53 protein-coding genes and 1 pseudogene (2 of these 54 only partly in view) are annotated in these 56,055 nt (G+C 72.1%); 34 read left to right on the top strand and 20 right to left on the bottom strand.

The window, feature by feature from the left end:
- Positions 1–570, top strand: the 3' portion of a protein-coding gene (locus GA0070214_RS04975) for a putative immunity protein (protein ID WP_244167549.1). Its footprint begins 51 nt before the window's first position; 570 of the gene's 621 nt are visible here — the last part of the coding sequence; its start codon lies off the left edge, out of view; its stop codon occupies positions 568–570.
- Positions 567–1,083: pseudogene (locus GA0070214_RS04970) on the top strand (putative immunity protein). Before GA0070214_RS04975 ends, GA0070214_RS04970 begins: the two are co-directional and overlap by 4 nt.
- A 76-nt stretch (positions 1,084–1,159) precedes the next feature.
- Here the strand turns inward: GA0070214_RS04970 and GA0070214_RS04965 are convergent.
- The gene (locus GA0070214_RS04965) at positions 1,160–1,750 is read right to left on the bottom strand and encodes a hypothetical protein (RefSeq protein WP_139141751.1); all 591 of its coding nucleotides are present in this window, start codon (positions 1,748–1,750) and stop codon (positions 1,160–1,162) included.
- A 446-nt stretch (positions 1,751–2,196) separates the two neighbouring features.
- Between GA0070214_RS04965 and GA0070214_RS04960 the strand changes: the two genes are divergently transcribed.
- Complete coding sequence (locus tag GA0070214_RS04960; RefSeq protein WP_091259409.1) at positions 2,197–2,613, top strand: hypothetical protein; 417 nt, start codon at positions 2,197–2,199, stop codon at positions 2,611–2,613.
- Between the two features lie 301 nt (positions 2,614–2,914).
- Positions 2,915–3,343, top strand: a complete 429-nt coding sequence (locus GA0070214_RS04955) for a hypothetical protein (protein ID WP_139141749.1) — start codon at positions 2,915–2,917, stop codon at positions 3,341–3,343.
- Between the two features lie 138 nt (positions 3,344–3,481).
- Here the strand turns inward: GA0070214_RS04955 and GA0070214_RS04950 are convergent, their stop codons facing one another.
- The 3 genes from GA0070214_RS04950 to GA0070214_RS04940 form a co-directional block, all read right to left on the bottom strand.
- Complete coding sequence (locus GA0070214_RS04950; RefSeq protein WP_091259405.1) at positions 3,482–6,298, bottom strand: AfsR/SARP family transcriptional regulator; 2,817 nt, start codon at positions 6,296–6,298, stop codon at positions 3,482–3,484.
- A gap of 36 nt (positions 6,299–6,334) precedes the next feature.
- Positions 6,335–6,568, bottom strand: coding sequence for a hypothetical protein (locus GA0070214_RS04945; RefSeq protein ID WP_139141748.1), 234 nt, complete (start codon positions 6,566–6,568; stop codon positions 6,335–6,337).
- Between the two features lie 274 nt (positions 6,569–6,842).
- Positions 6,843–7,364, bottom strand: a complete 522-nt coding sequence (locus tag GA0070214_RS04940; protein ID WP_139141747.1) for a hypothetical protein — start codon at positions 7,362–7,364, stop codon at positions 6,843–6,845.
- A gap of 228 nt (positions 7,365–7,592) precedes the next feature.
- On the opposite strand from GA0070214_RS04940, the gene GA0070214_RS04935 reads away from it, so the two are divergent.
- From GA0070214_RS04935 to GA0070214_RS32245, 3 genes are all read left to right on the top strand, one after another.
- Positions 7,593–8,648: a helix-turn-helix transcriptional regulator gene (locus GA0070214_RS04935; protein WP_091259399.1), complete on the top strand. Its 1,056-nt coding sequence runs from the start codon at positions 7,593–7,595 to the stop codon at positions 8,646–8,648.
- A gap of 83 nt (positions 8,649–8,731) precedes the next feature.
- Positions 8,732–9,265: a hypothetical protein gene (locus tag GA0070214_RS32250; protein WP_244167548.1), complete on the top strand. Its 534-nt coding sequence runs from the start codon at positions 8,732–8,734 to the stop codon at positions 9,263–9,265.
- A 50-nt stretch (positions 9,266–9,315) separates the two neighbouring features.
- Positions 9,316–9,543, top strand: a complete 228-nt coding sequence (locus GA0070214_RS32245; protein WP_091259396.1) for a helix-turn-helix domain-containing protein — start codon at positions 9,316–9,318, stop codon at positions 9,541–9,543.
- A 77-nt stretch (positions 9,544–9,620) separates the two neighbouring features.
- On the opposite strand, the gene GA0070214_RS04920 is transcribed toward GA0070214_RS32245, so the two are convergent.
- A complete protein-coding gene (locus GA0070214_RS04920) occupies positions 9,621–10,115 on the bottom strand; it encodes a nucleoside deaminase (protein WP_091259395.1) in 495 nt (164 codons plus the stop codon).
- A 153-nt stretch (positions 10,116–10,268) separates the two neighbouring features.
- The gene (locus GA0070214_RS04915) at positions 10,269–10,682 is read right to left on the bottom strand and encodes a DUF6069 family protein (protein ID WP_091259393.1); all 414 of its coding nucleotides are present in this window, start codon (positions 10,680–10,682) and stop codon (positions 10,269–10,271) included.
- Positions 10,683–10,859: 177 nt separating this feature from the next.
- On the opposite strand from GA0070214_RS04915, the gene GA0070214_RS04910 reads away from it, so the two are divergent.
- The 3 genes from GA0070214_RS04910 to GA0070214_RS04900 all read left to right on the top strand — a co-directional run bounded on the left by GA0070214_RS04910 (position 10,860) and on the right by GA0070214_RS04900 (position 15,308).
- Positions 10,860–11,855, top strand: a complete 996-nt coding sequence (locus tag GA0070214_RS04910; RefSeq protein ID WP_244167547.1) for a DUF1152 domain-containing protein — start codon at positions 10,860–10,862, stop codon at positions 11,853–11,855.
- Positions 11,856–12,138: 283 nt separating this feature from the next.
- A complete protein-coding gene (locus GA0070214_RS04905) occupies positions 12,139–13,677 on the top strand; it encodes an FGGY-family carbohydrate kinase (RefSeq protein WP_091259391.1) in 1,539 nt (512 codons plus the stop codon).
- Positions 13,674–15,308 carry a fucose isomerase gene (locus GA0070214_RS04900; protein WP_091259389.1) on the top strand — a complete coding sequence of 545 codons (1,635 nt, stop codon included), beginning with the start codon at positions 13,674–13,676 and terminating at the stop codon, positions 15,306–15,308. The genes GA0070214_RS04905 and GA0070214_RS04900 overlap by 4 nt, the downstream gene beginning before the upstream one ends.
- A 78-nt stretch (positions 15,309–15,386) precedes the next feature.
- Here the strand turns inward: GA0070214_RS04900 and GA0070214_RS04895 are convergent, their stop codons facing one another.
- Positions 15,387–16,385, bottom strand: a complete 999-nt coding sequence (locus GA0070214_RS04895; protein WP_091259387.1) for a LacI family DNA-binding transcriptional regulator — start codon at positions 16,383–16,385, stop codon at positions 15,387–15,389.
- Between the two features lie 354 nt (positions 16,386–16,739).
- Between GA0070214_RS04895 and GA0070214_RS04890 the strand changes: the two genes are divergently transcribed.
- The 10 genes from GA0070214_RS04890 (at position 16,740) to GA0070214_RS04845 (ending at position 34,096) form a co-directional block, all read left to right on the top strand.
- Positions 16,740–19,991 carry a DUF2961 domain-containing protein gene (locus GA0070214_RS04890; protein ID WP_091259385.1) on the top strand — a complete coding sequence of 1,084 codons (3,252 nt, stop codon included), beginning with the start codon at positions 16,740–16,742 and terminating at the stop codon, positions 19,989–19,991.
- A gap of 82 nt (positions 19,992–20,073) precedes the next feature.
- Complete coding sequence (locus GA0070214_RS04885) at positions 20,074–21,612, top strand: sugar ABC transporter ATP-binding protein (protein ID WP_091259383.1); 1,539 nt, start codon at positions 20,074–20,076, stop codon at positions 21,610–21,612.
- A complete protein-coding gene (locus GA0070214_RS04880) occupies positions 21,609–22,673 on the top strand; it encodes an ABC transporter permease (protein WP_091259381.1) in 1,065 nt (354 codons plus the stop codon). Before GA0070214_RS04885 ends, GA0070214_RS04880 begins: the two co-directional genes overlap by 4 nt.
- 24 nt (positions 22,674–22,697) lie before the next feature.
- Entirely contained in the window at positions 22,698–23,699 is a 1,002-nt protein-coding gene (locus GA0070214_RS04875; RefSeq protein WP_189195881.1) for a substrate-binding domain-containing protein, read from the top strand.
- A gap of 103 nt (positions 23,700–23,802) precedes the next feature.
- On the top strand, positions 23,803–25,494 hold the full coding sequence (locus tag GA0070214_RS04870; RefSeq protein ID WP_091259377.1) for a family 43 glycosylhydrolase: 1,692 nt from the start codon (positions 23,803–23,805) through the stop codon (positions 25,492–25,494).
- Positions 25,495–26,149: 655 nt separating this feature from the next.
- Positions 26,150–30,220: a Pls/PosA family non-ribosomal peptide synthetase gene (locus GA0070214_RS04865; RefSeq protein WP_244167546.1), complete on the top strand. Its 4,071-nt coding sequence runs from the start codon at positions 26,150–26,152 to the stop codon at positions 30,218–30,220.
- A gap of 86 nt (positions 30,221–30,306) precedes the next feature.
- Positions 30,307–31,116: a dimethylarginine dimethylaminohydrolase family protein gene (locus GA0070214_RS04860; protein ID WP_091259375.1), complete on the top strand. Its 810-nt coding sequence runs from the start codon at positions 30,307–30,309 to the stop codon at positions 31,114–31,116.
- Positions 31,113–31,874: a BPL-N domain-containing protein gene (locus GA0070214_RS04855; protein ID WP_244167545.1), complete on the top strand. Its 762-nt coding sequence runs from the start codon at positions 31,113–31,115 to the stop codon at positions 31,872–31,874. The genes GA0070214_RS04860 and GA0070214_RS04855 overlap by 4 nt, the downstream gene beginning before the upstream one ends.
- Positions 31,871–33,250, top strand: coding sequence for a heparan-alpha-glucosaminide N-acetyltransferase domain-containing protein (locus tag GA0070214_RS04850; RefSeq protein WP_091259371.1), 1,380 nt, complete (start codon positions 31,871–31,873; stop codon positions 33,248–33,250). The genes GA0070214_RS04855 and GA0070214_RS04850 overlap by 4 nt, the downstream gene beginning before the upstream one ends.
- Before the next feature lie 27 nt (positions 33,251–33,277).
- Complete coding sequence (locus tag GA0070214_RS04845; RefSeq protein ID WP_244167544.1) at positions 33,278–34,096, top strand: BPL-N domain-containing protein; 819 nt, start codon at positions 33,278–33,280, stop codon at positions 34,094–34,096.
- Between the two features lie 13 nt (positions 34,097–34,109).
- On the opposite strand, the gene GA0070214_RS04840 is transcribed toward GA0070214_RS04845, so the two are convergent.
- Positions 34,110–34,751 (bottom strand): TetR/AcrR family transcriptional regulator, encoded by a 642-nt coding sequence (locus tag GA0070214_RS04840; RefSeq protein WP_091259369.1) that lies wholly within the window; start codon positions 34,749–34,751, stop codon positions 34,110–34,112.
- A gap of 34 nt (positions 34,752–34,785) precedes the next feature.
- Between GA0070214_RS04840 and GA0070214_RS04835 the strand changes: the two genes are divergently transcribed.
- The 4 genes from GA0070214_RS04835 (at position 34,786) to GA0070214_RS04825 (ending at position 37,476) form a co-directional block, all read left to right on the top strand.
- Positions 34,786–35,124: a rhodanese-like domain-containing protein gene (locus GA0070214_RS04835; protein WP_091259367.1), complete on the top strand. Its 339-nt coding sequence runs from the start codon at positions 34,786–34,788 to the stop codon at positions 35,122–35,124.
- 79 nt (positions 35,125–35,203) lie between these two features.
- Complete coding sequence (locus GA0070214_RS31340; RefSeq protein WP_139141745.1) at positions 35,204–35,494, top strand: hypothetical protein; 291 nt, start codon at positions 35,204–35,206, stop codon at positions 35,492–35,494.
- On the top strand, positions 35,478–36,503 hold the full coding sequence (locus GA0070214_RS04830; RefSeq protein ID WP_244167543.1) for a YeiH family protein: 1,026 nt from the start codon (positions 35,478–35,480) through the stop codon (positions 36,501–36,503). Before GA0070214_RS31340 ends, GA0070214_RS04830 begins: the two co-directional genes overlap by 17 nt.
- Positions 36,504–36,555: 52 nt before the next feature.
- A complete protein-coding gene (locus GA0070214_RS04825; protein ID WP_091259365.1) occupies positions 36,556–37,476 on the top strand; it encodes a LysR family transcriptional regulator in 921 nt (306 codons plus the stop codon).
- A gap of 49 nt (positions 37,477–37,525) precedes the next feature.
- Here GA0070214_RS04825 and GA0070214_RS04820 read toward each other — a convergent pair whose 3' ends face one another.
- From GA0070214_RS04820 to GA0070214_RS04810, 3 genes are all read right to left on the bottom strand, one after another.
- The gene (locus GA0070214_RS04820; protein WP_091259363.1) at positions 37,526–37,933 is read right to left on the bottom strand and encodes a VOC family protein; all 408 of its coding nucleotides are present in this window, start codon (positions 37,931–37,933) and stop codon (positions 37,526–37,528) included.
- Between the two features lie 146 nt (positions 37,934–38,079).
- Positions 38,080–38,388 carry a TraR/DksA family transcriptional regulator gene (locus tag GA0070214_RS04815; RefSeq protein WP_091259361.1) on the bottom strand — a complete coding sequence of 103 codons (309 nt, stop codon included), beginning with the start codon at positions 38,386–38,388 and terminating at the stop codon, positions 38,080–38,082.
- 32 nt (positions 38,389–38,420) lie between these two features.
- Entirely contained in the window at positions 38,421–39,236 is an 816-nt protein-coding gene (locus tag GA0070214_RS04810; RefSeq protein ID WP_091259359.1) for a rod shape-determining protein, read from the bottom strand.
- Between the two features lie 497 nt (positions 39,237–39,733).
- Here GA0070214_RS04810 and GA0070214_RS04805 point away from each other — a divergent pair, with 497 nt between their 5' ends.
- Together GA0070214_RS04805 and GA0070214_RS04800 are read left to right on the top strand one after the other, a co-directional pair.
- Positions 39,734–39,958, top strand: coding sequence for a hypothetical protein (locus GA0070214_RS04805; protein ID WP_091259903.1), 225 nt, complete (start codon positions 39,734–39,736; stop codon positions 39,956–39,958).
- Between the two features lie 54 nt (positions 39,959–40,012).
- Positions 40,013–40,243: a cation:proton antiporter regulatory subunit gene (locus GA0070214_RS04800; RefSeq protein WP_091259357.1), complete on the top strand. Its 231-nt coding sequence runs from the start codon at positions 40,013–40,015 to the stop codon at positions 40,241–40,243.
- Positions 40,244–40,247: 4 nt separating this feature from the next.
- On the opposite strand, the gene GA0070214_RS04795 is transcribed toward GA0070214_RS04800, so the two are convergent.
- Both GA0070214_RS04795 and GA0070214_RS31730 read right to left on the bottom strand, forming a co-directional pair.
- The gene (locus tag GA0070214_RS04795; RefSeq protein ID WP_091259900.1) at positions 40,248–41,471 is read right to left on the bottom strand and encodes a PucR family transcriptional regulator; all 1,224 of its coding nucleotides are present in this window, start codon (positions 41,469–41,471) and stop codon (positions 40,248–40,250) included.
- 234 nt (positions 41,472–41,705) lie between these two features.
- Positions 41,706–41,867, bottom strand: coding sequence for a hypothetical protein (locus GA0070214_RS31730; protein WP_167364193.1), 162 nt, complete (start codon positions 41,865–41,867; stop codon positions 41,706–41,708).
- A gap of 213 nt (positions 41,868–42,080) precedes the next feature.
- On the opposite strand from GA0070214_RS31730, the gene GA0070214_RS04790 reads away from it, so the two are divergent.
- Positions 42,081–42,578: a YcxB family protein gene (locus GA0070214_RS04790; RefSeq protein WP_091259355.1), complete on the top strand. Its 498-nt coding sequence runs from the start codon at positions 42,081–42,083 to the stop codon at positions 42,576–42,578.
- A gap of 15 nt (positions 42,579–42,593) precedes the next feature.
- Here GA0070214_RS04790 and GA0070214_RS04785 read toward each other — a convergent pair whose 3' ends face one another.
- Positions 42,594–43,256, bottom strand: coding sequence for a response regulator (locus tag GA0070214_RS04785; protein WP_091259353.1), 663 nt, complete (start codon positions 43,254–43,256; stop codon positions 42,594–42,596).
- On the bottom strand, positions 43,253–44,368 hold the full coding sequence (locus tag GA0070214_RS04780) for a sensor histidine kinase (protein WP_091259350.1): 1,116 nt from the start codon (positions 44,366–44,368) through the stop codon (positions 43,253–43,255). Before GA0070214_RS04780 ends, GA0070214_RS04785 begins: the two co-directional genes overlap by 4 nt.
- A gap of 219 nt (positions 44,369–44,587) precedes the next feature.
- Here GA0070214_RS04780 and GA0070214_RS04775 point away from each other — a divergent pair, with 219 nt between their 5' ends.
- From GA0070214_RS04775 to GA0070214_RS04750, 6 genes are all read left to right on the top strand, one after another.
- Positions 44,588–44,998, top strand: a complete 411-nt coding sequence (locus GA0070214_RS04775) for a DUF6223 family protein (protein WP_091259348.1) — start codon at positions 44,588–44,590, stop codon at positions 44,996–44,998.
- A gap of 59 nt (positions 44,999–45,057) precedes the next feature.
- Entirely contained in the window at positions 45,058–46,731 is a 1,674-nt protein-coding gene (locus GA0070214_RS04770; RefSeq protein ID WP_091259346.1) for a Na+/H+ antiporter, read from the top strand.
- A 183-nt stretch (positions 46,732–46,914) separates the two neighbouring features.
- Positions 46,915–47,316, top strand: coding sequence for a hypothetical protein (locus GA0070214_RS04765; protein ID WP_091259344.1), 402 nt, complete (start codon positions 46,915–46,917; stop codon positions 47,314–47,316).
- 126 nt (positions 47,317–47,442) lie between these two features.
- Positions 47,443–48,357 (top strand): carbohydrate ABC transporter permease, encoded by a 915-nt coding sequence (locus tag GA0070214_RS04760; RefSeq protein ID WP_091259342.1) that lies wholly within the window; start codon positions 47,443–47,445, stop codon positions 48,355–48,357.
- A complete protein-coding gene (locus GA0070214_RS04755; RefSeq protein WP_091259340.1) occupies positions 48,354–49,184 on the top strand; it encodes a carbohydrate ABC transporter permease in 831 nt (276 codons plus the stop codon). Before GA0070214_RS04760 ends, GA0070214_RS04755 begins: the two co-directional genes overlap by 4 nt.
- A 19-nt stretch (positions 49,185–49,203) precedes the next feature.
- Positions 49,204–50,613 (top strand): ABC transporter substrate-binding protein, encoded by a 1,410-nt coding sequence (locus GA0070214_RS04750; protein WP_208602636.1) that lies wholly within the window; start codon positions 49,204–49,206, stop codon positions 50,611–50,613.
- 73 nt (positions 50,614–50,686) lie between these two features.
- Here GA0070214_RS04750 and GA0070214_RS04745 read toward each other — a convergent pair whose 3' ends face one another.
- The 3 genes from GA0070214_RS04745 to GA0070214_RS04735 form a co-directional block, all read right to left on the bottom strand.
- On the bottom strand, positions 50,687–51,811 hold the full coding sequence (locus GA0070214_RS04745; RefSeq protein ID WP_091259337.1) for a glycerophosphodiester phosphodiesterase family protein: 1,125 nt from the start codon (positions 51,809–51,811) through the stop codon (positions 50,687–50,689).
- A gap of 21 nt (positions 51,812–51,832) precedes the next feature.
- On the bottom strand, positions 51,833–52,600 hold the full coding sequence (locus GA0070214_RS04740; RefSeq protein WP_091259335.1) for a L,D-transpeptidase family protein: 768 nt from the start codon (positions 52,598–52,600) through the stop codon (positions 51,833–51,835).
- Positions 52,601–52,665: 65 nt separating this feature from the next.
- Positions 52,666–53,508, bottom strand: a complete 843-nt coding sequence (locus tag GA0070214_RS04735; RefSeq protein WP_091259334.1) for a LysR family transcriptional regulator — start codon at positions 53,506–53,508, stop codon at positions 52,666–52,668.
- A gap of 71 nt (positions 53,509–53,579) precedes the next feature.
- Here GA0070214_RS04735 and GA0070214_RS04730 point away from each other — a divergent pair, with 71 nt between their 5' ends.
- On the top strand, positions 53,580–54,815 hold the full coding sequence (locus GA0070214_RS04730; RefSeq protein ID WP_091259898.1) for an MFS transporter: 1,236 nt from the start codon (positions 53,580–53,582) through the stop codon (positions 54,813–54,815).
- Here the strand turns inward: GA0070214_RS04730 and GA0070214_RS04725 are convergent.
- Both GA0070214_RS04725 and GA0070214_RS04720 read right to left on the bottom strand, forming a co-directional pair.
- A complete protein-coding gene (locus GA0070214_RS04725; protein WP_091259332.1) occupies positions 54,763–55,137 on the bottom strand; it encodes a hypothetical protein in 375 nt (124 codons plus the stop codon). The genes GA0070214_RS04730 and GA0070214_RS04725 overlap by 53 nt on opposite strands.
- A gap of 39 nt (positions 55,138–55,176) precedes the next feature.
- Positions 55,177–56,055: the 3' portion of a P1 family peptidase gene (locus GA0070214_RS04720; RefSeq protein WP_208602635.1), read on the bottom strand. Its footprint extends 171 nt past the window's final position; the window shows 879 of its 1,050 coding nt (coding positions 172–1,050); its start codon lies off the right edge, out of view; the stop codon is at positions 55,177–55,179.

Genomic DNA, 56,055 nt, shown 5'->3' with positions numbered 1-56,055 from the left:
ATGGCTGAGCTGCGCGTCGTGGCGCGTTACGTCGTGTGGCACGCCGAGGAGGTCCTGCCCGTCTTCGAGCAGGCCGTTCCCGACGATCCGCGCCCCCGCGCGGCGATCGACGCGGCCTGGGCGTTCATCAACGGCGCCAGGAGGACCACCGTGCAGCGCGTCACTTCCCTCGATGCTCATCGAGCCGCCCGGTCCGCACCCTCCGAGGTCGCGCGACTGGCCGCGCGATGTGCCGGTGACGCCGCCTCAGCCGCATACCTGCACCCCATCGCCAAGGCCAGCCAGGTCGGGCACATTCTGCGAGCCTGCGCGAGCGCTGCGCGCATCGGGGAGCTGGCGGCGGGCGGCGACCCCACGGTCGGGGATGCCCTGCTGGAACGGTCGCGGCAGCGCGCGACACCGCTGCTCATCGACGTGCTCCGCCGCTACCCGCCGGCGCCCGGCGGCAGCAGTCGTGTCGCCCGGCTCATGAGCGCACTGGACCATTCCCTGCGTCTGGCGCAGGACAGCTCGCCGGGGCACGCCGCCCTGGGCCACGCCGACCCGCGCGGGATGGAGCGCACGTCATGATCCTGCCGAAGGTCCGGGACCCTCGCTTCGTGACGATCCGCCGCGGGGGGGACTCTCACCGATGCCGATCACCGTCTCCTCGCGCTGTGGGCCGCCTCGTGTGCGGAGCACGTCCTCGCCCTCTTCGAATCGGCCCAGCCCGCGGACCCGCGACCGCGCCACGCGATCGAGCAGGCCCGGGCCTGGGTCCGTGGCGAGGTGACGATGATGCAGGCGCGCGCGGCGGGCGGCCACGCGATGGGAGCAGCCAGAGAGCTGCGTGGAGCGGCACGGCATGCCGCGTACGCCGCCGGCCAGGCCGGGGCCGTCGCCCACGTGGCCGCGCATGAGCTCGGCGCGGCCGCCTACGCGATCAAAGCCGTACGTGCGGCGGCGCCGGAAGGGCTGAGCGAGGCCGCGGGGCGACTCGAGTGCCAGTGGCAGCGCGACCAGCTGCCGGAGGCGATCCGCGAGCTCGTACTTGACGACCAGCGGTTGCGCAACGACATCTGCTGGTCGGTGTTCGACTGTTGAGTCGAACCTCGCACGGGAACGACCCAGCCGGGTCGGCCGATCGTGGCCCTGCGGGGTGGCACGGGGCGTACGTGAGTCACGCGATGGCCCTCGTGCCGGTCGTGCCGGTCACGCGCCACCCGAAACCGGCCTCGTTCCGCACGACGTAGGTCAGCCAGGTCGCCCCGAGGCAGGCGACAAAACCGTTGATCGGCACCCGCGCCTGGTTGTCGTCGCCGTCGACCGTGCCAAGAGTGATCAGGATGCCGCCGTCCCGGACCTGCGGGCAGCCGTCCCTCCTCTCGATGACGGCTTCCGGGTCGGTGATGAACGCGACCGGTGCCACGTCCGCCAGGGCGGTCACGATCCGGTGCTGGGTGTTCGGTGCCAGGGGAGTGCCTCGTTCGTGCTCTCCGACGGGGTCGCCGGCGCCGGGATGTGCCTGATCGAGCACGTAGACCGTCGTGAAGGCCCGCTCCGGGAAGGAGTTGTCCGCGGGTGTGGTGAGGAACCGGCTCAGCACCTGTCCATAGATCTCGGCCTCCCGCAGGCCGGCCGGCCAGTCGGCGGCTGGTTCCTCCCTGGCCGGCTCGGGAGCCGCCGGCGGGTTACCGGCGCAGCCCGCGGTGCTCGCCACCGGGCCGGCAAGCGTCCCGGCCAGCATCGCGATGACCCACACACGCCGCATCGAGTGCCTCCGGTGCCGTACCACGTTGCCGTCAGTGCTATGACGGGTGTCGCAGCCTCGCGGTTCCCACTGCCCCCGGACCCGTGGATTCACCGGTCGGCGCGAAGCCGGCATCCGACGTCCGAGTACGGGCCCACCGTCGAGGCATGAGCATGCTGCCGGTGAATGCGGTCGAGGTCCTCGTGGTCGGGGCGGGACCCACCGGACTGGCCGTTGTTCGACCTGGGCCTGCACGACACCGCGTACCCCTGTCTGCTGTTCCTGTCGCAGGCGGAGACCGAACGCACGCCCTCGTCCAACAGAATTCCAACATCGACGATGCATGATCGGCCCCGTCCTCGGGTGCGTGCCGAATCCGAACCGGCAAGGCGCCCGACGGATCCACGGTGGGCAGCTGCCCACTCAGGAAACGGCGATGATCACTGCTGTCGGGGAGGAAAGACGTCATGAAGGTCGTGCGCGAGCGATCGAAGAAGTGGATGCGCCCCATTCTGGCCATGGGGCTCGGCCTGACCGCAGTCGTGGCCGCCACGCCGGCCCAGGCCGCGGCCTTCTATCCGTGCTCCTACCCCTACGTCTGCCTGTACACCAGCAACCACAGCGCGTGGGCGGAGCGGTATCAGGTGGTGACGTCCGGCTTCCAGTCGTTCAGCCGCCGGGACATCACCGAGGTTCGCAACATGCGCCATGACGACGTCGCTTTCATTCGCTACACCAACGGCTCGGTGCGCTGCGTGCCCGCCGGCCAGGGAGACGACTGGGTGTTCCAGGCCGACACCGGCGGCACTCCCAACGGAATCCGCATCGACTCGTCGGCAAGCTGCGGCAGCACACCTCAGGTCTACACCTCCTGGCTGCTCTGAGGTCAGCGTCTCCTCCCGCAGATCGAGCCCCCGCATCGCCGCGACACCTGCGTCGGCTCGGGCTTCCTGGACAACCCCGACACCTGATGCAACGTCCGCCCCGGGCGCTTGTCGGCACACGGCAACAGGGTGGGCCGGAGTGCCGATCGAAGACGGGGTCGCTCCGGTGCGGACCGAAGGCGAATCGACGCCCCGCCGGCAGGCGAGTCTCGTTTCGCCTGCCGCACAAGAACAACAGCTCACGTCATGACGACAGAAAAGGGGAGGAACCTTGTCAAGGGAACGAACGAGGCTTCGAAGGGTGGCCCGACCGCTGCTTGGTGCGGTGGTCGCCGTCGGGATCGTCCTGGTCTCGGCGCTACCGGCTCAGGCCGCCAACCTCGGCTACGCGATCTTCCGAGGGCACTACATCAACAAGGGCGACTATCTCACCAGGACGGTCGACCCGACGGTCGGTACCGGCTACAGCGTGCAGCTCATCATGCAGCCCGACGGCAACCTGGTGTTGAAGCGGACGACCGGAAAGGTCTGCTGGGCGGCGGGCACGAATCCCTCGGGTCACCACGCCGTCTATCAGCAGGACGGGAACTTCGTCGTCGTCAACTCCAGCGGCCGGGCACTGTGGGCGAGCAACACGGTCGGCAGCATCAGCGCGACCGGGTCAACGGTGGCCGTCGAGAACACCGGAAGTTTCTTCGTCGGGAAGAAACTGATCTTCTACAGGTGCTGATCCGGCCCTCGGGTGATCCGCGCCGTCGGAGACGGTGTCGCTGGTCTGAATGACGGGCCGCATGCGACCGGCAGGTCGCATGCGGCCCGTCGGGCGGGCGCCGCGCCGCGCCGCGACGACGCCGCTGCCACGAACCTCTCAGGGCGTCACGGCGTCCTCGGCCGGCGGCGGGTGACGGCTGTCGGCCGGATCGAACGACAGCAGCTCGGACAGCCGGCCACGCATCTCGTCGAGACGGCGATCGCCCAGGGGTTCGAGAATGGTGACGGCCTCGCCCAGGGCGGCGACCGCGGCGGGGATGTCCCGGCGCTCTGCGGCGACATCCGAGCATCCGTGCAGCGCCCAGGCCTCCCGCAGCCGATCGCCGGTGCTCCGGGCGAGCCGGACAGCGGTGTCGTAGTGGCGTCCGGCCCTGTCGACATCGCCGCGAAGGAGATGCAGCCGACCCAGATTGGTGTGGACGCTCGCTGCCAACCAGTCCCGATCGGTGGACCGCTCGGCAGCCGTCAGGGCCGCCGTGTAGGCGTCGAAGGCATCCTGCTGACGGTCGGCCCGCCGATGCAGGTAGCCCAGATTCAGTTCCGCCTTGAAGATCAGGTCGGGGTCGTCCAGCAGAGCTCCGAGCTGCCGTGCCCGCAGCAGCGGCGGGAGCGCGTCGTCGAGCGCGCCACTGTCGGCCAGCATCGCGCCCAGGCTCGCTTCGACGTCGGCCCTGCCGGCATCGTCACCGCTGCGTCCGAAGAGCGCACCGGCACGCTCGTACGCGGCGCGGGCCTCGGCGCGGTGCAGCAGGAAGCTGTGTGCCACGCCGAGACTGCCGTACAGCGTCGCCTCGCCCGTGGTGCTGCCGGCCAGGGCGGCGGACCGGACGCCCTGCTCGGTGACGGCGATCCAGGTGTCCCGGGATGCCCGGCGTTGCAGCCAGCCGCGCATGTCGGCGGCGAGGGGCCAGACGAGATCGGGATGCGTCCGGCCGAACCGGGCGATCAACCCGGCGATCGTGTCCGCCTCCTTGTCGACCCACCTGACGGCTGCGGCGGTGTCGGGCAGATCGGGCAGGAAGACGTGCCGCGGGTCGGGGATCGTGCGATCGCCCGCTCCGCCCGCCGCCGGCCGGATGCGACGCTGTGCATCGCCCAGGGCCTGCCCGTACCAGCGCAGCAGTTGCCGCTCAGCGGATGCACGATCGGCCGACGGGTCTTCGAAGTGCCCCTGCTCCCGAGCGAAGATGCGGGTCAGCTGGTGGATGCTGATCCGGTTGTCCGCTTCGACGGCGACGAGATTGGCCGTGGCGAGCCGGCCGATCAGATCGGTCAGGACGGCGCCGGAGGAGATGCCGGCCAGTGCGGCCACGGCTCCGGGCGGGATGGCGTGGGCATCCGACAGTCCGAGACGGCGCAGCAGCTGACGTTCCGCTGCGGCCAGCCGCCGATAGGACAGGGCGATGGTGGCGCGTACGTTCACATCGCCGTCGCTGGTGGTGAGCCGGGCGAGTCGGGTGCGCTCGTCCTGCAGCGCGACGACGAGGGCGCCCGGCCGGGCGCCCAGCCGCAGGTGGGCTCCCACGATCCGGATCGCCAACGGCAGGCCGTGGCACAGCGCCACCAGGGTACGGATGTCGCCGGTCACGGGCCCGGACGTCCCGGCGATCGCCTGGAGCAGGCGGGTGGCCGGCTCGACCGGCAGCGGTGTGAGCACCAGCGGGTGTGCGCCGTCGCGGGCGACGAGTCCGTCAAGCCGGTTCCGGCTGATGATCACCAGTGCGCTGTCACCGCTGCCGGGCAGGAACGGCCTGGCCTGCTCGGCGCTGCTCACGTTGTCGAGAACCATCAGCACCGTGCGGCCGGACAGCAGTGAGCGCAGCCGCGCCGCGCGCGCCTCTGCCTGCGGTGGCACGTCGTCGGGAGCGACGCCGAGATCGACGAGGGCCCTCGCGACCGCCACCGTCGCCGGAACGTCGTTGTCGAGATCGAGGTAGAGCTGCCCGCCGGGGAAGCTCTCCCGGTGCCGGTGGGCCCAGCGCGTGACCAGAGCCGTCTTCCCCATGCCGCCGGAACCCGTGACCACCATCGAACCGCTGATCCGCCTTCCGGACCGGGGTGTCCCGATCACGGCGTCGAGAGCTGCGAGCTCGTCCTGGCGCCCGACGAAGGTGCTCGGCGGGGCGGGCAGCTGCGCCGGCGGGACCACGACAGAGGCGGCAGAAGGTACGACCGCCGGCGCGGCCTCGCGCAGGATCGCGGCGTACAGCTGCTGCAGGCGCGTCCCCGGGTCCGCACCGAGCTCGTCGACGAGGATGCGCCTGGTCCGCTCGTAGACGGCCAGCGCCTCCGCCCGGCGGTCGCTGCGTACGAGCGCCAGCATCAGTTGCGCCTGGAGACGTTCGCGCAGCGGGTTCTGCCCTGCCACGGCCGACAGCTCCGCGCACAGCTCGCGGTGCAGCCCGAGGCTGAGTTCGATGTCGACGCAGCTCTCGTAGGCGGTCATCCGCTGCTCGGCCAGGTGGTCGGCCGCCGCCCTCACGAGATCGATGTCGGCGGTGCCCTGGTAGGCCTCCGCGCCTCGCCACAGTCGCAGCGCCGCACGGTAGTGCTCGCGCGCCTCGGGGAGCCGGCCTCGCGCCTCGTCGCGCGCCGCGGCGTCGACCAGCGCGCTGAACTCGTCGGTGTCGAGCCGGTGGCCGTCCAGCACGACCCGGTAGCCACCGGTCGCTCGGAGGATCGTCTCGGTGCCGAGCCTGCGCCGCAGGTGGTGGACGAGGACCCGCAGTGCCCCGTGCCGGGTGTCGCTCGGGTCGTGACCCCACAGGGCTGTCATCAACGTGCTGTCGGCGACCGTCCGGCCGCCGGCAGCAAGGAGGCAGGCCAGCACCAGCTCGTGTTGACGTCTGCCGGGCGGAACCACTGATCCGGTCGCGTCGACGACCCGGGGTGGCCCCAGGACTTCGAACCGCATGATCCCTCCCGCGATCGTGACCGGTGGCCGTGTTCCTCACTGCTGAACGCGGACGCTCCAGGTCACCGACGGTGGTGCGGTGACGGCCAGGGTGAGCGTGCGTGGACTTCGGAGATTGACCTGATTGCGGGTGGCGGAGGTCTCCGATCCGCACGGGATGTCGAACTGGTCCAGCGGCTGGAACGCGACCTGGATGGCGGTGTCCGTCGGCGCGGAACACGTCACGTTGATCCAGACCGGAGCGTCGGCCCGCACACCCGCCCTGCCCACGACGCGGGCCCCCTGGGCAGGCGGCTGGTACAGCAGCGTCCGTGTCCCGGGCAGTTCCTCGGCCGTGGCGCTGGGCGGGGAGGCCGCCGGTGCGGCGACAACGGGGTGTGGCGTGCGGTCGGGTGGTGGGGCGGTGGTTCCGGTGCACGCGGTGAGCGCCGGGAGGGTGGCGGAAAGGGCAAGGCCGGCAAGGGCGGCAGCAATTCGCATGGCAGGGTCCTGGAGGAGTACGGCATGGCCCGCGCCCGGCGTGAACGCGGGCCATGCGGCCGAATTAGTTCGTCTCCCAGTAACGCCAGCCCTCGGCGTTGGTCGGCACCTTGGCCGTGCCCGAGGACTTGAGCGTGGTGGAGCACGACGAGGCGGTGTAGTAGTACCGCCAGCCGACGTTGTAACCCCAGGAGCCGTACTGCGCGTTGCCGTACTTGCCGGCGGTGATGTTGCGGGTGTACGTGTGGCCCACCGTGATTGAGTTGCTCTGCGCGATCGACGCGCTGACCTCGACCTTGGCCTCCGCGACGATGCCGGACACCGTGGCGCCGGCGCTGACGGACGCGGTCGCCGTGATCGTGGTCGCCTTGGTGACGCTGACGGTCATGGTGCCGCCGGGGCCGTCCTTGAAGTAGGCGCCCGAGGCGGGCATGTGGTAGCTGCTGCTGGACGTGATGTCGTAGAAGTACTCGGGCGGGCAGGCCAACGTGCTGTTCCCGCTGGCCAGCGCCGGAGCCGTGAGCGCCACGCTGCCGATCACTCCGGACAGGGCGGCCGCCGCCCAGCGCGAAACACCTCTGCGCATTTCTCCTCCTCGATTCGTCGGGGGTGCCGCCGAACAGAACCAGGCCGTGGTCGATCGTCAGAAGAGCCGGCGCCGGATCTGCGGAAGTGCGTACGGGCGACGCAAGCCCATCGCCGTCGGGTCGGCCTGCGTGGGGCGGGCGGCCGGGACTGCACAAAGGCGCAAGATCACGTCACGGTTCGGTCACGAAGCCGTTATGGGATCGTCGTAGGTGATTGGTTGCCCCGTATGGCACCCCCGCTCGCCGCCACCGCACCCCAGGCGCACCCGGCCAGTCCGAACCACGTGGCGCCGTCACTGACCCGGTACGGCTTCACGCCGTCGGCCGACCTCGTCTTCCGGTCGTTGACCGCCTACGGCCCGCAGACCGGCGGGCGGCTCGCGCGGGACCTCGGCATGCCGGTGACGGTGGTCCTCGGCTGCCTGGCCGAACTCCGCGACGGCGGCCTGGTCTGCGAGCCGGCCGGTCCGCGTGGATCGAGCGGGACGTGGCGGGCTGTGCCGCTGGCCCGGGCCATGGCGGCGGTCGCCCACCGCCGCCGGCCCGGTGCCGACGCGAGCCGCCGGCCGTCGGCCCACGCGATGGAGCTGAGCAACGCCCTTGTCGAGCTGGGTGGCGGCGTCAACCACCTGACCACCCGAGACGCCGCGCGGCGCCGTCTGGCCGCCCTCGTGGGCATGGCCCGCCGGGAGCACCTGGCCATGAATCCGGAATCCACGTTCGACGAGTCCGCCAAGACGGCCGCCGGTTCGATGGACCGGATGCTGCGGGATCGCGGTGTCGCCGTACGGATGATCGGGGTCCAACCGCGTGACGTCGACCTGCTGGTTCCGTACGGGGGCGTGGACGCCGGCGGCTCCGGGGCCAGCTACCGGGAAAGTCCCGGCGTGCCGCTCAAGCTGATCGTCGTGGACCGGGCGGTGGCGCTGTTCCCCGTCGACCCGGGCAACTATGAACGCGGTTACCTGGAGATACACCACGCCCCGGTGGTGGAGTCGCTGGTTGCGACCTTCGAACGGCACTGGCAGTCGTCCGCGCCCAGCGCCGCGACCGGCCTGTTCCTCACCGATCGCGAGGCGGCCCTCGTCAACCTGCTGGCCCGTGGCCACACCGAAGCCCGGGCCGCGCGGGAGCTGCGGATCAGCGAACGTTCCGTCTCCGGCGCCCTGCGCGCTCTCATGGACCGGCTCAAGGTGCACAACCGGTTCCAACTCGGCCTGCTGCTCGGATCCGCCGGAGTCTTCGGCCCACCGCCGCGTCACGACCGACCCCCGGCCGGCTAGCCGCCCGCCGGTCACCCTCACCGAGCGCGCCCTGCGCGGTCGGCCAGTTCTCCCCACCCGCGTGCCCTCGGAGAGGATGTCGAATGGCCCTGCGTCACCATCTGCGAATCGGGACGACCGCTGTGCTCGCCGCCGCGCTCGCCCTCAGCCTGCCCCAGCAGGCCACCGCCACGAGCGGGACGTGGGGCGGCACGGACCAGATCCCGACCTCACCGTGCGCAACCGGCAAGGTCGAGTCCATCGACGCGGCCGGGACCCTGCACGGGTGGGTCGACCCCTGCGCCACCACGCCCGCCGGGGCGGCGTACGCGATCCTCTACTACCCGAGCGGGCAGCTCAGCGGCGGCGCCCTCTACCGGTACGGGCCGACCGGCACGGCCGAGCCCTTCGCCGAGCCGGTCCCGGTGCCGGCCGACGACGGCGAGTACAGCGCCTACTGCCTGGGCATCAGCCCCGGCTTCATGATGCCCGGCTCGCTCTACCGCTGCCTGCTCGTCACGCGCAGCGGCGGGCAGTTGGTGAGCCGGCCACTCAGCTACAAGGACCCGATCCTGGTGACGGACGGCGGAGACGGCCCGGGCAACTGCGCCACCTGCCTCCGGCCGCCGCCGAACTGAGCCGGGCCCGGTTCCGTCCCGTCATCACCGCACAGACCCAGGAGGCTCCGGTGTCACAGCTCCCGCTCTCACCGCGCGAGGCAGCCCTGATCGACCTGCTGGCACAGGGGCACACCGACGCCACCGCGGCCCAGGAGCTCGGCATCAGCAAACGGTCGGTGTCCAACATGATGCGCTCGCTCATGGACCGGCTGGAGGTGGACAACCGGTTCCAGTTGGGCGCAGCCCTCGGCGCTCTGAACATCGTCACCGCTCCCGACGCCCGTCGCGACTCCTGACGCGCGGTTCTGCCGATCCGCGGGGATTCGACCGTGGCGAGGCGGCGCCGTCGGCCCGGAGAGGTGCCCGCGTGCGGCTACTGCGCGACTCGCCGATTCGCGGCGCGTTCGTGCAGGAGCCGCATCTCCTCGTCCAGGGGAGCGACCGGGCCGACGACCGTGAGAGCCGGCGCGACGGTGGTGACGGGTAGCGCGGCCACGGGCCCGGCCGGCAGGCCCCACCCCGCTCGCCAGGTGGCGAGCTGCGAGCTCGATGCGGCGTAGACGATGCGGCCAAGTCCCACCCAGGCGTGGGCGGCCGCGCACATCGGGCAGTGCTCGCCCGAGGTGTAGACGGTGGTGGCGGCCCGCTCGGCCGGTGGCAGATGTCCGGCCGCCCACTGCGCCAGGGCGAGCTCGGGATGCGCCGTCGGGTCCGCCGAGGAGGTCTCCCGGTTGCGGGCCTCCGCCAGCACGTCTCCGTCCGGGCCGACCAGGACCGACCCGAACGGGTCGTCGCCGGCCGCCAGAGCCTCTGCGGCGAGCGCTACGCACCGCTGCAGATGAGTGAGGTCCTGTTCGTCTGTCGTCATGGCCGGCTCCCCGTTCGAAGGTGCAGTCATCGCCAGCCTCGCAGACGGACGGACTCAGGCGTGCAGGGTGGGCCGGTAGAGAAGACGTCGAAGGTGTGGGTGGCGGTCAGGACGCTCTCCCGGTGCGTGTGAGTTCGGAGCGGTGGCGACGGGTCAGGCGGCCAGGCGGCGCGCGACAGCGGGGATCACGATCACGGCCGCGACCAGGTGGGTGAGCATCAGCAGCGCCTTGGTGGCCGTCCCGGCGTCGACGATCACGTCCGGCACCAGCGACAGGACGGTCAGCACCACCGTCGTGCGGACGAACGTGCGCCGCGGACGCCGGGCGAAGCGGGACAGCAGCGCGGCGATGACCACGCCGGTCAGCGAGAAGACAGCGGTCAGCACGCCGAACCCCGTGACCGGGATCGGGGCGCCGCCCACCTCGAGGCTGATCCCTGCCGCGTGACCTGCGGCGGCGACGGCCATGGTGGCGGCGCTCGCGGCGACCGCGGCGACGACACCGGTCCGGACCAGCGCACCGATGGTCGAAGTGGTGGCGCGGGTCGTGTTCACGGTCGTGGTCATCGTGCCCTCCAGAGGGTGTGGTGGACCGGCTCGGTGCCGGGCTCTCACCAGAGCGACGAACAGGACCGACCCCAATCGACAGGCACGCCCAGATTTTTTTTCGAAAACACGATTCGTCGGTGACGCTCCCGGCTTCGCCGGTCCGCGCGGCACGACCGCGTGGTTGATCATTGAGGGGTGCTGAACCCTGCCGCGCCGGCGGCCGACCCCGGTGCGTACTCGTTGGCCCTTCCGCCGCTGTTCGCCGCGCTGGCTCCGGCGCGGAGCATCCTCATCGCCGGAGCGGGCGGGGGGTTCGATGTCTACGCCGGCCTGCCCTTGGCGTTCGCGCTGTCGCGCGGCGGCGCACGGGTGCACCTGGCCAGCCTGTCCTTCTCCGAGCTCGAGCTGATCGACCGGGACGCGTGGCTGGCGGAGCATGTCGCGGCGGTGCAGCCGGACACCGGCAGCCCGGACTGGTACTTCCCCGAACGGACGCTCGCCCGGTGGCTGGCGGCTCAGGAACTGCCGTCGACCGTGTACGCCTTTCCGCCGCTCGGTGTCCAGCCGTTACGGGCGGCGTACCGGCACCTGGTCGAACACCTCGACATCGATGCGGTGGTGCTGGTCGACGGCGGCACCGACGTCCTGCTGCGCGGCGACGAGAGCGATCTCGGCACCCCGGTGGAGGACATCACCAGCCTGGCCGCCGTGGCCGCGTTGGACGTACCGGTCAAACTGGTGACCAGTCTCGGCTTCGGCATCGATGCCTACGACGGCGTCAACCACGTCCAGGTGCTGGAGAACCTCGCCGCACTCGACCGCGAGGGTGGCTACCTCGGCGCCCTGTCCATCCCCAGCTCCAGCCGGGAAGCGGCGCTGTACCGCGATGCTGTCGCCGACGCCCAGGCCGCCACTCCGGACCGGCCGAGCATCGTCCAAGGTCAGATCGCCGCCGCCACCAGCGGCGCGTTCGGAGACGTCCGGTTCACCCGGCGCACCGGCGGCGGTGACCTGTTCGTCAACCCGCTGATGGCGATCTACTTCACCGTCGACCTCGACAAACTCGCCGCCCGATGCCTCTACCTCGACCGCATCGAGAACACCGTCGGCCGGCGACAGGTGATCACCCGCATCCAAGCCTTCCGCGACGAACTCCTCAACGCCCGCATCCCCCGGGCGTTTCCCCACTGAACGCCCGGCCGGCGGCACCTTGAGGCACCCGCTCGTGGTGCAGGACGGTCGGTGGTGGGCGACGTTCGGCGGCCCGGCATCGCGAGGGATCGGCAGGTCCACCCCGTCCGAAGGCGAAGCGAGTTAACGATTTCCCGGCCCTGCCGACTCTCTCCGGCCGCGCCGGCACCCGCCCTCATCAGGCGATACGGCGGCATGCCCGTACGCACGCCCGGACCTGGCAGCGAAAGGCGTCGACTGATCGCTCTTGATTCGGAAATCGATTGCTGGAACAGTGACGCCCATGAAGGTTGCGGCCGTCCTGGGCGTCGACATCGGCACATCGAGCAGCAAGGCCGTCCTCGTCGACGCCGACGGCCGGGTCCTCCGCTCGGCGACCCGCGCGCACGAGGTGAGCCGCCCGCGACCGGGCTGGGTGGAGATGGACGCCGACGTCTGGTGGCAGGAGTTCGTCGCGCTGAGCCGTGAACTCCTCGCACCCGGCGACGCCGACGTCGTCGCCGTCGGGGTGAGCGGCATGGGCCCGTGTGTGCTGCTCACGGACGCCGCGAACGCCCCGCTGCGCCCCGCCGTCCTCTACGGCGTCGACACCCGCTCGACCCGCCAGATCGAGCGCCTCACCGAGCGGTTCGGTGCGGAGGAGATCCTCCGCCGGTGCGGCTCGGCACTGTCCAGCCAGGCGGCGGGCGCCAAGGTGGCCTGGGTGGCCGACAACGAGCCGGAGCTCTTCGCCCGGGCCCGGCGGCTCTTCATGCCCAGTTCGTGGCTCGCGTGGAAGCTCACCGACCGGTACGTGCTCGACCAGCACTCCGCGAGCCAGTGCACACCGCTCTACGACACCGGGGTCCAGGACTGGTACGCGCCGTGGGCCACGGAGATCGCACCCGATCTGGTCCTGCCGCCGCTGCGCTGGCCCGAGGAGGTGGCCGGGACGGTGACGTCGCGCGCGGCGGCGGAGGCCGGCCTGCCGGCGGGCGTCCCGGTCGTCACGGGCACCATCGACGCCTGGTCGGAGGCGATCAGCGTGGGCGCCCAGGGCGTCGGCGACCTGATGCTGATGTACGGCACGACGATGTTCCTCGTCCACACGGTCACGGCCCCCCTGACGAATCCCTCGCTGTGGGGCACCGTCGGCGCCCTGCCCGGAACGCGGAACCTCGCCGGCGGCCTGGCCACCTCGGGCGCGATCACGGCCTGGCTGCGCGAGCTGTTCGGCGCACCGGACTACCCCGAGCTGCTCCGGCTGGCCGAGGCATCCGGCCCGGGCGCGAACGGGCTGCTCATGCTCCCGTACTTCGCGGGCGAGCGCACGCCCATCCTGGATCCCCGGGCCCGTGGCGTCGTCGCCGGCCTCACCGTCTCGCACACCCGCGGTGACCTGTACCGCGCCGCTCTCGAGGCGACCGCTCTCGGCGTCCGGCACAACATCGAGACGATCGAGGCGAGCGGTGGCGACATCCGGCGGGTCGTGGCGGTCGGCGGCGGCACCCAGGGCGGGCTGTGGACCCAGATCGTCTCGGACGTCACCGGGCGTGCCCAGGTCATCCCGTCGCAGACCATCGGCGCGAGCTACGGAGCGGCGTTCCTCGCCGCGCGGACCGGGTGGCCCGTCTCGATCGAGGCGTGGAACCCCGTCAAGGAGATCCGGCAACCCCGGGCCGAGCTGGCCGCCGACTACGACGAGCTCTACGGGCTGTACCGGGAGCTGTACACGAGTTCCAAGCGGGTCGCGCACGCGCTCGCTGCACGTCAGGACCGTCTTTTGGCCGCCGGCCCGCCGGCGGCCAGCGACACCCCACGCACCGAAGGAGTCGCCCCATGACCCGTTACCCGCTGCCCGTGCTGGCCGAGCCGCCCGCCGCGGCGCCCGGCACCGTCTACACGGTGGCCAGTGGCGATCTCCGGCCCCGCGCGAACGTCACGTGCTGGCCCACGCAGCAGCAGCTGGAGGCCGACCTCGCGGCCGCGGTCAACGCGCTCGGCTGGAAGGTCGAGCGTGGCCACGCCGTCGACCCGGACAAGGGCCACGGTTTCATCGACAGCCAGCGGGCCGGCATCGAGGTCTTCAAGCGCCTGCCGGTCGACGCGCCGCTCATCGTGGTCGAGGCGGTCTGGCAGTACAGCCACCACGTGCTGGCCGGGCTGCGCAGCCACCGGGGGCCGATCCTGATCGTCGCCAACTGGAGCGGCGAGTTCCCGGGCCTGGTCGGCCTGCTCAACCTCACCGCGAGCCTCACCAAGGCGGGCGTACGGCACTCCGCGCTGTGGAGCCGGGACTTCACCGACGACTGGGCGGTCAACGGGCTGCGCACCTGGTTGGAGACCGGCGAGCTGCGCCACGACACCGGTCACGTCCGCGATCTGCCCGCCCTGCCCGACGACGCGGAGGTCGAGCTCGGCCGTGCCCTGGCCGTGCAACTGGCCCGGGAGAAGGCCGTCATCGGCGTCTTCGACGAGGGCTGCATGGGCATGTACAACGCGATCTTCGACGACGAGCTGATCAACCCGCTGGGCATCTACAAGGAGCGGCTGTCGCAGAGCGCGCTGGTCGCCGAGATGGCCCGGGTCCCCGACGAGGAGGCCCATGCGGTCCGGCGCTGGCTGGACGAGGCGGGCATGACCTTCCACACCGGCACCGACGAGGCGACCGAGCTCACCGACGCCCAGCTGACCAGCCAGTTCAAGATGTACATCGCCGCCCTGCGCATCGCGGACGACTTCGGCCTCGACGCGGTCGGCATCCAGTACCAGCAGGGGCTGAAGGACACCGTCCCGGCCAGCGATCTGGCCGAGGGGCTGCTCAACAACGTCCAGCGGCCACCGGTACGCAGCCGCGACGGCAGCCGCGAACTCTACGCGGGCGCGCCGTTGCCGCACTTCAACGAGGTCGACGAGGGGGTGGCCGTCGACTCGTTGGTCACCAACCGCATCTGGACCGCCATGGGCCTCGACCCGGCCACCACCCTGCACGACATCCGGTGGGGGGAGACCTACGGCGACGACTTCGTCTGGGTGTTCGAGATCTCCGGCTCGGTGCCCGCGTCCCACAACGGGGGGTACGACAAGTCGTACAGCATGCGGCAGCCGCCGATGTTCTTCCCGCTCGGCGGCGGCACGCTGAGCGGGGTCTCCAAGCCGGGCGAGATCGTGTGGTCCCGGGTGTTCATCATGGACGGCGGCCTGCACGTCGACCTCGGTCGCGCCACCGTCGTCGAGCTTCCCGAGGAGGAGACCCGGCGCCGGCTGGAGGCCACGAACCCGCAGTGGCCGATCATGCACGCCGTGCTGCACGGGGTCGGCCGCGACCAGCTGATGGCCCGCCACAAGGCCAACCACGTGAACGTCGCCTACGCGCCCGACGCGGAGACCGCCGACCGGGCACTGCGGGTGAAGGCCGCGCTGTTCGCCGAACTCGGCGTCCAGGTGCACCTCTGCGGCGACGTCAACCTCTGAGCACCCGCCTGGGACCCGGCCGGCCGTGGGGGCCGGCCGGGCCCCGGGCCGGAGTGCGGCCCTCGTGCCGGCGACCGGTCAGCCCGGTCGGGTGGAGCTGTCGCGCACCTGGAGCCCGGTGCTGAGCGTGACGGTCGACGGCAGCCGCGACGGGTTGGCGATCCGTTCGGTGAGCAGCCCGGCGGCGGCGCGTCCGAGGTCGTACGTCGGCTGGGAGACGGTGCTCAGCGACGGCCGGACCAGGTGCGCCCACGGGATGTCGTCGAATCCGACGACCCCGACCTCGTCCGGCACCCGGATGCCGCGGTCGACGAGGCATTCGACGGCGCCCACGGTCATCAGGTTGTTCGTGGCGAAGACGCTGTCGGGCGGGTTGTCGCTGTCGAGCAGCGAGGCCATGGCCCGGTAACCGCCCTCCTCGCGGAAGTCCGCGTACCGCACGAGGGCGTCGGTCACCTCGCGCCCGCGCTCCCGCAGCGCGCGCTGGTAGCCCCGGAGCCGCTGGGCGGCCGTGGAGATCCGGCGGGGACCGGTGATGCAGGCGACCCGCTGGTAGCCGTTGTCGAGCAGGTGCGTGGTCGCCAGCCCCGCCCCGTGCACGTTGTCGACGAGCACCGTGTCGATGGTGACGCCGCGCAGCTGACGGTCGATCGCCACGACCGGGATGCGGGCCTCGAGGAGCTGGTTGATCACCGTCGAGCGGCCCGACGTGGAGATGATGACGCCGGCCATCCGTTCGGCGAGGACCGCCGCGATGTACCGGGACTCCTTCTCCGGGTCCTCGTCGGTGTTGCACAGGACCACGGAGTAGCCGGCGCTCTGCGCGACGTCCTCGACCCCACGCACCATCGAGGTGAAGAACGGGTTGCCGATGTCGGAGATGATGACCGCCCAGAGGCTGGTCTGGCTCAGGCGCAGGTTGCGGGCGACCGCGTTGGGACGGTAGTCGAGGTCCTGCATCGCCTGATGCACGCGCGCGGCCATGACTGGATCGACGGTGGTGCGGCCGTTGAGCACCCGCGAAACCGTCGCGGGCGAGACCTGAGCCTGCCGTGCCACGTCGTAGATCGTCGCCATTCGCCTCCATCCGGTGGATTCCTACGATGACAGGCCTGACAACGTGCGGCCCGCTTTCCGCACCCTCGCGGGGTGCGGGGACTGGCATCTTACGGGCGGAAAGTGACGGAACAGTCACGGACCTCCGGGCCGGCTGCCTCGTGAACGGGAAATCGTTTGCTCGGTTCTGTTCGAGGACCATAGGAGTGGCGGGTGGGGCTGTCAACGTCGAACGGCCGCCGACCTCGTCGTCAACATTCAAGGATTGACCGCCGTGCGACGGCTGCCTAACCTGATCGCAGTTGCAGCGAGAAATCGATTCCTTGTCGCCGTACCTCACGATCCGCCCCACCCACCGATGTGGAAAGGCGATTCATGACACCCACCACCCGCGTACGACGTACCTTGCCCCGACGGCTGCTCGGTGCCGCCGCTGTGGCCACGCTCATCGCCGGCTCGGCCGTCGTCGGTCTCACCGGACCGGCCTCGGCCTCCACCGGATCGACCCCGAACGGCCCCGTCGGCTGGGACGTCTACCGCCGGCTCGACCGGCTCCCGGAGCTCACCGACGGATCCCGGGCCTACCAGTTCTCCAGCTTCGACCGCAGCGGCGGCAACGACGACGGCTTCTCCGGCCGGTACTCGTGCCTGCGCACCAGCGCCGAGGGCTGCGTCATCGCCGAGGCCACCGGCGCCGGCGAGATCGACTCCATCTGGTTCACCCGCGACGAGGGCAACGTCTCCGCCACGGGCACCATCAAGGTCGTCCTCGACGGGAAGACCGTGCTCGACGCCAAGCTCCAGGACGTCGTGGACGGGAAGCTCGGCGCTCCCTTCGTCTACCCGGTGGTCGCCAACGCGGCGCAGAGCTCCGGCGGCGTCTACATCAAGGCACCGATGACCTACCGCAGCTCGATGCGGGTCACCACCGAGAAGAACCCGATCTTCTACCACGTCTCCTACCGGAAGTTCACCACCCCGGAGGGCGTCGGCACGTTCGACCCCGCCGACCGGGCCGAGGACGTCATCGCGCAGCTCACGGCCGCCGGCACCCGCGACCCCAAGCCCGCCCAGCCGGGCGCCGCGACGGCCGAGCGCACCTTCGCCGTCCCCGCGGGCGGTCGGACGACCCTCGCCGGCGGCGTGGGCCCCGGCGCGGTCACCGCACTCCAGCTGACGATCCCGCAGCTCGTCGGCGCGCCCGAGCCGATCGCCGACGACGGCCGCGCCTTCGGCCCCGGCGGCGGCAGCGAGTTCACCGTCGCCGTCGACCCGGCCAACACCGGCGTACGGCTCACCCGCCGGCTCGACCCGCACATCGGGCACCAGCGGGCGCGGATCCTGGTCGACGGCGCACCGGTCGCCGAGTGGCCGGCCAACGACCCGGTGCCGTTCGGCACCTGGCGGGACCAGGCCGTCGAGCTGCCGGCGAGCGCCACGGCCGGCAGGACGAAGCTGACCATCCGCAACGAGTTCGTCTCGTCCGGCCTCGACGTCAACGAGTTCACGTACTGGGTCGACAGCCTCGTCTCCGGCGCCGCGAAGCGCACCGACACGGTCGACCTGGGCCCGGCGCACACCGACGTCGAGGCGGCGCACGGCTACCGGATCACCGCGCAGACCTGGCAGGGCAGCAACACCCTGTCCTACCCGGCCGACGACGAGCGCAGGGCGGCCGTCGCCGCGTCCGACGCGGTGCTGCGCGACACCCGGCTGCGTATCTCGTTCGACGGCAGGACCACGGTGGACGCCCCGCTCGGCGAGTTCTTCGGCACCGGCCTCGGGCTGCACCCCGTCCGGTCCCTGATGTTCGGCGTCGACCCGGCGACGGCGACCCTGTCGGCCTGGTGGCCGATGCCCTACCGGTCGCGCTGGTCGATCGAGCTGCGCAACGGTTCCGACGTGGCGATCAAACCCTCGGTGGCCACGGTGACCACGGCCCGCTCCGCCCAGTGGGCGGCGGCACTGCGGCCGACCGGCGACACCGGCTACTTCCGGGCGACCGCGACCAGCGCCGACACCACACCGGGCGCGGACCACCTCTTCCTCGACGTCGCGGGACGGGGGAAGTTCGTGGGGGTCACCCACACCATGGAGGGGCACATCCCCGCCGGCAACCAGCGCAACTACCTGGAGGGCGACGAGCGCGTCTACGTGGACGGCGCGCAGAGCCCGAGCATCCACGGCACCGGCACGGAGGACTTCTACGAGAGCGGCTGGTACTTCAACCACGGCACGTTCTCCGCGCCCACGAACGGCAACCCGGCCCACGAGGTCGCCGACTACGGCTGCCAGTACGACTGCACGGGGGCGTACCGGCTCACGCTCGCGGAGTCGGTGGCGTTCTCGACCGGACTGCGGTTCGGCATCGAGCACGGCCCGGGCGACCAGGACCCGGCCCGGTACGGCTCCACCGCGTACTGGTACGGCCAGGACACCCTGGGGCAGCGCTGGACGGACACGGTCGACGTGGGCGACGCCGCCAGCGAGGCGGCCCACCGGTACGCCTCCGGCGGTGACCGGACGGTGCTCACGGCGACCTTCGAGGGCGACGACGGCGCGCCCCGACCGGCGACCGACGACGTCCGTGCCTCCACCGACCCCATCCGGTTCCGGGTGGCCCTCGACGAGGACAACGCGGGCGCGGTCCTGCGCCGGGTCGGCGACCAGTCGGCCGGGTACCAGTCGGTGGCGGTCCAGGTCGACGGGCGTGACGCCGGAACCTGGTCGCAGCCGCTGGCCAACGCGTCGCACCGGTGGCTGGAGGACGAGTACCGGCTCCCGGCCGCGCTCACCCGGGGCAGGGACGCGGTGACCGTCACCCTGACGCCGACCGCCGGCACACCGGCCTGGTCCGCGGCCCGGTACGCGGCGCTCAGCCTGGTCACCCCGTTCACCGACCACCAGCGGCCAGGGGCGGTCAGCGGGCTCACCGCCACCAGCGGCACGACCAACGCCGTGACGGTGGCCTGGCAGCCGGCCCGGGACGACGTCTACGCCCCCCGGTACGAGGTGTTCGCCTCCCGCCAGGCCGGCTTCACGCCGGGGCCGGGCAACCGGGTCGGCACCACGATCCGCCCGAGCTTCGAGCACACGGGTCTGGGGCTGCGCGAGACCTGGTACTACCGGGTGCGCGCGGTGGACGCGGCCGGCAACGCGGGGCCGTACTCGGCGACGGCCTCGGCCAGCACCGGCGACACGCTGCGGATCGAGGGCGAATCGCTCCTGCCGGCGGTCAGCGCCGACGCGCCGGTGGATCCCCAGGGCGACTGCTGCGGCATTCACTGGTCGCAGAGCGCGCAGCTCTGGTTCCACGCCAACGGGCCGAACCAGAGCGTCACCGTCAACTTCACCGTGCCCACCACCGGGACCTACGACCTGCGCCTCGTGCAGACGCTGGCGCGGGACTACGGCACCAACACGGTGGCGATCGACGGTGCCCGGATCGGGCCGGCCTTCGACGCGTACCACTCGCCGGAGGTGGTCGTGAGCGACCCGCTCGACTACGGCCGGCGGGAGCTGACGGCCGGCCGGCACACGCTCACGCTCACCGTGACCGGCAAGGCCGCCGCGTCGGTCGGTTACCTCGCCGGGCTCGACTACGTCGAGGCACGGCTGGTCTCGTGACCGACCGGAGCCGCCGGGTCGACCCGGGCCCGGCGGCTCCGGCCCGACCCGCAGCAGACCCGCGACGACCACGAGGTGCCGCATGACAGACAGCCCGCTGGTCCGGATGACCGGCATCGGCAAGCGGTTCGGCGGTGTGCACGCCTGCCGCGACATCGACCTCACCGTCCGAGCGGGTGAGGTGCACGCGCTGCTCGGCGAGAACGGCGCCGGCAAGTCAACGCTGATCAACATTCTCTCCGGCGTGATCACCGAGTACGACGGCGCCATCGAGGTCTCGGGGCGACCCGTGAGCTTCGGCGGCCCGGCCGGCGCGCAACGCGCCGGCATCGCCACGATCCACCAGGAGCTCGACCTGGTGGCCGGGCTCTCCATCGCGGAGAACATGTTCCTCGGGCGCGAGCCGCGCACCCGGGTGGGCACCGTCGACATCCGCCGGATGCGCCGGCAGGCCACGGACCACCTGCGTACGCTCGGCGCCGACCTCGACCCACGGCGGCTCGTCGGGTCGCTGCGCGTCGGCGAGCAGCAACTGGTCGAGATCGGCCGGGCGCTGTCGCTGGACGCGCGGGTGCTGATCATGGATGAGCCGACCGCCGCACTGGCGGACGCCGAGGTCGAACGCCTCTTCGCGACGATCGCGGAGCTGCGCCGGGCGGGCGTCGGCATCGTCTACATCTCGCACCGGATGGCGGAGATCGAGGTCGTCGCCGACCGGGTCACCGTGCTGCGCAACGGCGGCGTCGCGGGCAGCGTCGACCCGAAGACCGCCTCCCGCGACGACATCATCCAGCTGATGGTCGGCCGGTCGGTCGACGCGCTCTTCGGAGAGGGGCGCAACGAGCCCGGGGACGTGCTGCTCGACGTCCGTGGGCTCGCCGTGACGCCCCGCCGGCCGACACCGGGGCGCACCGAGCCGGCCGGTGTCGACCTCTCGGTGCGCGCCGGCGAGATCGTCGGTCTCGCCGGGCTGATGGGCGCGGGCCGTACCGAACTGCTCGAGACCCTCTTCGGTGCCGGGGGCTCCGGCCGCCGCGCCGGCCAGGTGACGATCGACGGCCGCCCGTACCGCCCGCACGGCCCACGGACGGCCCTGGCGCGCGGGGTGGCGTTCGTCCCCGAGGACCGGCGTGGCGCCGGGCTGATGCTCGAACACTCGGTGACCGACAACGTCGTGCTCTCCGCGTTGTCGTCCATGACGACCCTCGGCCTGGTACGCCGGCAGGCGGTGAGGCGGACGGTGGCCGGAGAGCTCCGGGCCCTGGCGGTGAAGGCGGCCTCGCCCGCGGTCGCCACGGCCACGCTCTCCGGCGGCAACCAGCAGAAGGTCGTGTTCGCCAAGCAACTGCTGACGCGACCGCGGCTGCTGCTGCTCGACGAGCCGACCAGAGGCGTCGACATCGGGGCCAAGGCCGAGATCTACCGGCTGCTGCACCAGCTCGCCGACAACGGCATAGCGATCCTGCTCGCCTCGTCCGAACTGCCGGAGCTGCTCAGCCTCTGTGACCGGGTGGTCGTCCTGCACCGCGGTCGCACCGTGGCCGCGCTTCCCCGCGCGTCCGCCACCCAACAAGCAATCCTCGCCGCGGCCAACGGGGACGATGCCAAGGAGGCCCGATGAACCCGCCCAGCCCCACCGTCGTCGCCGAAGCGCCGCCCGAGACACCGCCCCGTCGCCGGCCGATCCGGCTGCCGCGGGACCGGCACGCGATCGTCGACAGCTTCTTCCGGTTCCAGAGCCTGTTCGGCCTTGTCGCTGTCTTCGTCATCGCGATCGCCGTGTCACCCGTCCGCAACGGCGAGAACGTCTTCCTCAGTTCCGGGAACCTGGCCAACATCGTCCGGGCGGTCTCGGAGATCGGCATCATCGCGGTCGGAATGACGTTCGTGATCCTCATCGGCGGGATCGACCTCTCCGTCGGGGCGGTGCTCGGGCTCGCCGCGGTCGGGTCGGCCACCCTGATGGTCGACAGCGGCATGGGCGTGCTGCCGACGGTCCTGATCGTGCTGTTCATCGGCGCCGCCTTCGGCGCCACCCAGGGTGCGATCGTCGCCCGGCTCGGCATCCAGTCGTTCATCGTCACCCTCGCCGGCCTCCAGGCGGCCCGCGGCATCGCCCGGATGTGGTCCGGCGGTCTGGGCATCCCCATCGCCTACGGCGACGGGCCGCAGGAGGCACCGGAGTCGTTCTCGGTGCTGAGCGGATCGATCAACGGGATCCTCCCGGTGCCGGCGCTGCTGTTCCTCGCCATCGGCGTCGGCGCGCTGCTGGTGCTGCGCAGCACGGCCTTCGCCCGGCACGTGTACGCCATCGGCGGCAACGAGAAGGCCGCCCGGCTGTCCGGGGTGCCGGTCCGCCGCGTCCGCGTCACCGTGTTCGCGATCGCCGGCCTGCTCGCCGCGCTGGCCGGGATCATCCACGCCGGGCAGCTCAACCAGGGCAGCCCGAACGACGGCGCCGGCTACGAGCTGGACGCCATCGCGGCCGTGGTCATCGGCGGGACGAGCCTCGCCGGTGGCAGTGGATCGATGGGCGGCACCATCGCCGGTGCCCTGCTGCTCGGGATCCTCAACAACATCCTCGCGCTCAACAACATCGACGCGAACGTGCAGCTGGTCGTCAAGGGCCTGGTCATCGTGGCTGCCGCCGCACTGCAGAAGCTCCGTCCTCGCATCGCCTGACCCCACCACCCCATGGAGGAAACCATGCGTTACGCCCGAAGAGCCGCCACGATCCTGGCGCTGGCCGCGCTCGTCGCCACCTCGGCCTGCAGCGTCGAGGACGATCCCGGCAGCAGCTCCGACGCCTCGGCGAAGTGCGGCAGCGGCAAGGACTTCCTGATCGGCATGTCCCAGGCCAACAACGCCGAGCCGTACCGGCAGGTCATGAACGACGACGTGACCAACGCCGCGAAGTCCGTGCCCGGCTTCAAGGTGGTCGTCTCGGACGCGGCCCAGGACAACAGCAAGCAGGTGGCCGACGTGGAGAACTTCCTCTCCCAGGGCATCAACCTGCTGATCATCTCGCCGAACGAGGCGAAGCCGCTGACCGCGGTGGTCAAGAAGGCGTACGACCAGGGGATCCCGGTCATCGTGCTGGACCGCAAGGTCGAGGGTGACGCCTACACGGCCTTCATCGGTGGCGACAACGTCGCGATCGGAAAGGCGGCGGGGGAGTACTACGCGAAGACGCTGCTGCCGCAGGGTGGCAAGGTCGTGGAGATCTCCGGCCTGCCCGGCTCGACCCCGGCCGCCGAGCGTGCCCAGGGCTTCCGGGAGGGCATCGCGAGCAACCCGAAGATCGAGATCGTGGCGAGCCAGACCGCCGAGTGGCTGCGGGAGAAGGGGCAGAGCGTCATGGACGCGATGCTCAAGGCCAACCCGGACATCGACGCGGTCTACTCGCACAACGACCCGATGGCGGAGGGCGCCTACCTGGCGGCGAAGGCGGCCGGCAAGGAGACGGCGATCAAGTTCACCGGGATCGACGCGCTGCCGGTCCCCTCGGGCGGCATCAAGGCCGTCGAGCAGGGCCGCCTCCAGGCGACGTTCCAGTACCCGACCGGCGGGCGTGAGGCGATCGACCTGGCCAAGAAGATCCTCGTCGACTGCGCCAAGGACGTCCCGAAGACGACCACCCTCGGCACCCAGCAGATCACCAAGGAGAACGCCGCGGAGGTCTACACCACGCTCGGCGGCAAGCAGTAGGGCCCAGGCGCTGGTCCGCCGCCGGAGACGGGCGGCGGACCGGCGCCGGTCGCGCGCCCGTCCGGCTCACCACCTCGCCACCCGTAGAGCTCTGGAGGTACGCATGCCCCGCCCACCGTCCCGCGTCGGTCGGCTGTCCGCGCTGCTCGCCCTCGCCCTGGGACTGATCGTGGCCCCGGCGCCGGCCCGGGCCGCCGACACCGCCGGGTTGACGAACCAGCCGTACGAGAACCGGTCCGTCCAGGTCACCGCCGGCGAGTTCGTGAACGTGTACGACCCCAGCGTCGGCGAGGACGAGCGCTGGTACTACAACGACCACACCATGGTGCGTGACCGCGCGACGGGCCTGTGGCACGTCTTCGCGATCACCCACGCCGAGCCGGCCGACCCGCTGGACGAGAAGTTCTTCGGGCACGCCACGGCGCCGTCACCCCGGGGCCCCTGGACGAAGCAGCCGTTCGCCCTGGCGGCCGACCCGGGCGCGGGGGAGACGCACATCTGGGCGCCGTACGTGCTGTTCCACGGCGGCACCTACTACATGTTCTACGCGGGGGGCACCGCCGACCACGAGGCGTACCGGATGCACCTCGCCACGTCCACGGACCTGACGACCTGGACGCGGCACCCGGGCAACCCGCTCTTCACCGACGGCTTCGACGGTCGGGACCCGATGGTGACCCGGGTCGGCAACCGGTGGGTCATGTACTACACCGCCAACAGCACCCCGGCCGGTGGCCACCACATCGTCGCCTACCGCACCAGCCCGGACCTCGTGCACTGGAGCGACCGGCGGACGGCCTTCGAGCACCCGGCCACCGGCACCTTCGGCGGGCCGACCGAGTCACCGTTCGTGGTGCACCGCGGCGGCTCGTGGTATCTCTTCGTCTGCTGTGAGAGCGGCTACCAGGACACCCGTGTGTACCGGAGCGAGGACCCGTTCCACTTCACCGTCGACCAGCTCGCCGGCCGGATCGAGGCGCACGCCGCCGAGGTGGTCAAGGACGACTCCGGCACCGGCCAGTGGTACGTCACGGGCGCCGGCTGGGGTCAGGGCGGGCTCTGGCTCGCGCCGCTGAACTGGCGCACGCCGGTGGTGACGAAGGGGAGGGTCGTCAGCACGCCCCACTACCGGGCCGTCGTGCAGACGGCGCCCGAGTCCCGGCTGGTCTCCTACGAGGCCGACCCGACCGGACAGGGCGCGTACCGGCCCGTGACGGACTCGTCGTTCCGATCCACGGCGCCCTACCTCGCGGTCGGCACCTTCGGGCCCACGGACACGGCGGGCGCCGCCCGGAACGTGACGGTGTCGCCCGACGGCGCGGACGTGCTCCTGGCCGGCATCCCGCTCGGCGACGAGCCGGTGACCGTCGACTGGCGCTTCCGGTTCGCGCCGACCACGGTGGACGTCGACCTCGCCTGGCACGTGACCGGCTCGACCAGCGCGCCGGTCTGGGAGGCCGCCTGGAACCTCGACTCCTCCCTGCCCCGGCTCGCGGACCCGGCCGGCGCCGATCGCGACGGGGACGCGGCGGGCTTCACCCGGTGGACGCTCGCGACGGACGACACGACCACGCTGGCGGTCGCGTACCGGGACGGGTCGGCCTGGAGCGAGGACAACCGGTGGTTCAACCGGCCGAGCGGCTCGATCGCCTGGCAGCCCCTGTGGCAGCCGGGTGGGCGGGCGCTGCCGATGGGTGACCTGCCGGGCGGGACCTGGCGCATCGGCGTGAGCGGGTCGCCGGCCGACACCGGGTTCGCCGAGGCCCTGGCGGCCTTGCTCAACGGAGCGGCGTAGCCTCCGGCACCGCGGTCCGGCCACGGCAGCAGGTGGCCGGACCGCGGGAGCCGGTCGTGGTCCGCGCCTGTCTCACCAGGGAATATGCAGCCGCACACATTGACGCTGCCCGCTGTCCTGTGCATCAGCGAAATTGCTTACGGCGCGGATTTTCGTGCCTTCATGACCGTTTTGTCCTCGTCTTGCGATGAGTGTCCGCTATTGGCGCGCACCTCCGCCCACTCGGCCGGCCCTCACCTCCGCCCGCCGAGATCGACCGAAGTCCGTCGATGTCGCATGTAGAGGATCTCCGCCCGCTCCGTGCGGTAGGCGCCGGCCAAACCCGTGCGGCGGCGCGGGATCCGGCTCCGGACACGTGACTGCCGGTTCCAGCACCTCCGGCGCCGCCAGACATGAACGGCGCCGACAGGCTGGCTCACGAATCAACCGAAAGTCGGAGATTCGGAGTCCGGTACGTGACCAATAGGGAGCTTTGCTAGCTTCATTGGGCATTGCGGGTAATGCTGCAGATATCCCGTCTGCGCGCGTTCCCGCATGGGCGTTTTCCGGCGGCTTCTCGGTGCCACGTCCTGGTTGACCGGCCAGCTACCGCCCGGTGGTCGCTGCCTGCCAACAGGTGGGTTCCGCATGGTCCGCGCAGGAGGTTCGCGTTTCCGTGAAGCAGGTCGAGCACATCGGTGCGTCCGCGTCGCCCCGGCAGGTGGATGCGACAACAAGCGTCGTCGTCGGCCCACCGGTCGTCGATCCGGCGGGGCCGGGCGACGAGGGCGGCGTGACCAGGACGCGGCGCCTGCATCACGTGTTCGAATCCGCGTGTGACCGGAATCCGTCGGCCGTCGCACTGGAGTGCGGCAGCGAGCGGCTGACCTACCGGGAGCTGGACGAGCGGGCCAACCGGCTGGCCCAGCACCTGCGCGCCCTCGGCGTCGCGGGTGGCGCCCGGGTGGCCATCCTGCTGGAGCGCTCGGTCGAGACGTACGTGGCGTTGCTGGGCGTGGGGAAGGCGGGAGCGGCCTTCGTGCCGATCGACCCCGAGTCGCCGGCCGACCGGGTGGCGTACATCGCCGAGGATTCCGCGGTCGACCTGGTGTTGACCTCCTCGGCACTGGCCGACCGGGTGGGTGACCGGCGGGCTGTCGTCGTCGACGAGTGCGTAGCCGAACTCGCCGCGGCGCCCCCCGACCGGCCGGATCTCGACGGCGACGGTGTCCGGGACCCGAGCGCCTACGTGATCTACACGTCGGGATCCAGCGGCCGGCCCAAGGGTGTCGAGGTCGCGCAGTCGAGCATCTGCAACTTCCTGGACGTGGTGCCGGGCGCGTACGACGTGCGTCCGGATGATCGCGTCTACCAGGGAATGACGATCGCGTTCGACTTCGCGATCGAGGAGATCTGGCCAACCTGGTCGGTCGGTGCGACGTTGGTGGCCGGCCCGACGGACTCCCGGCGGCTCGGGGCGGAGCTGGCCGACTTCCTGGACGAGACGGGCATCACGGTCTTCTACTGCGTGCCCACCCTGCTGGCCACGATTCCCCGCGACCTGCCGCGGATCCGGAACCTGCTGGTCGGTGGTGAGGCGTGCCCGGGTCAGCTGGTCGAGCGGTGGAGCCGGCCGGGTCGGCGGATTCTGAACACCTACGGGCCGACCGAGGCCACCGTCACCGCCATCTACGGGGAGCTGTTGCCCGGGCGGCCGGTCACCATCGGGCGGCCGTTGCCGACCTACTCCGCGGTGTTGCTGGACGAGCAGCGCCAGCCGGTCCCCGACGGCGAGGTCGGTGAGATCTGCATCGGCGGTCCGGGGGTGGCGCGAGGGTACGTCGGGCGACCGGACCTGACCGCGGACCGCTTCATCGAGCACCCGTTGGCGCCGCCGGGCAGCCGGCTCTACCGCACCGGGGATCTGGGCCGGGTCAACGAGGACGGGGAGATCGAGTATCTCGGCCGGGCGGATTCCGAGGTCAAGATCCGCGGTCACCGGGTGGATCTCGGTGAGATCGAGAGTGTGCTGCTGGAGGACGCGGGTGTGGCCGAGGCCGTGGCGGCGCTCGTTCCCGTCACCGACGGTCCGGACGCCCCCCGCGAGCTGGCCGCCTACCTCGTGCTGCACGACAGCGACGACCAGGGCTCGGAGGAACTGATCAGCCGGCTGTGCGAGATTCTGCAGACCCGGCTGCCGGCCTACATGGTGCCCTCCTTCCTGGACGTCGTCGCCGCGCTGCCGACCATGCCCAGCGGCAAGGTCGACCGGAAACGGCTGCCCGCGCCGAGCCGCCGGCTCACCCGGGCGACCGGCCCGCTCGTGGCCGCCGAGGGCGAGCTGGAGGAGCAGGTACGGGCGGCCTGGGCGGAGGCGTTCGGCATCGAGCCCGAGACGCTGTCGGTCGAGGCGGACTTCTTCACCGACCTCGGCGGACACTCACTGCTCGCCGCACGCGTCGTGTCACTGCTGCGCGCCCGCGAGGTCGGCGTGCACCCGGCGGTCCGGGACCTCTACGCCCACCCGACCGTACGGGGAATGGCCACGCACCTCGGCGCCGCCGACCGGATCGGCGGGCCGACCGCCCCGCCCCGTCCCACCCCGCTGCGGCACAGCAGCCGCCGGATCGCGCTGGCCGGGGCGGGCCAGGGAGCGGTGATCTACCTGCTGCTGCTGGCCGTCACGCTGCCCGTCTCCTTCGTCTACACCCGGAACGACGGTTTCGTGTCCGCCCGCGTCCTCATGGAACTCATGGTCGCGATCCTGCTCAGCTACCTCGGCGTGCGCTGGGTGCTGCCGGTGCTGCTGGCCCGGCCGCTGGCCGCGGGTATCCGACCCGGCCGGTACCGCCTGTGGGGGCCGACCTACGTCCGGCTCTGGGCGCTGAACGCGCTGCTCGCGATCGGACCGCTGCCCGTGCTCAGCGGTTCTCCGCTGATCGCCACCTACCTGCGGCTCCTCGGTGCCCGCGTCGGCCGCCGGAGCATCATCGCGACCAGCGCGATCAGCCTGCCCAGCATGATCTCCATCGGGCGCGACGCCTCCGTGGGGTACGGCGTCTCGCTGCGTCCGTGGCGGGCGGAGGACGGCTGGGTCGTCGTCGGTCCGATCACCATCGGCTCGGGCGCCTTCGTCGGCGCGAACGCGGTCCTCGAGCCGGGCGCGTCGGTCGGGGCGTACGCCGGCGTCGGCGAGCAGTCCGTCCTCGTCCACGGCGAGGCGGTGCCACCCCGGCAGCGCTGGGCCGGTTCGCCGCCGGCTCCGACCGCCCGGCTCGCTCCCACCGTCGAGGCCATGTTCAGCTACCGGCGGCTGCGCAACGGCTGGCGCCCGCACCACATCGCGGCCGCCCTGGCCGGGCTGATCAGCCTGGAACTCGGCGCGATCGCGATGGTCCTGCCCAGCGTGGCGCTGGTCTGGTGGGTGCTGCTGACCCGAGGCCTGCTCGCCGGCCTGGTCGCGACCATCCCGGCTGGCATCGTCTACGTGCTCACCGTCTGCGCGGTGGTCGCCGTCGGCAAGCGCCTCGTGCTGCCGCGGGTGCCGGTCGGCGTCCACCACCGGGTGCACTCGATGCTCGGCGTGCGCAAGTGGATCGCGGACAAGCTGCTCGAGTTCAGCCTGATGTTCACGAACTCGCTCTACGCGACCCTCTACACCGGGCCCTGGTTGCGGCTGCTCGGCGCCAAGGTGGGCCGGGGCGCGGAGGTCTCCACCGCCGCCCACCTGGATCCGGACCTGCTCACGCTGGGTTCGGAGAGCTTCGTCGCGGACATGGCGAGCCTCGGCGCCGCGACGTTCGCCAACGGTCGCGTGGCATTCCTGCCCACCACGGTCGGCAGCCGGGCCTTCGTCGGCAACGCCGCGTTCGTGCCGGCCGGCACGGTGCTGGGCGACGGTTCCCTGCTCGGGGTCAGCACGCTGCCGCCCGACAACGGTGTCCCCGAGGGCACCTCCTGGTTGGGCTCACCGGCCATGCACCTTCCGGTGCGCCAGAGCAGCGGCTCCTTCTCGGAGGAGCTGACCTTCCGTCCGACCCGGGCGATGGTGGCCCGCCGGCTGTTCGTCGAGTTCTTCCGCGCCACCCTGCCCGCGTCGGTGCTCGGCGCCAGCTTCTACCTCTACCTCCTGGCGCTGTCCTGGCTCGCCAACGGCCGGGACCTGCTCGTGCCGGCGCTGGTGTCGCCGTTCGTCGCGATGGCGTCGAGCGTGGCGGTGATCCTGTTCTGCGCGGCGACCAAGCGCAACGTCGTCGGCACGTACCGGCCCCGGGTGGAGCCCCTCTGGAGCGACTTCGTCCGGCGCTCGGAGTTCGTCACGGGCCTCTACGAGGCCGCCGCGGTCCCCGTCGGCGTCGGACTCCTGGTCGGCACGCCGTTCCTGCCGCCGGTGCTGCGCTGGTTCGGCGTCCGCGTCGGCCGGCGCACCTGGATCGGGACGACCTACCTGACGGAGTTCGACCTGGTCGAGATCGGTGACGACGCCACGGTGGGAACCGACGTGTCGCTTCAGACGCACCTGTTCGAGGACCGGGTCATGAAGATGTCCGTCGTCACCGTCGGCGCCGGCGCGACCATCGGCACCCGCGCCATCGTCCTCTATGACGCCGTCGTCGGCGAGGACGTCAGCCTGGAATCACTCTCGCTCCTGATGAAGGGCGAACATCTCACGCGCGGGACCCGCTGGCGGGGGATCCCCGCGCAAGGGGTGCTCACCCGCGACCCGCTCGAACGGCAGGCGGCCTGATGCCGCGCCGTACCGCTGCGGCTGCCACCGCACCGCAGCAGACAGATTCCGTCCATCCACCACTTCACAAGAGGGACAACCGCTCGATGAACAAGGCACTACTGGTTTCCGACGCCGCTCACTTCCGGGTCGACTACGAGATCAACCCGTACATGCACACCGAGGTGCAGCCCGATCACGCGGCGGCGGTGAGCGAGCACGAGGCAATCGTCGCGGCGCACCGGGCGGCGGGTCGCCGCATCGAGTACGTGGCCTCGGCCCCGGAGTGCCCGGACATGGTGTTCACCGCGAACGCGGCACTGGTGCGGGGCGATCGGGCCGTGCTGGGGGCGCCGCCGCCCGAGCGCAAGGCCGAGCTGCCGTACTTCCAGGAGTGGCTGATCAACAACGACTTCGACGTACTGGAGGCGCCGTACCCGTTCAGCGGCCAGGGCGACGCGCTGGCCTGTGGGGACCTGCTGCTGGCCGGCTACGGCCAGCGGACGGACCGGCGGATGCACGCGGTGCTGGGGCGGGCGTTGGGCTACGAGGTGGTGCCGCTGCAGACGGTGAGCCACCGGTGGTACGACCTCGACCTGGCGGTCGCCGTGGTCGAGCCGGGGCGGACGCTCGCCTACTGTCCGCAGGCCCTCGACGAGCCGAGCCGCCGGCGGCTGGGCGGACTCGGCATGGACCTGATCGAGGTCAGCGTCGAGGAGGCGACCCGGTTCGCGCTCAATCTGATCAGCGACGGCGTCACCGTGACCATGACCAGGGGAGCGCCACGGCTGGCGGCCGCGGTGCGGGAGCGTGGCCTGCGGGTCGTCGAGCTGGACACGACCGAGCTGGCCAAGGGTGGCGGCGGCGTGCGCTGCACAGCGCTGACACTGGACAATCCGTTGCCGGCGGCGTCGTGAGTACCTCGGGGGCTCTCGGGCGGCTGTTCGCCGCCGGCGGGCGGGCACTGACCGGCCGGGGCCTGACGGTCCGCTCGCCCCTACCGCACGGCGCGCCACCACCCGTGGCGCTGGTCTATCGAGGGCCGGCGACGCTGCCCGGCTGCCCGGAGGCGGTGGCGGCGCTGCTGAAGTCCAGCCGGTGGGGCTTCGACGTCCGCTACGTCGGCCCGGACGAGGACCTGCCACTCAGCCAGCAGACACTGGCCAGGGCGGCGTTGTACGCCCAGCCGGGCGGTGGCACCCTCAAGCACGGCTACCGCCACCTCAAGCGCCACCGGGACGAGATCCGCCAGTTCGTCCACAACGGCGGGAGGTACCTGGGGATCTGCCTCGGCGGCTACCTCGCCGGGTCCACCCCCGGCTTCGCCCTGCTGCCCGGTGACACCGACCAGTACGTCGGCTCCAGCGCGGCCACCGTCGACACGGAGAAGAACACCGTCGTCCAGGTCTCCTGGCGGGGCCGGCGGCGGGCCCTCTTCTTCCAGGACGGCCCGTACTTCTGGCTGCGCCCGGATGCGGACGCCGACATCCTCGCCTCCTACCCGAACGGCATGATCGCGGCACTGGTCGCTCCCTTCGGCGCCGGCCGGGTCGGTGTCGTCGGCCCGCACCCCGAAGCCACCGACGACTGGTATCTCGACGCCGGGCTGCGTACCACGGAACGGCTCGGCGTGGATCTCGGCTGCGACCTGGTTGACGCGGTGATGAAGCCATGACCCAGACCGCGGAACTCAGTTGGCAGGACCTCGAGCGCGCCGCCGAGGCGAACCGACCGGCCCCCGTCGCCCGGGACGCGGACGGTCCGCTCCCCACGACCGACCCGCCGGTCGGGCGATTCCGGCTGCTCGGTCTGGACGCCGCCCGGGGCGTGGCGCTGTTCGGCATGATCGCCGTGCACTCGTTGCCCGAGGCCGACGCCGCGGGACGGCCGACCTGGTGGTACACGACCTTCGCGGGACGGGCGGCCGCGCTGTTCGCGGTGCTGGCCGGGGTCGGAATCGCGCTCCTGACCGATCGACGGCGCGTCCGGCTGACCGACCGCTCGGGGACGGTGGCGGCGCTCGCCGTCCGGGCCCTGGCCATCGGCGCGATCGGCTTGGCGCTGGGCTATGCCGACCCGTCGCTGGCGGTGGTGATCCTGCCCTACTACGCGGTGATGTTCGTGCTGGCGATCCCGTTGGTGTTCCTGCCGACCTGGCTGGTGGCGTTCACCGGGCTGGTCGTCGCCGCCGGCGCCCCCGTTCTCCGGCAGATCCTGCTGCCGCAGCTGGCGGAACCGACCTACGACAACGCCGCGTTCGCGCAACTCGTCCACGACCCCGGCGCGCTGCTCACCGAGCTGTCGCTCACGGGGGAGTATCCGGCGGTGGCGTGGCTGGCGTACCTGTGTGCCGGCCTGGTGATCGGGCGGTTGACCCTGACCAGGCTGCGAGTGGTGGTCGGGCTGCTCGGCACCGGGGTCGCGTTCGCGGCCGGGGCCGCGGTGGCGTCGTCGCTCCTGCTCGACCGGTACGAGGGCCTGCGGCAGATCTGGTCCACCCAGCCGAAGAGTGGGTTGAACGCGGTGGAGACAACGGAGCTTCTCACCTTCGGCGCGGACGGCAGCACGCCGACCTCGACCTGGTGGTGGCTCGCGGTCGACGCACCGCACACCAGCACGCCGCTCGACCTGCTGGGCACGACCGGGAGCGCGATCGCGCTGCTCGCCGTCATGCTGCTCGCGAGTCGCGTCGTACGGCCCGGCCCGTGGCGGGTGATATCCGTGCTGCTGGTGCCCCTCGCGGCAGCCGGCGCCATGACCCTGACCTTCTACACCGCACACATCATGTTCATCAACTCCGACCTCGACTCCTTCGCCCCCGTGCCCGGATACCTCGCGCAGGGCCTGGCCATCGTGCTGATCGGCACCGCGTGGTGGGCCACCGCGGGCCGTGGTCCGCTGGAAGGGCTCGTGACGAGCCTTTCCCGCGCCGCTCGCCGGCTGGCCAGGCGGACGAGTCAACGGAGGCGCGGCCGGGCGGGCCTGTCGATGTACGCACCGGAGGCACCGGGCGCCGGCGGATACCCGGTCGACCGGCCGGCGGCGGGCTGACGCAGCGGCCGAGGGGAGGAGAGCCACGTGGGACGGATCAGGTCGGGTCTGCCGCTCGGCGTGCCGCCGAGGATCGGTCGACGGCGTCTTCTGATCGGCGCCGGTGCCGCCGGCGCCCTGGCCGCCCTGGGGTGGGCCGGGGTGTCGGCGGTCTCCGGGGACGGGCCGCTGGCGCTCGTCTACCGGGGTCCGGCCGCCTGCTCCGGCTGCGCGGAGGCGGTGGCGGACCTGCTCCGCAGCTCGTCGGCGGGGTTCCGCACCGAGTACTGCGGCCCGGATGAGCGGCGGCAGGTCTCGTCGGACGCGTTGGCGGAGGCGGCGCTGTACGCGCAGCCCGGCGGCGGCGAGGTCAGGCCGGCCTGGCGCAAGCTGCGGGGCTACAAGGACCTGATCCGCGAATTCGTCGACGACGGCGGGCACTACCTCGGCTTCTGCCTGGGTGCGTACCTGGCCGCCGACGAGCCCGGGTTCGGGCTGTTCGACGGGAAGGTGGACCAGTACATCAGCACCGACGGGGCGAGCGTCGACAGCACCGACGACACGGTCGTCCCGGTCCGCTGGCGCGGCCAGGCCCGGCACATGTACTTCCAGGACGGGCCGACCTTCCAACTGCGAGCCGGGGCGCCGGGAACCGTTCTCGCCACCTACGACACCGGCGCGGCCGCCGCCGTCGTCACCACGTTCGGTACCGGACGCGTGGGGCTCGTGGGACCACACCCCGAAGCCGACCGGTCGTGGTACGCCGACGCGGGGCTCACCAACCCGGACGGCATCCGCTTCGATCTGGGCCACGACCTGGTCAAGAGCACGGTGCAGGGCGACGGCCGGGCCGCCGGCAAGGGCTGACCCGGCGCGGGCCTCAGGTGGTCAGGGCGGCAGCCAGCCGGAGTGTCGCCGCGCGGAGCCGGTCCGCCCCGATGTCGTCGAGGACCGCCCGTACGTGCTCGGCGGCGAGCGTGGCGAGCAGGGCGTGCGCGTCCGCGACCGGATCCGGGCGGCCGGCGAGGAGCAGGGTCACGTGCCGGTGCCAGAACCGGTACGCCCCGATGCGGTACCGGGCGCCGGGCGCGGCGGTCTCCGAGATCCGGACCAGATCGAGGTGGCCGAGTAGATAGTCCAGGTACGCCTCGAGGAAGGCGTGCAGTCGCTCCCGTGCCGACGGCGATGCCTCGGCCGGACCGGGACCGAGAGGCGCGGGGCCGAACAGGATCGCCTCCTGCAGTGCGCGTTCCTGGGTGTCGAGCAGGGCGGTGGCCAGCCCCGCCTTGTCCCCGAAGCGCCGGAACAGGGTGCCCTTGCCCACTCCCGCGGCGGCGGCGACCGTCTCCATGGAGACGCCCTCGACCCCGTGCTCGCGGAAGAGGGTCGCGGCGGCGTCCAGCACGGCGGCGCGGTTGCGGGCGGCGTCCGCCCGTTCGCGCGGGGGTGTCGTACGCAACTCGACGAGTTCCACCGGGGGAGTGGCGTAACCGGACTGCGGTCCGCTAACGTGGCGAGGCATAACCGGACTGTAGTCCACTTCTCTGGAGGTTGTCATGACTGCCCGCATCACCCGCGAGGAGCTGCGTACCGCCATCGACGCCGGGACCGTCACGGTCGTCGACGCTCTCGGCGGCGAGTACTACGCCCGGCAGCACCTGCCCGGCGCCATCCCGCTGGTCGAGGCCGACGTGGCCGACCGGGCCGGCGAGCTGTTGCCGGACCGGAACGCGCCCGTCGTCACCTACTGCTCCAACCCGGCCTGCCCGAACAGCGGCCGGGTGGCCGACCGCCTCACGGCGCTCGGCTACACGGACGTCCGCAAGTACGCCGAGGGCATCGAGGACTGGGTGAGCGCGGGCCTGCCCACCGAGTCCGGCGCGCTCACCCGCTGAGCACGCGCGGGGAGGTCGTACGCGCGACCTCCCCGCGCGATCCGGCAGCGGTGCGGGGCCGGCGGATGTCGACCCGACCGTGACGAGCGTCAGCTTTCGTTCCGATCGCGGCCCGGTGCTCGCCGCGATCATGCTCAGCGCCGGCCTGGTCGCCCTGGACGAGCGCTGCCGTGCTCGCGGTCCTCGGGCTGGCGCACTGCTGCTGATGCCGCGCCGCAGCGACCGGCTCACCTTCGAAGAGCCACCCACCGCCGCGACGAGCGCCGCGGGCTCCGGCGTCATAGGCATCGGCTATAACGGTCGTCCGGGAATGATCCCTACCGGAGCGCGCCGCGCGCGCGAAGCCTGGAACGGTGATCGTTCCTGCTGACGTACCCTGCCGTCGCCGCGCACCGGGCACGGCCACCGGGCTGGGCGCGGCGGTGCTGCTGGGACTGGCCGCGACGGTTGCCGGCACGCTGGTCCCCGTGGTCGGTGCACCCGTGTTCGCCGTTGTCGGCGGGGTGGTGCTGAGCCCGCTGGCGCGGCGCCGGTCCCCGGCCATGGCGCCGGGGCTGCACCTGGCCAAGGGCCTGGTGCTGCAGCTGTCGGTCGTGTTTCTCGGCGCTCAGCTGTCGCTCAGGCAGGTGCTGTCGGTGGGCGCGGAGTCGTTGCCGGTGATGCTGGGCAGCCTCGGGGTGTGTCTGCTGCTGGCCTGGCTGGTGGGCCGGCGGCTCGGCGTGCCCCGCGATCTGCGCACGCTGATCGGCGTCGGCACCGGCATCTGCGGCGCCTCCGCCATCGCCGCCGCGACACCGGCGATCCGGGCGAGGAGCAACGACGTGGCGTACGCGATCTCGACGATCTTCCTCTTCAATGTGGCCGCCGTGCTGGTCTTTCCGCCGCTCGGGCACGTGTTGGAATTGAGCGCGCACGCGTTCGGGCTCTTCGCGGGCACCGCCGTCAACGACACCAGTTCGGTGGTGGCCGCCGCGGGCGTGTACGGCCAGGACGCCGTCCGGTACGCCGTGGTCGTCAAGCTCGTTCGCGCCCTGATGATCATCCCGGTCGTCCTCGTCCTCACCACCCTGAACCGCCGCCGCGCAGACCTGCCGGAGACGTCGAAGGCCCGGCTCGCCGCCTCCCTCGTGCCCTGGTTCCTTGTCGCATTCCTGGCCGTGGCGGCGCTGAACACCGCTGGACTGATCCCCGTCGCCGCCCAGGCCGCACTGCACCACGTGGCACTGCTGTTCATCGCGGTCGCCCTCGCCGGCGTCGGCCTCTCCACGGACGTGGCCGCGCTCCGCCGCGCCGGTGCCCGGCCGCTGCTGCTCGGCCTGATCCTCTGGGCCGCGGTCAGTTCGACCAGCCTGGGCCTGCAGTACCTGCTGGCCCGATGACGAGGTGCGGAACGAGCCGGCCCGCCGTAGCGCCTGTGACAGACTGCGCGGGATGCCACTGCCGTCCTGGATAAGCGATCTGCCGGCGCTCGACCTGCTGCTGTCCGTCGCCGAGACGGGAAGCGTCGGGCGCGCGGCGCAGGCGCACGGGATCACCCAGCCCAGCGCCAGCGCGCGACTGGCGAAGCTGGAGCGACGGCTCGGCGTACCCCTGCTGGTGCGTTCGCGGCGCGGGAGCCTTCTCACGCCCGCCGGCGAGGCGGTCGTCGCCTGGTCGCGCATCGTCATCGACTCCGCGCAGACCCTCGCCGACGGAGTTCTGGCGCTGCGCGCCGACCGGCAGGCCCGGCTGCGCGTCTCGGCGAGCCTCACCGTGGCCGAGTACCTGCTGCCGGCCTGGCTGCTGAGCCTGCGCCGGACGCATCCCGAGCTGGCCATCTCGGCCGGCGTGGCGAACAGCCACGGCGTCGTCGAGGCCGTCCGGTCGGGTGCAGCGGACCTCGGGTTCGTCGAGTCACCCGACATACCCGCCGACCTGACCGCCCGCATCGTGGGCGACGACCGGCTGGCCCTGGTCGTCGCCGCCGGCTATCCCCTCGCCGCGCACGCCTGGCGCGCACTACGGCCCACCGACCTCGCCGATCAGCCACTGTTGCTGAGAGAACCGGGCTCCGGCACCCGCGACACGTTCCTGACGGCGATCGAGCACGCCCTCGGCTTCGCGCCGTCGTTGCCGCATGCCATCAGCCTCGGCTCGACCACCACGATCCTCTCCACGGCCCGCGCCGGCGGGGGCATCGGTGTGATCAGCGCGCGCGCAGCCGCGCCCGCCGTCGCGGCGGGAGAACTGGTCGAGCTTCGGGTCGAGGGCCTCCTCCTGACCCGCCCGCTGCACGCCCTCTGGCTGGGCCGCACCCCGACCGACCTCGGAGCGGAGCTCGTGACGATCGCCGCCGCTGCTTCCGCCGACTGACCGAGAGATCTTCGCTCGCGGTCCGCAGGATTCGCCGGCGGCCCGGCGGTCACGGTGCGGCGGTCGCAGCGACCGCCTGACCGGCCGGTTGGAACAGTTCGATCAGGTTGCCCGCGGGGTCGGCGAGCAGGATCTGCTGCCCGCCCGGGCCGGCGACGAGCTCGCTGCGGAACGGCAGGCCGGCTGCCCGGTGCCGTTCGATCTCGGCGGCCAGATCGTCGACGATGAGGTGGATGCGGTTGCGGCCGGGGGCGGCGGCGTCCTCGGGGGTGGCTCGGGCACCTGAGCTGGCGGGCCCGGACAGCAGCAGTCGCAGGGGGCCGCGGATCACCTCGGCGAACGCGGGCGCGGCGTCGGCGCCCACCTGGAAGTCGAGGTGGGTGGTGTAGAAGTCGACGGCCGCCGCGACGTCGTCGACCAGGTAGCGGACGCTGGCGTGCCCGTGGCTTCCGGTCATGGCGCGAACCCCCTTGGCTGAAGGACGGGGAACAGGTGGCGGATGCCGATGTCGCCGACGCTACCCCCGCACCGCGACCGATGCCGGCCGCGGTGCGGGCGAAGGCTCTGCTCACTGTCGCCGGCCGACCGGCCCGAGGCGTCCGGTCAGCTCCGGCACGGTACGCAGTGGCGGGCCGAGGGCAGCGCTTCCAGCCGGGCCGTCGGGATGTCCTGGCCGCAGCCGTCGCAGACGCCGTAGGTGCCCTCGGACATCCGTCTCAGCGCCTGGGCGGTGTCGGCGACGCCTCGCTGGGCCGCCTCGACAAGCCGCCGCAGGGTGTCCGGGTCGTGGCCGCCGTGGTCACGCTGCCGGGACTGGAGGGTGAGTTCCGTGAGCTGGTCGGTGTGCTCGCCGAACTGACGTTCCAGCAGCTCGCGCAGCCTCTCGGTGCGGTCGTCGAGGGTGTGCGTCATGGTCGGTGATCCTTTCTGGACGAGGGCGGGTTTCAGTCGCCCGCGGGATGCCGGGTCGCCGCGACGGCGGCCATACCGGCGCCGGTCACCGCGGCGGTGCGCGGTGACGCGGCGCGGTGCACGGTCGCTCCCAGCGCGGCGACCAGCCGGGCGGTCAGGTCGGGTCGGGTCGCTCCGTCCCCGACCACCACCAGGCCCCGGGCCAGGGCGGTGCGGACCAGCGGCCGCACCGCCGGCTCCTGTCGCAGCTCGCGGACCAGCCGGGTCGTGGTGTCGGCCAGCATGGCGGCAGTGATCGCGTGGTTCAGGTCGCGGGTGCCGACCTCGGCGCGCCGGGCGGCGACCACCCGACCCTGCTCCAGCAGCGCCACCTCGGTGAGCTGGGCGCCGATGTCGGCGAGCAGCAGGGTGCCGGCGGCGGCGCCGGCACCGATGGCGCCCGCGCGCACGCTGTCGACGAAGAGCAGCCGGGACGGCGCGAGTACCGCGTTGAGCACGCGACGGGTCGCCTCCTGGTCGGCCGGGGTGGCGTGCACCGGACGGCAGGCCACGACGAGCGCCCCCACCGGCACCGGGGTGCGGTGGTCGCGCAGGAGCCGCCGCAGTTCGGTCGCACAGCCCGGGCCGTCGACGACCCGGCCGCGGCGCACGACCGGTGCCCGCAGGTCCTGGCCGACCGGGACGCTCAACACCCCGCCGGATCCCAGCCAGATTCGAAGCTGGGCGCTGCCGAGGTCCACGGCCAGCGGCTCGGGACCGACGGCCACCACCGGGCGGGTGGTGTGGGACCGGCCGACCAGGATCCCGGTACGCGCCGAGGGGTGAGCGGATGTGACGTCGCCGGACATACCGACCTCTTCCAGGTTGCGAGACACCGCCGTCCGATGGACGGGGCGGGGTGCGATGGGCTGGTGGCCGGCCGTCAGGCCGGTGCGCTCGACGGCGCCGGCTCGCCGGGGCTCAGGGGCGTCGGCGGTGCGCCGGTGGTGCGGCGACCGGCCCGGTACCGGAGGCGGGGCCGCCGCCGGCCGGACCTGGACTCCGGGCCGGTCCGAGCCGGGACAGCGGCGGACAACCGGCGAGCGCGGGCGGGGCAGCCACCGTGCGGGTCATCATCACCGCCTCCTCCGTTCGGGTACGCGTCGGACCTCCAGCGTCGCCCGGAAGCAGCGGGTTGGCATTGCGCGCGGCCGGCCAACAAGAGCCCGTTTGGTTGCCGGTCGTCGGAGAACACCGTCGCGTGCCGTCCGGCCGCCGTCACCGCTGGTGGCAGTGGCGATCCTGCCCTCCCGCGATGTTCCGGTGTCGGGCCTCGGGCCGGTGTCCGGCGGCTATGGTTGGCCGCATGCGCAGCCATCAGCGCCCCGTCGGCGTCGAGCGGCCCCTCGCGCTGTCGATGCTGGCCGTGCTGGCGGTTGTCGTCGCGGCGGTTCGTGCCGGCTGCGCGCTCGGCATGTGCATCGTGGTCCGGCTGAACCGCGCCATCGCGGGCTGCGTTCCCGCCTGGTCGGCCGATCGGGCGCCGCCGGCCGTCGGGAGAGCCGCTCGACCGTCCACCGCGTTGCCGTAGCGCCGACCCGCTCCCGGCCGGCCCTGGGCAGCCGTCCCGCAAGGAGCCTCCCCTGTGAACATCGAACGCACGACGCTGCCCGGCATCGGAGTACGGCACATCTTCACGACCCGGCAGGGCCGCCGGATCGGCATCGTGGAGTATCAGGCGGGCGACCGCCGAGACGTCGTCCACGACGACCCCGATGATCCCGACGGCGTGGTCAGCCTCACCCTGACCCGTGACGAGGCCAACGCCCTGGCCGCCCTGCTCGGCTTCCCGGAACTGGTCGCCGTCCAGGCGTGACCCGCTACGCCGGCAACGGCCGGCGCGGCCAGTCCAGCGCCCGCGCGCCGAGCACGGCGGCGTGCAGGGTGAACCTGTCCCGGGGATCGGCGGGGTCGTAGCCGCTCAGCGCCCGGATCCGGTCCAGCCGGTAGGTGACCGTCCGCACCGAGACGTGCAGGCGGCGGGCTGCCTCCGTGGCGACCTCGCCGCACGCGAAGTACTCGTGCAACGTGTCCAGCAGCGGCTCGGCGCCGCCCCGGGCCTGGCTCAGCGGTGTCAGCACCGCCTGCACGAGGTCCACCATGGCCGCCTGGTCCCGCAGCAGGACGCGGTAGATGAGCAGGTCGTGTGCGTCGATCACCGGCGTGCCGGCGTGCAGGCGCCGCGCCGTGGTCAGGGCCTCGCGGGCCTCCTCGTAGGAGCGGGCGATCCCGTACACACCCGGGTGCGGGCGGCCCACCGCCACCTGCCACGGCCGCCCCCGCACCAGGCGGTCCAACTCACCGTGCATCATCCGCCCCAGAGCTGTCACCGGCCCGCCCTCGCCACGGTCGGGCGGCGCCGGGTCCGCCGGGGCGATCACCACGAGCAGTCCCTCCTTGGTGGCCACCAGCACGTCCCGGTCACCCAACCGGTCGAAGATGACCCGCTCCAGCGCGCTGATCGCCGCCTCGGTGTCCGGCAGCCGATGACCCGGTGCGGCGAGCGCAACCTGGTGCACCCGGGCCAGATCCAGCCCGAACGGCTCGGCCCGCTCCACCAACCCACCGAGGTCGGAGTCACCACGCAGCAGGTCGTCGACGAGTTCCCGGCGCAGCGTCTCCTCGCGACGGACCAGTTCCCGCCGGGCGGCCGCATAGCCCTCGGCGAGAGTGGCCACGGCGGTGTCGACCACGTGGAGCACGGCGTCCGCCGCCGCGCGCACCGTCTCGCTGTCGGTGGAACGGTCCAGGTGGGGCAGGTGCCGCCAGAGCCGCCGTGCCGCGGCCAGGTAGAGGCGGACCGCGCGCCCCGCGGACACGCCCTGCTCGGCGGCGCGTCGGCCGAGCGCCCCCACCGCGTCGAGTTCGCCTCGGCGCGGCCGGCGGCCGGTCACCGCCGCTTCCGTCAACAGCCGGAGGTAGTCGCCGAGCAACTCCACCGGTACGCCGCCGGCATCGGCGCTGGCCTCCCGGGCCACCTCGGCCAGCCACCCGTCATCGCCGGGGGCCCCGGCCGGAGCCGGTCGGCGGGCGCTCTCGGTCATCGCGGTCTCCCCGGGCGGGGCCGGCATCGAACTCCGACCCGAAGCATCCAGCCTATGGCCGCGGGCATGGCGCCGAAGGGAGTCCCGGGAGAGGCCCACCGCCAGCAGCAGGGCGGCGACCGTCGCGCCGGTCCATTCGGCGCCTTCCCGCGCTGCCCCGGTCTGGCCGCCCGTCGCTCACAAAGGGAACTCGCCGCCGACGCGGCGCAGCGCCCGGGTCAGGCCTTCCGGCGTCTAGAGGCCGGGCATCTCCGGTCCGTGGCGCCGCCAGATCACCGTGACCACCGTCCAGTACGGGATGGCCACGACGCCCAGGGCGACCTCCATGTCCCAGCCCGTCCGTGCCTCCAGCCACCAGGTTCCGAGCCCGATCAGCGCGAACAGGCCAAGGGTCACGGTCCGCCACCGGATCCGACGCCCTCGCTGCTCCGGAGGGAAGGGGTTGTACCCGTGTCTCGGCTGGTAGGTCGGTTCTGGGGTCACGGCACCTCCGGTGCGTCCGGCCTGGCCCGGCCGTGGGTCGCTGACGCTGACACCCCCATCAAAGCGGCAGCTCGCAACACGGGCTTCGGTGGCGGTGACGGACGCCGGGGGCACTATCGTTCTGGCGTGCACATCCGTTTCGACGTCCCAGCCGACCCCGCCTACCCGGGCCGCGTCGCCGCTGCGCTCAGCAGCGTTCGGCTACGCAGGTACGGCTACATCGGCGCGGTGCTGGCGGCGGTCGGGGTGATCGGCTTCGCCGTCTCGCGGGCGTTCGCGTGGGGCGACCGGATCTCGCCGCTGTGCCTGGCGCTGGTCGCGGGCGGCCTGCTGTCGATGCTGTACGCGCCCTGGGTGCGGTGGCGCGCCCGGCGCCGCTCCAGCCGCTACGCGGTCGAGGGCGCCTACGACATCACCGACGACAACATCATGATGCGCAGCGGCTCGGAGTCCGGCGGCATCGCCTGGGACGGGGTCGCCGAGGTGCGGGACACCCCGGAGTTCTGGATCGTGTACGTCGGCCGGATGCCGGCGACCGTGATCCCGCGCCGCCTGATGTCCGCCGAGGACGCCGAGACGTTGCGCGCCCACATGGCCGGGCGTGGACTGCTCCGGCAGCGGTGAACCCGTGCGGTCCGGTCAGGAGCTGCGCGGGGCCACCAGGCCGGATTCGTAGGCGAGGACCACGAGCTGGGCGCGGTCGCGGGCGTGGAGCTTGGTCATGGCTCGGTTGATGTGGGTCTTCGCGGTCATCGGGCTGATCACCATGCGGTCGGCGATCTGGTCGTTGGACAGGCCCTCCGCGAGCAGGGCGACGGCCTCGCGTTCGCGATTGGTCAACTCGTCCAGCACCGCTTCGGCGCCGGTGCGGAGTGGCTGGGTGACGTAGCGGTGGATCAGCCTGCGGGTGATCGACGGCGCCAGCAGGGCGTCGCCGCGGGCGGCGACGCGTACGGAGTGCAGGAAGTCCTCCGGCTGGATGTCCTTGACGAGGAATCCGGCCGCGCCGGCGCGCAGCGCGTGGAAGACGTACTCGTCCAGGCCGTAGTTGGTCAGGATGACGACGTGCACCCCGGCCAGGGTCGGATCCGCGGCGATGCGCCGGGTCGCCTCGATGCCGTCGACGACCGGCATCTGGATGTCGACGAGCGCGATGTCCGGCAGGTGCTCCCGGGCCAGCGCCACGGCCTCGCTGCCGTCGGCGGCCTCGGCCACCACCTCGATGTCGTCCTCGATGTCGAGGAGCGCGCGGAATCCGCTGCGAATGAGCGGCTGGTCGTCGGCCAGCAGGACACGGATCACGAGAGCTGGTCCACGGGAAGTTCGGCCTGGACGGTGAAGCCGCCCTCGCGGCGCGGCGCCGCCGTCAGGTGACCGCCGAGGGCGGTGACCCGTTCGTGCATCCCGAGCAACCCGACGCCGGGCACCGGCGCGGTGTCCGACGTGGCTCCGCCGTCGTCGTCGACCCGGATGAGCAGGGCGTCGGGCCGGTAGTCGATCCGGACCCAGGCGGTGGCGGCCGCGGCGTGACGCGCGACGTTGGTCAGCGACTCCTGGACGATCCGGTACGCGGTCCGGTCCACCGCGGCCGGCAGGTCGTTCCGGCGTCCCTCGATCGTCAGCGTCGCGTCCAGGCCGGTCGTCCGGGCCCGTTGCACCAGATCCGGAACCTGGGCGAGCCCACGCGGGGGGTTCTTGTCGTCGTCGCGCAGCGCCTCCAGGGTCGCGCGCAGTTCCCGGGCCGCCTCACGACCGGCCTCCCGGATCGCCAGCAGGGCCTCCGGCACCTGTTCACCCCGCTTCTGGGCCAGGTGGACGGCCACCTCGGCCTGCACCTTGATGACGGAGATCTGGTGCGTGAGCGAATCGTGCAGCTCCCGCGCGATGTGCAGCCGCTCCTCGTCGGCGCGGCGGCGCGCGGTCTCCTCGCGCGTGCGCTCGGCCTCGTCCGCCCGGCGCTCGGCCTGTCGCAGCGCCTCACCCGCCGCTCCGGCGGCGATCACCCAGGCCAGCTCGAGGGCGCCGCGGGCCTGCGCGAACGCCTCGCCCGTGTCGTGCAGGCCCGAGGCCATCGCCGCGAGGGGGAGCGTGGCCAGCATGGCCACGCTGGCCACCACCGTGACCGTACGGTGTCCCGCCCGCACGGCGCCGTACACCGCGATCAGGTACGCGACGGCCGGCACGTCGAAGCCGGCCGCCTGGTGACCCACCGCGCACAGCCCGGTGACGGCCAGAACGGGAACCGGAGCGCGGCGGCGCGCGGCCAGCGCCAGGCCTCCGGCCGCCAGCAGCGCGTACCCGAGGAGGTCGAGGTCGCCGGCCGAGCGCTGCCCGGACAGCCCGGTGACCAGCAGGATCGCCGCCACGCCGCCGGCGATCGCCCAGTCGCCGATCCGGATCCGTTCCCTGCCCATGCGCGCACCCTAGCTGGCCGTGCGCCCCGGGCGACTCCTGCGCGCGGACGATCGGCCGGCTACCGCCGCCGCGGTAGCGTGCCGCGTTCTGCGACATCCGTGGCAGCCGGATGCGCCGCTGGCGGCAGCGTGAAGTGTCCACGTCGGCAGGACGACAGGTGGTGGGGCCGGCGAACAGGATCAGAGCCGTCCCGGTCGTCGGAGCAGAAGGAGCGCCTCATGTCCACCCGTCACCTGTTCGCCGCCGCTGCCGCCCTGCTCGGGGAGGGCGGCCCGGCCACACCGGCGGCTGCGCGCGCCTCGGCCGCCGTCGATCCCTACACCCTGACCACCGGGCGACTCGTGGGCACCGCGGCCGCACTGGTGGCGCTGGCCGGCGTGGTCGTCGGTGTGCTGGCTCTGGCCCGTTCCGCGGGCCGGGTCGGCAACGGCGCCGGTCGACGAGGCGCCCTGGTGGCCCTGGTGGCCGGGCTGGCCGGCATGGTCACCGGCGGGCTGGTGGTTGCCGCCGCCGAGGGTGGTCCCGGCACCGGCTACGGGATCGTCGGTGGCTTCGCGGCCCTGGCGATCGGCCTGATCGCCGCGGTCCTGGGCTGGCTCGCCCTGGCCCGCTCCCGCCGCACCGTCTGACCTGCTGACCGCGACGAGTCCCGAACGGGTGTCCGGGGCCGTCAGGGGAGAATGACCAGGTGAGTCCCGAAAGCCTGTTGTTGTTCGTCCTGGCGGCCGTCGCGGTCATCGTCTTCGCGCGGTGGCTGGCCTCGCGCACCGGCCTGCCCTCGGCAGCGCTCCTGACGCTGATCGGCATCCTCTACGCGCTCCTCCCGGGACCGAACATCACGCTGGACCCGCACATCGTGCTGACCATCGTTCTGCCACCGCTGCTCTACAGCGCGGCGCTTGACTCGTCACTGCTGGCGATCCGCAAGAACATGCGGATCGTGGTCAGCCTGTCCGTGGTCCTGGTGCTCGTGACCGCGTTGGCCATCGGGGTGGGGTTCCACCTGTTCGTCGCCGGGGCGACCCTGGCCGCGGGTGTCGCGGTCGGCGCGGCCGTCGCGCCTCCCGACCCGGTGGCGGCGCTCGCGGTGGGCCGGCGGGTGAATCTGCCACCGAAGCTGGTCACCATCATCCAGGGTGAGGGGCTGCTCAACGACGCCACCGCGTTGACGATCCTCAGCGTGGCGGTGACCGCGGCCGTCAGCGGCACCTTCTCCTTCGCCGCGGCCGCCGGGCAGTTCGTTCTCGCGGCGGCCGGCGGGATCGTGGTGGGCACCGTGGTCGCGTGGGCCGTGCGCCTGGCGCGGCCGTTGACCAGGGATCCGCTGCTGTCCAACGCGGTCTCGCTCGCCACCCCGTTCGTGGCCTTTCTGCTCGGCGAGGAGTTGCACGTCTCCGGCGTCCTCGCGGTGGTGGTCGCCGGGCTGATCGTCGGGCATCACACGCCCCGGCTCGCCTCCGGCGCCAGCCGGCTCCAGACCAGCGCGGTGTGGCGGCTGGTCGACTTCCTTCTCGAGGGGTTCGTCTTCCTGCTGATCGGCCAGCAGCTGCCCAAGGTCGTGCAGGGGCTGCGGCAGTACGAGACCTCCACGATCGTCATCGCGGTGGCCGTCTCGGTCGGTGTGGTGCTGCTTCTGCGCCCGTTGTGGCTGGTCGTGAACCAGCTGCTGCCTCGCTGGATGCACACCCGCCTGGGCGGTGCCTCCGAGTACGACGACGACACGCCCGGCTCCGCCCGCCGCGCCGTGTGGGAGGCACGCAACGCCCGGCGGCTGACCGGTCGCGAGGTTGTCGCGCTCAGCTGGTCCGGCACCCGCGGCGTCATCAGCCTCGCCGCGATCTTCACCCTGCCGGTGGTGACCGAGAGCGGAGCGCCGTTCCCGGACCGGGATCTCCTGCTGTTCTGCGCCTTCGTCGTCGTGCTCGTGACGCTTGTCGGTCAGGGGCTCACGTTCGCGCCGCTGGTGCGTGCGTTGGGCCTGCGTGCCGACGAGGCCGATCAGGTCCGTGTCCGCAACGAAGCACGGTCGGCATCCGTCGAGGCCGCCCTGGCCCGGCTCGCGGAGGTCGCCGCCGAGGAACCGGAGTACGCCGACGCCGTCGAGTCGATGCGCGCGCAACTGCACAGCCGGCTGACCCGCTACCGCGGCCGACTCGACCTGCTCCAGTCGGCCGACCTGTCCGGGGTGCCGGTCTCGCCGCAGTACGAGGCGGCGTTGCGCATCCGCCGGACCGCGATCGATGCCCAGCGCGAGGAGCTGCTGCGGTGGCGGGACGCCGGCCAACTGCCGGACGAGGGGCTGCGCGTCCTCGAACGCGAACTGGACCTCGAAGAGCTACGCCTGCCCGCCCGCATGCCGTGAGATGCCCAGGAGGGCCTTTGCCGCAGTGCCAACGGCAAGGCGCCGGCCGGTGATCTTGTGGTCCGTCCACTGTGGGATCATGGGGGCTCATGCGCGGTCTCCGCGCCGGAGCACCTGGAGGGACGCGTGCGCGGATCAGCGCGACGACTGGCCATTGCGACTCTCGCCGCGACCGTTGCCGCGGTGACTCTCGCGTCGCCCGCGCAGGCGGCGACGAATCCGTTCACCGCGGCACAGGCGTGCAACAACGACTTCGGTGGCTCGTGGGCCTACGCCGACGACGGCCACCGGTCGATGTACGCGCCGGACGGCACCAAGGTGGGCGACGTCTACCTCATGTACAACGGCGCGAGCGGATACAACTGCGTCGCCACCCTCAAGCGGGTCGCCGTCGGCTCGACGACCGGAGTCTCCGCGGGCATCCGGGTCGAGGGCGGCTCCTGGGTCGAGGACTCCGGGAACTTCAAGTACTACGCCGCGATCCAGCGCTCCGCCGCCGACAAGTGCGTGATGTACCGCGGCGAGGTCCTGTACGGCACCAGCTGGCAGGGCGCCGGCCGGTCCAGCTGGGGCAACTGCGGCTGAGCCGGCAAGAACTGCCAGCTCCGGGTTGGGCATGGAAGGATTTCTTTCAGTCGATCTCGTTGGTACTGTGCTGCCGTGCCTCCCCCTCGCACCGTCAACGCTCCACCGGATGACCGCGCCGCGCCCGTGACGTCCACGCCCCCCACCGTCCGGCGGGGGACGCCGGCACGCTTCACCGAGTCCGGTCTCGGGTGGCTGCTGCTGCTGCCGTCGGTCGTGGTCTTCGCGCTGTTCGTGTTCTGGCCGCTGGGGCGGACGTTGTACCTGTCCGTCCACGGCAACGACCTCTTCGGCGCCCCGTCGGTGTTCGTCGGTGCGGAGCACTACCGGGAGATGCTGTCGGCCGGGTTCGGCAAGGTGCTGGCCACGACGGGCCTGTTCACGCTGTTCTCCGTGGTGCCGGCGGTGCTGGGCGCGCTCTTCGTGGTGCTGCTGCTGGAGGCGCGCATCCGGGGCGTACGGGTGTTGCGCACCGCCTTCGCGCTGCCGTTCGCGTTCTCGGTGGCGACCGCGTCGGTGGTCTTCGCGGTCATCTACAACCCGGCGATCGGCGTGGCGAACGGCGTGCTCGGTTCCCTCGGGATCGACCGGGTCAACTGGCTCACCGACCCGTCGATCGCGCTGCCCGCCGTCTGCGCCGCGACGGTGTGGATGAACTTCGGCTACAACGTCCTCGTGCTCTCGGCCGGCGTGGCGGCGATATCCCCCGAGGTGGTCGAGGCGGCGCGGCTCGACGGTGCGTCCGGCTGGCGGCTGGCGTCCCGGATCACCGTGCCGTTGCTCTCCCCGCAGCTGTTCTTCCTCGTCGTGGTGTCCACGATCCACGCGTTGCAGAGCTTCGGGCAGATCCACATCCTGACCAAGGGCGGCCCGGACCAGGCCACGACGACACTTGTCTACTCGATCTACGAGAAGGCGTTCGCCTTCGGGTCCTCCGACTTCGGGTCGGCCAGCGCACAGGCCGTCGTGCTGCTGGTCGTCATGCTCGGCTGCACGGCTGTCCAGTTCGGCGTCCTCGAACGGCGGGTCCACTACCGATGAAGAAGTTCAGCCTCGGGCGGGTCGCCGTCTACGTCGTGCTCGGCCTGGCCGCGATCCCGGTTTTGTTCCCCATCTACTACGGCTTCGTCGGTGCCGTGATGGGCCCCGGTGACCTGGCGACCTACCCACCCGCGCTGGTGCCGCACGAGCTCTACTGGCAGAACATCAGCGACGTCTTCCGCTCGGTGCCGCTCGGTCGCTTCTACGTCAACTCCGCCGTCCAGGCCGGGGTCATCACGCTGGCCCAGATCGTCACCAGCATCCTGGCCGCGTACGCCTTCGCGTTCCTTCGCCTGCCGGCGAAGGCCGTGACATTCGGCCTGTTCCTCGCCACCCTCATGGTGCCGTGGGAAGCGATCATCATTCCCAACTACCTGGCCGTCTCCGGATGGGGCTTGGCGCGGGGCGGGTTGACCTACCTCGGCCTCGTGCTGCCCTTCCTCGCCTCGGCCTTCGGCACGTTCCTGCTGCGTCAGGCCTTCCTGCAGTTCCCGACCGAGTTGCGGGACGCCGCCGTGATCGACGGGTGCGGTCACTGGCGCCTGCTGTGGCGGGTCATCGTGCCCCTGTCCAAGCCCTCGATCGCGGCGGTCGGGGTCTACGTCTTCCTCTCGGCGTGGAACCAGTACTTCTGGCCGCTGATCCTGATCCGCGACTCCGAATACCAGACGCTGCAGATCGGCATCTCGCAGCTCAACGACGCCGAGGTGGCGCAGCCGGGGCTCGTCCTCGCGGGCGTCGCGCTGTCCCTGCTCCCGACGTTGGCCGTCGTGCTCTTCGGTCAGCGCTACATCGTCCGCGGCCTCACCGCCGGCGCGCTGCGGTAACCCAGGAGAAGGAGAACCCGTGAGACAACCCAAGCTCCGCCGGGCCATGACGGCGTTCGTCGCCCTGGCCGCCGCCGCCGCACTGACGGCGTGCGGTGGCTCCGGGTCCGGCACCGACTCGGGCAAGGACGCGCTCGAGGCCCCGGGCGCGGAGGTGCTCGAGAAGGCCACCGACAAGACCACCATCGAGTTCTGGCACGGGATGAAGGGCGCCAACGCCGCCGCGATCGACAAGCTGGTCGCCGACTTCAACGCCCAGAGCGGGGGCAAGGTCGAGGTAAAGGCCATCTACCAGGGCAACTACGACGAGACCATCGCCAAGTACAAGGCCTCGGTGCAGCAGAAGAACACGCCCGCGCTGGTGCAGATCTACGACATCGGCTCCCGCTTCATGGTCGACTCCAAGCAGACCGTGCCGATGTTCAAGTTCATCGACAAGGACAAGTTCAACGCCGGTGACATCGAGCCGAACATCGCCAACTACTACTCGATCGACGGCAAGCTGCAGTCGATGCCGTTCAACACGTCCACCCCGCTGCTGTACCTGAACAAGGAGGCCTTCGTCCGGGCCGGCCTCGACCCGACGAAGCCGCCGGCGAACCTCGACGAGATCGGGGAGATGGCCAAGAAGCTGACCGTCAAGGACGCCGGCGGCAAGACCGTCCAGTACGGCTTCGGAGCCGCCATCTACGGCTGGCTGCTGGAGCAGTTGATCGCGACCGACGGCAAGGAGTACTGCGACAACGGCAACGGGCGTAAGGGCCTGGCGACGAAGGTGCAGTTCGACCAGGAGACCGGCGTCCGGGTCGCGCAGTGGTGGGTGGACCTCGTGAAGGGCGGCTACGCGACCAACACCGGCCGCAAGACCGACGACGCCCAGGCCGCGTTCAAGGCGGGCACCGTGGCGATGCACCTCGAGTCCACCGGCGCCATGCGCGGCTACGTCGACGCGGCCAAGGGCAAGTTCACGGTGCTCACCGCGCCCTACCCGAAGGCGAGCGGGGCGGCCACCGGCGGACCGATCATCGGTGGCGCCTCCCTGTGGATCAACGGCGTCGGGCACAGCGACAAGGAGAAGCGTGCCGCCTGGGAGTTCGTGAAGTTCGCCGTGAGCCCGGCCCAGCAGGCCAGGTGGCACACCGGCACCGGGTACGTGCCGGTCAACGCCAAGGCGCTCGACGAGCAGATCGACAAGGACTGGGTGGCGCAGTACCCGCAGTTCAAGACCGCCGTGGACCAGCTGCACGCGCTGCCGCCGTCGGTCGCGTCGGCCGGCTGCCTGCTCGGTGTGATGCCGCAGGCCCGCAAGGCGTCCGAGGACGGGCTGGAGGCCGCAATCGTCGGTAGCAAGCCGGCCGACCAGGCCATGAAGGACGCCGCGGCGAGTGTGCAGCCCGCGATCGACAGCTACAACAAGTCGGTCGGCTGACCGACAGCGCCACCGCCCGAAGTCGAGGGGCCGGCTCCGACGAGCCGGCCCCTCGATGCGCGGCTCGGCCGGGTCAGACGACGTAGGCGTACAGGTCGGCGATCGCGCCGTCGGCGCGATGCAGCCCGGCCGAGTCGCCCTTCGTGCCGTTCCAGACGGCGGTGGTACGACCGTTGTGGTAACTGGTCGGACCGTCGGTGCCCGGACCGGTCCACACCCGCAGCAGCCCGCCCGCCGGGATGACGTAGCCGTCGCCCACGGCGATCCGCTCCGATGACTGGCTCCGCAGGTACCAGCCGCTGACGTCCACCGGCTGCCCGGAGACGTTGCGCAGGACGACATGCTCGCCGGCCCACTGCGGCTCGTCGCCGGGGGAGTGAGGCACGACGTCCTGGACGACCACCCCGACCGCACCGGGCAACGGGTCGCGGCCGTGCAGCATGGTGGTCAGGGCGTACGGATAGTTGGTGATCATGCCCTCGGCGCCGGCGTCGATGGCCCACCGCCACAACTCCGGGGAGTCGGCCGTCCACGGCACGACGGCCATACCCGCCTCGATGACGCGGGCCACGTCCTCGGCGCGCAGCCGGCGGATGTCCGGGTTGACCGAGAAGACCCACTCGGCCAGGTCGGTCAGCTTCCCGCTCGCCGGCACGTCGTAGGCGATCAGCGCGACCGGGACGTCGGGCAGCTGCGCGTGGAAGTCGCGCAGGGCCTGCTCGTCGAACGACCCGACGATGAGCGGGCGCGGCCGGTCGCGACGCCGGCGCAGGCGGGCGGCGACGGTGTGCGCCAGCCCGGGATTCGCCGCGGGCGACTTCAGCTCGAGGTTCAGGCCGACCCGGTCGCCGAGCAGGTCGAGCAGCTCGTCGAAGGTCAGGATGTGCTGGCCGGTGAAGTCGTCGTCGTACCACCCCCCGGCGTCGAGTTTCCGGAGCTCGGCGAGGGTGAAGTCGTGCACGTTCCAGGGTGCGCGGTCGGCGAACGCCAGCCTGGCGTCGGTGGTGCGGGGGAGCGTGACATCGTGGATGATCACCAGCTCCCCGTCGGCGCTGAGCTGCACGTCGGTCTCGATGCAGTCGGCGCCCTCGGCGATCGCGCGCTCGAAGGCGGCCGCGGTGTTCTCCGGCGCCATGCCGGACGACCCGCGGTGCGCGTACGTCGCGACAGGCCCGCGTGCGGACACGCTCGCGCTCATCCGGAAGCTCCCTCAGGTCGGTCAGTAGCGGCCGAGGCTTTCCAGCGGGCACATCACGATGCGCGGCTGGGCCGCGGGGTCGAGCCACCGCAGCACGCTGACCAGGTCGGCGTGCGACAGGCTGACACAGCCGGCGGTGGGACCGGACGGAGTCCTGCTGAACTCGTGCAGGAAGATGCCGCTGCCCGCGTTCGGCACCGGCTTCGCCACGTTCGGCGGCATGTTGTAGGTGATCACGGCGAAGTGCGTGTAGGCGGGCTTCTCCTGCCACAGTGCCTCGCTGAGGCCACCAGGGTTGGTGGTGGTGTGCTGGAAGGTGTTGTAGGCGGACGACGTCGGGTTCTCGTTCCACCAGTCGTTCGTGACGAGCCGGTGGTAGGGGTAGCGGACGCCCGGGTTCGCCGCGATGCCGTACATCGTCGGGCCGATGGAGTAGACGCCCGTCGGCGTGGTCGGCACGCCCTCGACGTGCTGGTCGCTGAAGAACTGGGAGCCGATGCGCGCGGACAGCGCAGCGGAGACCGGATTCCAACGGCCGTCGACCTTCGCGAACGTCTCCAGGGTGGCGTAACTGGTGCGGTAGCTGGCCGCGGTCACGACGATGACCTGCCGGGTGGTCGCCGGCAGGGTCCTGAGGTTGCTGGCCTTGTTGCTCGGCGCGTAGTTGCGCGGCCGCGGCGGGTCGGTGGTGGCGTTGGTGGTCGACGCCGCCGCGGGCGTCGCGCCGGTGGCGATGACGGGAGCCGCGACGCCGGCCGCCGCGCCGAGAATCAGGGATCTCCGCTTCATTCGGCAGATCCTCCCACGTCGATGGACTTCCGGTCGTCCTCCGCCGCGCCGGCCGGCCGCGGAACTCAGATCGTGCGTCGTAGCGCGGTCGCCACGGCATCGATCAGCGGATCACCGTCGGTCCGCGGATGCCGGGCGAGACCGAGTTCGACGTCCGGCAGGGTGGGCAGGACGTCCGCGTCGTGGCGGGCCATGGCCGGTTCGAGGTTCGCGGGCATGAGTGCCGCGACGCCGAGCCCGGCCCGCACCGCGGCGAGCACAGCGACCAGGCTGTTGCTCTCGAACGCCACCCGCGAGCGCCGACCGGCACGGTCCAGCGTCTCCAGCACCGACGCACGCCAGGAGCACGTCCCCGTGAACAGCACCACCGGCAGCGGGTCGGCGGCCACGTCCACATCCCGGCCGATCGCCCAGACCAGGGGGCGGCGTACCGTCCAGCGCGGCGGCCCGGGGAGGCCCGGCACCTCGTCGAGCACGAGGTGGACGCGGCCCTCGTCATAGGCCTCGCGCGTCGCGGCGCTGGACAGGCTGAGCACCTCCAGCGTCGCGCCGGGGTGCAGCCGGGCGAGGTCGGCGAGGGCCTGCGGAAGCTGGGACGCCGCGAGGTCCTCGAGCAATCCGACGCCGCAGCGGCCGGTGAGCGCGCGCCCGGTCTCGGAGAGCGCCTGCGCGGAGAGCGACAGAATGCGTTCCGCGTACGGCAGGAGTTCCTCACCCGCCCGGGTCGTCGAGACGCCGGACGGCGACCGGTGCAGCAGCGGACGGCCGACGACGCTCTCGAGCTTGCGCAACTGCTGGCTGAGCGCGGGCTGGGTCTGTCCGAGCGTGGCGGCGGCGCGGCTGATGCTGCCCGCCCGTACGGCGGTGACGAACGAGCGCAGCAACGCGGTCTCGAGATCCCTGGCCATAAGGAAGCATTATGCCGGCTCCAACGAGTTAAGCACTTCCTATGGCCTGGAGACGGATCTAGCGTCGTGTGGTGACGAAGTACCGGGAAGTGCTCGCGGTGCCGGGGATGGCGTCGTTGCTGGGCGTCTCGCTGCTCGCCCGCGCCGCGATCACGGCCGACGTGATGGCGCTGACGTTGTATGTCGTGCTGGGCCTGGACCTGAGTTACGCGGCGGCGGGCGGCGTGGCGGCGGCGCTGACCGCCGGGGTGGCGCTCGGCGGGCCGCTGCTCGGCCGGATGATCGACTGGCGGGGCCCGCGTACCGTGCTCCTGGCAACCGTCGTGCTGCAGGTGGTGTTCTGGCTGAGCGTGCCGAGCCTGCCGTACGGGATTCTGCTGGGCGCCGCCTTCGTGGCGGGTCTGTCGATGGTGCCGGCCCAGGCGGTGACCCGGCAGGCGATCGCCGCCATGACGACGGAACGGCACCGCCGGGCCGCCTTCGCGCTGGAGTCGGTGCAGGGCGAGTTGTCGTACCTCGTGGGTCCGGCCCTGGTGATCCTGGCCGCGGCGGAGACGTCTCCCGGCGTGGTGGCGTGGCTGGTCGGCGCCGCGATCGCGGCCGGCGGAGCAGGGATCGCGCTGCTCAACCCGCCGCTGCGGGCCGAGGGCGAGGCGGCCGCCGGCGCGGCGGGCCGGCCCCCGCGCCGGGAGTGGCTGGACGCCCGGCTTCTCGCCGTACTCCTCATGGCGTTCGGCGCCACGGCGCTGCTCAGCGGCGTCGACCTCGCCATCGTCGCCACGCTCCAGGAAGCAGGCCAGGTGTCCTGGGCCGCCGTGGTCGTGGCCGTGTTCGGCGGCGCCTCCGTCGCCGGCGGGCTGATCTACGGCGCGCTGCCCCGGCCGCTGCCCACGTGGCTGCTGCTCGGCCTCCTCGGGCTCGTGACCATCCCCGCCGGGCTCGCCCACGACTGGCCCTGGTTGTGCGCGGCCGTCGTCGGCGTCGGGCTCCTCACGGCGCCGACCCTCTCCGCGGTGGCCGACGCGGTGAGCCGGCTGGCGCCGCCCGGCGTGCGGGGTGAGGTCACGGGCCTGCAGTCCTCGGCGCAGAGCGCGGGTTTCGCGTTCGGATCACCGGTCGTCGGGATCGCGATCGACGCCTCCGTGCCGGCGGGTGGCTTCGTGGCGGCCGGGCTGGCCGCCCTCGCCGCCGCGCTGCTCGGATGCCTGCTGTCCCGCCGCGGTCCGCAGACCCGGGCAGCCGCGAGCACGGCGTTCATGGTGCCCGCGACGGCATCCCGGCGGGATCGCGAGACGACATCCGGTTGACGGCGATGCGGGCGAGCCAGCCGAGGGCAGCGGTGAAGAGTGGAGGCCACACGATCGACCCGAAGGTGTAGGCGAGCAGCACCGCGAGCGGGATCCACACGCGGTGGACGGCCTGGTGGAGCAGCCCTGACCTGGGAAGGCCGGCGAGGCGTGTCACGTCGGGCAGCGCGAAGAGCACCAGAGCGGCGACCGTGGTCCAGAGGCCGTACTTGAGGCTCTCGAAGGCTGCGAGCGCGACGAGGAACAGCGCGAGCGCCGACCACCCGATTCTCCGCGCTCCCCGGTGGAACGATGCGGGGCTGGGCCCCTGCTCGATCGTCACACGCCGGAGCGTAGCGTGAGCCCCTGCCGGGCTGAGCGGTCAGTCAGGGGAGGGCCTGCCCAGCCGGCCGGCGGCGGCCAACCGCCGCACGGCGGCCTCGTGCGGCACGGCGTGACTGGTGCGGCCGCCCACCCCGCGCGTGGTCGTGGCGGCGAAGAGTGAGTTGAGCAGCGCCTCCTCGACCGAGTCCAGGACGGCGGCGAAGACCGGGTCGAGCTGCGCGTCGGGGATGGCCGGCCGGCCCGGCTCCGCGGTGCTGAACGCGATCGCGTAGTCGCCGCTGCCGTTGGTGTAAGCGGCACCGACCCGCCCCATGGCGAAGACGGCCCGGCGGGCGAGCCGCCCGAGCTGCCGGGCGTCCAGGGCGGCGTCGGTGGCCACCAGGATCATGCAGGAGTTGCCGGGCGGCTCGGTGCGGTCGGCCTGCGGGACCAGCTCGTCGACCGGCAGCGGGACACCCAGCACGGTCAGTACGCCGCCGAAGTTGGCCTGCACCAGGGCGCCCACGGTCACCGGGGCATCCGCCGTCCGTACCACCCGGGACGACGTGCCGATGCCCGCCTTGTAGCCCAGCGCCGTGGTGCCGGTGCCGGCCCCGACGCAGCCCTCCGCGGGCGGCTGTGCGGAGGCCCGGTCGATGGCGTCGAGCACGTGCCGCTCGCTGATCGGACGCCGGCGGATGTCCGAGAGGTGACCGTCGTTGGTCTCGCCCACGAGCGGGTTGAACGACAGGCCGTCCGGCCGGCGCCGCATGAGGTGGGTCAGCACCGCGTCCGCCGCCCGGAACACCGACAGCGTGGCGGTCAGGACGATCGGTGACTCCAGGACGCCGAGCTCGTCGACCTGGGTCGAGCCGACCAGTTTCCCGTAGCCGTTGCCGGTGTAGACGGCTGCCGGCAGGGTCCACCGCTGCGGGCC

Source organism: Micromonospora chaiyaphumensis, from assembly GCF_900091435.1.
Taxonomy (GTDB): Bacteria; Actinomycetota; Actinomycetes; order Mycobacteriales; family Micromonosporaceae; genus Micromonospora; species Micromonospora chaiyaphumensis.
The sequence above is the reverse complement of the archived record's forward strand: the minus strand, read 5'-3'. Positions and strand labels throughout refer to the sequence as shown.

What these genes read in the sequence shown, in the direction of transcription:
- GA0070214_RS04965 (WP_139141751.1), bottom strand. Translation starts at nt 1,750, where the DNA reads ATGCGGCGTGTGTGGGTCATCGCGATGCTGGCCGGGACGCTTGCCGGC.
- GA0070214_RS04960 (WP_091259409.1), top strand. Translation starts at nt 2,197, where the DNA reads ATGAAGGTCGTGCGCGAGCGATCGAAGAAGTGGATGCGCCCCATTCTG.
- GA0070214_RS04950 (WP_091259405.1), bottom strand. Translation starts at nt 6,298, where the DNA reads ATGCGGTTCGAAGTCCTGGGGCCACCCCGGGTCGTCGACGCGACCGGA.
- GA0070214_RS04940 (WP_139141747.1), bottom strand. Translation starts at nt 7,364, where the DNA reads ATGCGCAGAGGTGTTTCGCGCTGGGCGGCGGCCGCCCTGTCCGGAGTG.
- GA0070214_RS04935 (WP_091259399.1), top strand. Translation starts at nt 7,593, where the DNA reads ATGGCACCCCCGCTCGCCGCCACCGCACCCCAGGCGCACCCGGCCAGT.
- GA0070214_RS32250 (WP_244167548.1), top strand. Translation starts at nt 8,732, where the DNA reads ATGGCCCTGCGTCACCATCTGCGAATCGGGACGACCGCTGTGCTCGCC.
- GA0070214_RS04920 (WP_091259395.1), bottom strand. Translation starts at nt 10,115, where the DNA reads ATGACGACAGACGAACAGGACCTCACTCATCTGCAGCGGTGCGTAGCG.
- GA0070214_RS04915 (WP_091259393.1), bottom strand. Translation starts at nt 10,682, where the DNA reads ATGACCACGACCGTGAACACGACCCGCGCCACCACTTCGACCATCGGT.
- GA0070214_RS04905 (WP_091259391.1), top strand. Translation starts at nt 12,139, where the DNA reads ATGAAGGTTGCGGCCGTCCTGGGCGTCGACATCGGCACATCGAGCAGC.
- GA0070214_RS04900 (WP_091259389.1), top strand. Translation starts at nt 13,674, where the DNA reads ATGACCCGTTACCCGCTGCCCGTGCTGGCCGAGCCGCCCGCCGCGGCG.
- GA0070214_RS04895 (WP_091259387.1), bottom strand. Translation starts at nt 16,385, where the DNA reads ATGGCGACGATCTACGACGTGGCACGGCAGGCTCAGGTCTCGCCCGCG.
- GA0070214_RS04890 (WP_091259385.1), top strand. Translation starts at nt 16,740, where the DNA reads ATGACACCCACCACCCGCGTACGACGTACCTTGCCCCGACGGCTGCTC.
- GA0070214_RS04885 (WP_091259383.1), top strand. Translation starts at nt 20,074, where the DNA reads ATGACAGACAGCCCGCTGGTCCGGATGACCGGCATCGGCAAGCGGTTC.
- GA0070214_RS04880 (WP_091259381.1), top strand. Translation starts at nt 21,609, where the DNA reads ATGAACCCGCCCAGCCCCACCGTCGTCGCCGAAGCGCCGCCCGAGACA.
- GA0070214_RS04875 (WP_189195881.1), top strand. Translation starts at nt 22,698, where the DNA reads ATGCGTTACGCCCGAAGAGCCGCCACGATCCTGGCGCTGGCCGCGCTC.
- GA0070214_RS04870 (WP_091259377.1), top strand. Translation starts at nt 23,803, where the DNA reads ATGCCCCGCCCACCGTCCCGCGTCGGTCGGCTGTCCGCGCTGCTCGCC.
- GA0070214_RS04860 (WP_091259375.1), top strand. Translation starts at nt 30,307, where the DNA reads ATGAACAAGGCACTACTGGTTTCCGACGCCGCTCACTTCCGGGTCGAC.
- GA0070214_RS04850 (WP_091259371.1), top strand. Translation starts at nt 31,871, where the DNA reads ATGACCCAGACCGCGGAACTCAGTTGGCAGGACCTCGAGCGCGCCGCC.
- GA0070214_RS04840 (WP_091259369.1), bottom strand. Translation starts at nt 34,751, where the DNA reads ATGCCTCGCCACGTTAGCGGACCGCAGTCCGGTTACGCCACTCCCCCG.
- GA0070214_RS04835 (WP_091259367.1), top strand. Translation starts at nt 34,786, where the DNA reads ATGACTGCCCGCATCACCCGCGAGGAGCTGCGTACCGCCATCGACGCC.
- GA0070214_RS04825 (WP_091259365.1), top strand. Translation starts at nt 36,556, where the DNA reads ATGCCACTGCCGTCCTGGATAAGCGATCTGCCGGCGCTCGACCTGCTG.
- GA0070214_RS04820 (WP_091259363.1), bottom strand. Translation starts at nt 37,933, where the DNA reads ATGACCGGAAGCCACGGGCACGCCAGCGTCCGCTACCTGGTCGACGAC.
- GA0070214_RS04815 (WP_091259361.1), bottom strand. Translation starts at nt 38,388, where the DNA reads ATGACGCACACCCTCGACGACCGCACCGAGAGGCTGCGCGAGCTGCTG.
- GA0070214_RS04810 (WP_091259359.1), bottom strand. Translation starts at nt 39,236, where the DNA reads ATGTCCGGCGACGTCACATCCGCTCACCCCTCGGCGCGTACCGGGATC.
- GA0070214_RS04805 (WP_091259903.1), top strand. Translation starts at nt 39,734, where the DNA reads ATGCGCAGCCATCAGCGCCCCGTCGGCGTCGAGCGGCCCCTCGCGCTG.
- GA0070214_RS04795 (WP_091259900.1), bottom strand. Translation starts at nt 41,471, where the DNA reads ATGACCGAGAGCGCCCGCCGACCGGCTCCGGCCGGGGCCCCCGGCGAT.
- GA0070214_RS04780 (WP_091259350.1), bottom strand. Translation starts at nt 44,368, where the DNA reads ATGGGCAGGGAACGGATCCGGATCGGCGACTGGGCGATCGCCGGCGGC.
- GA0070214_RS04775 (WP_091259348.1), top strand. Translation starts at nt 44,588, where the DNA reads ATGTCCACCCGTCACCTGTTCGCCGCCGCTGCCGCCCTGCTCGGGGAG.
- GA0070214_RS04755 (WP_091259340.1), top strand. Translation starts at nt 48,354, where the DNA reads ATGAAGAAGTTCAGCCTCGGGCGGGTCGCCGTCTACGTCGTGCTCGGC.
- GA0070214_RS04745 (WP_091259337.1), bottom strand. Translation starts at nt 51,811, where the DNA reads ATGAGCGCGAGCGTGTCCGCACGCGGGCCTGTCGCGACGTACGCGCAC.
- GA0070214_RS04740 (WP_091259335.1), bottom strand. Translation starts at nt 52,600, where the DNA reads ATGAAGCGGAGATCCCTGATTCTCGGCGCGGCGGCCGGCGTCGCGGCT.
- GA0070214_RS04735 (WP_091259334.1), bottom strand. Translation starts at nt 53,508, where the DNA reads ATGGCCAGGGATCTCGAGACCGCGTTGCTGCGCTCGTTCGTCACCGCC.